This window comes from Nonomuraea sp. KM90, assembly GCF_052246675.1.
Taxonomy (GTDB): Bacteria; Actinomycetota; Actinomycetes; order Streptosporangiales; family Streptosporangiaceae; genus Nonomuraea.
Window position 1 is genome coordinate 1 of record NZ_JBQQCB010000070.1, and the last position, 56487, is coordinate 56487.

Genomic DNA, 56487 nt, shown 5'->3' on the forward strand with positions numbered 1-56487 from the left:
CGGCGCCCAGGTCTCCAAGCAGACCATCTCCACCATCACCGACAAGGTCATGGACGGCATGGCCGAATGGCAGAACCGGCCGCTCGATCGCGTGTACCCAGTCCTGTTCGTGGACGCGATCAACGTCGAAATCAGGGACGGTCACGTCGCCAACCGGCCCATCTACCTGGTCATGGCCGTCACCGTCGAAGGCCACCGCGACATCCTCGGCATCTGGGCCGGCGACGGCGGCGAGGGCGCCAAGCACTGGCTGGCGGTGCTGACCGAGTTGAAGAACCGCGGCGTGGACGATGTTCTCATGCTGGTCTGCGACGGGCTCAAGGGCCTGCCGCAGGCGGTGGAGGCGGTCTGGCCGCGCACCATCGTCCAGACCTGCGTGATCCACCTGCTGCGCAACTCCTTCCGGTACGCCGCCCGCCAGGACTGGGACAAGATCGCACGTGCGCTCAAGCCCGTCTACACCGCCCCGACCGAGGAAGCGGCGCTGGAGCGGTTCTACGAGTTCTCCGAGCTCTGGGGGCGCAAATACCCGGCCGTCGTGCGGCTGTGGGAGACCAGCTGGGCGGAGTTCGTGCCCTTCCTGGCCTTCGACGTCGAGATCCGCCAGGTCATCTGCTCCACCAACGCCATCGAGAGCGTCAACGCCCGCATCCGTAAGGCAGTCCGCGCCCGCGGCCACTTCCCGAACGAGAGCGCGGCCCTGAAGTGTGTATTCATGGCGCTGATGAGCCTGGATCCCACGGGCAAGGGCCGCAAGCGATGGACCATGCGCTGGAAGGCACCCTTGAACGCCTTCCAGATCGCCTTCGAAGGCCGCCTCACCCCTGCCAACCTCTGAACACTTCAACACCCAAGATCAGCCGTTAAGTTGACACTCCCCCAAAGACTGGAGTCAATGGCTTGCCGGCCTCGGATCGCAGTTCGGCGGGAACACGGAATGCGCGATGGAGGCGGTCAACGGCGACTACGCCAACGCACGCCTTGAATGCACGACCAAGAATCCGTCGTGGGTTGACCCTAATAGCGACGCATGCAAGGCAGGTAGCGGTCAGGGCAAAGACTCCTGTGAGTCGCATTACATGGAGAAGTCCGCGCGTGGCGTCTGGTGTACAGCAGGTGCGCTAGGAACCATGGGTCGACTCGGGGGGCCAAAGATCGGCCCGGTGCCGAAGAAGCCACATGACACTGCTGATCACGTACGCACACATGGGACTCCTCCTCCTGGCTACAGGGGCGGAAGGACCTTTGAAAATGATGGGCGAGGGGGCGGCGAGATCCTCCCCAGAACCGACGCAGATGGAAATGCAATCACCTATGAAGAGTGGGATGTCAATCCGTACACCCGAGGAGTAAATAGAGGCGAGGAGCGTCTGGTGACAGGCAGTGACGGAAGCGCCTACTATACTAGCAACCACTATGAAACGTTCACGCGGTTCAGGTAGGCAATCATGAACTTTGAGATTCTGGCCGAACGTCTCTCGCGTCCTGAGCCGCCATGGCTGTACAGGGCGGATGATGCTGTTGAGCCTCAGAGGATACTCGTAAGCGAAGGGGACATGGCGATCTTCTGCCTAGATTCGGCGACGATGACAACTGTCGACGACTTCTTCGAGATCATAGCTAGAGAGCTTTTGTTCCCGGACTACTTCGGCCGCAATTGGCCCGCGTTCGACGAATGTCTGGCTGATATTTACGAGTGGTACCCCATGCAAACCATAGTGCTGGTCTTTGCTGGTTCAGAAGCGCTCCTCTCCCGTGACACGGCCGATCTGCCCACCCTCTTCCGCATCCTTACGAAGGTGAGCCAGGAATTGGCAGACGAGGTAATCGAAGGGCAGCCATGGGATCGGCCATCGGTGGCATTCCACGTAGTGTTCGACCTTGGAATCGAAACCACAGCCGTGGGTAGGAGCCTGCCCCTGCTGCCCATCCCATAGGAGCGGCTGCAGAACCATCATGCCGCGGGTTTCCGCCGTGGGCGGCGGGCGGCCTCGGGGGCGGCAAAGCGGTGCGTCGTCGGCGGTGTGCCACAGGTACTACCGCGACGTTCGCCAGCCCCGCACCTGCCTGCTCCACGCCCAGGCCATCAAGGTGGCCGCCAAGAACGTCGGCCGGCGACCTCAACCTAACGCCGGTCCCTGGCCCGCGCCCATGCCTTCTGATCGAGAGCGCGGCCTGGCGGGTCGCTTCGGCGGCGCGATTATCGCTGGTGTCGGCCTCGACGCACCCAACCAGGAGCGCCAGCCAGCCGGCCAAACTGAGGACGTCGCGGTGCTGGGCGAGGGTGAGCCGGTCGCCTTCTGCCTCGTGTTGCGGATGTAGATCGTGGTGACGTTTCAGCTCGGACTATCTCCTTGCCTCTGTTCGTGCGGTGGTGTTCATCACGCACGACCACAGGTGACGTCGGACCTGTTCCCACAGCGTTGTGAATGGCGGACCGGCCGCTGCCCTCTCACGCTGCTGTGATTAGGTCGTTGAACGCCAGTGCTTGCGGCTGATCGGGCCACCGTGACAGCAGTGTCGTGTTCAACCGTGCCAGTTCCGACCGTACTGACTGGGACCCCACCTCCGTGGCGATCACCAGCGCGTCGCTGGCCGTCTCCGCCGCCGTGTCCGGCGCCCCGGCGGCGGCATGCGCGTGCGCCAGCCGCGCCATGTAGCTGGCCTTGTCCCGGCGCTGGTTCGGCCGCAACCCATCGATGCAGCCCTCCAGCAAATTGACCGCCTCGCCCGGCCGGGCCACATTCCCGGACTGGCCTTCCGTCCGGATGCTTTGGTCGGAAGGCCAGTCCGGGACTCGCGGTCTCCCTTCGGTCTCCCCTCCCTTTCGAGAGGGGTTCGCTTGGGTCGGGCCGCTGAATATCTGCAGGTCAAGCGAGGTGTGACGGTGTGAATAGATGTCACGCGTCATCAAGGCGACATGTTTCATTCCCGCTGCACGTGTCTCGCGTCTGTTCGTTAATGCGCAGGTCAAGCCCTAGGCGGGCGGTGAACATAGGGCTTGACGGCCCTAGTCGATCGCCTTCTCGACCATCCGCCAGCTCACGAACTTGAAGTTCGTGACCTCGCGGTCGCCGTCCCCGGGCGTGTCGGCGCCGTCGTGCACGACCAGCAGTCCCTCCGGGAAGGCGCTGCCGAGCGAGGCGCTGGTGACCATGGCCCCGTCGCTGACCTCGGCGCCGTCCGTGCGGGTGCCGGTGGCCACGCGGAACTGGGCCAGGTGGTCGTTGTCCTCGCGGTCGTAGACGGCGAAGGTGTCGTCGCCCTGGCTGGAGGCCAGCAGGTAGCCTTCCCCGTCGTCCCCGTCCTCGAAGATCGTCAGGCCTTCGGCGTCGGCCGACAGGTGGTCGCCGCCGTAGCCGCGGTCCTGGCCGGGGACGCACTCCTCGGTCTCCGGGTCGTAGGTGTCCTGGCGGCCGTACTCCCTGACCTTGTCCATCAGCACCGGACGGCCGGTCAGGTCCGCGCGCAGGCGCCAGATGCCGACGTCCTCCTGTGCCGCGTACAGCACCCCGTGGGGGCGGTCCACGACCATGCCCTCGATCTGCGCCAGCTCGCCCGGCTCGCCGCACGGGACCCAGGTGGTGCCGTCGGGCAGGGGGAAGGTGGCGGGCAGGTCGAGCGTGCGGACGGAGTGGTAGGTGACCTTGCCGCCGGGGGCGGCGGTGAGCTGGAGGAGGCCGAGCCTGGTCTGGTGGCGGCGGCTGACGACCACGCGGGTGCCGCTGACGGCCAGCCCGTACGCGGTCTCCGCCTCGTCCACCTCCTCCTGGGTGGTGTTGAAGACGAACGGCACGGACGGGTCGGTGATGTCGGTCAGCGGCGGCCGGCCGGCGGCGGCCGCGGCCGGGTCGATGGCGTAGACGCGCAGCTGGTCGCGGCCCCGGTCGGAGGCCACCGCGAGGTCCACCGTGGCGCCGGTGGACAGGCGGAAGCCGTGGACGAGGTCGACGTTGTTGAGCCGTCCCGGCTCGTGGTCGGGACCGGGCGGCGGCTGGGCGGGCAGGTGCTGGAGCTGGGCGCCGGACAGCGCGTACGCGTACAGCCCGCCCTCCTTGGCGGTGGTGATCACGACGCTCCTGCCCGGACGGGTGGGGTGCACCCAGATCGCCGGGTCGTCGCCGTTGGCGAAGCCGCCCGCCTCGTCGTCGTACAGCGACGGCGTCTCGGCGGTCGCGGTGACGGTGGCGACCCCGGAGGCGGCGGCGGGCACGGCGGCGGCGAGCGGAAGGGGGGTGACAAGCAGGAGGATCGTGGATAAGAAGGCACGCACAGGCATCTCCTCATGATCGTTGATCACTCTGAACTACGGGTGAACGTGCCGGGCATAAGTCCGCATGTCTATACAAACAGATGACATTGGGGTAGAACCAGGGCTAGCCCGTTGGTCTTGGAGGTGTCCTATGAGACGAACCCCGATCGTGCTGGCACTGCTGGGTGCGCTGGCCGTCACCGGCTGTTCCTCCTCGGGAGGTCAGACCGCGCAGAGCGCCCCGCCGGCCTCCTCCGCGCCCGCCCCGGCCGGGAGCGGGAGCGGCGGCAAGTTCGCCGTCATCACCCATGGAGCGCCCGGTGACTCCTTCTGGGACGTGGTCAAGAACGGCGCGGAGGCCGCGGGCAAGCAGTACGGCGCGCAGGTCACCTACCAGGGCGACGGCGACCCGGCCAAGCAGTCGCAGCTCATCGACCAGGCCATCTCGGAGAAGGTCGACGGCATCGTGGTCTCCATGGCCAACCCCGACGCGCTGAAGGAGGCCATCGGCAAGGCCGTCGCGGCGAAGATCCCCGTCGTGACGATCAACTCGGGCGCCGACTCCTCCAAGGCGTTCGGCGCGATCACCCACGTCGGCCAGTCCGAGGACGTGGCCGGGCGCGGGGCGGGGGAGCAGCTCAAGGCCGCCGGCGTCACCAAGCTGCTGTGCGTGATCCACGAGGCCGGCAACGTCGGGCTCGACCAGCGCTGCAAGGGCGCCGAGGAGACGCTGGGCGGCACGGTCGAGCGGCTGCAGGTGGACGTGAGCAACCTGGCCGACGTCACCTCCAAGGTCGCCGCCAAGCTCCAGTCCGACCAGCAGGTCAACGGCGTGCTGTCGCTCAACCCGGCCGTCGCGGTCGCCGCCAGGGACGCGATCAAGGACGCGGGGTCGCAGGCGAAGCTGGCCACGTTCGACCTGTCGGCCGACGTGGTGACCGCGATCAAGGACGGCGAGGTCCTGTTCGCCGTGGACCAGCAGCAGTACCTGCAGGGCTACCTGCCGATCACCTTCCTCAACCTGTACAAGGCCAACCTCAACACCGTCGGTGGCGGCCTGCCGGTCAACACCGGGCCCGGGTTCGTCACCAAGGACACCGCCGACCAGGTCGCCAAGCTGGCCGAGGCGGGGACGCGATGACGATTGCGGCGGACGAGCGGGTCGGCCACGTCGGCCTGGCCCGCCGCCTGCTCATCCGACCCGAGCTCGGGGCGGTGGTCGGACTCGTCGTGGTGTTCGTCTTCTTCGCCTCCCAGTCGCCGGTGTTCCGGTCGCCGGCCGGCATCGCCAACTGGCTCGACCCGGCCGCCACGCTCGGCATCATGGCGGTCGCGGTGGCGCTGCTGATGATCGGCGGGGAGTTCGACCTGTCGGCGGGCGTGCTGACCGGCACCAGCGGGCTGATCCTGGTCACGCTGGCCACCCGCTTCGGGTTCAACGTGTGGCTGGCGATGCTCGCCGGGCTGGTGGTCGCGCTGGCCGTCGGGTTCGCCAACGGGATGGTCGTCACCAGGACGCGGCTGCCCAGCTTCATCGTGACGCTGGGCACGTTCCTCATGCTGCAGGGCGTCAACCTCGGGGTGACGAAGGCCCTCACCGGGACCGTGCAGGTCAGCGGGCTGCGCCGGGCCGAGGGGTTCGAGGGCGCGAACGCGATCTTCGCCGGGACGATCGACATCGGCGGCACCTCGTTCCGGGTGGCCATCCTGTGGTGGATCCTGGTGACGGTGGTGGCCACGTGGGTGCTGATGCGTTCCCGGGCCGGCAACTGGATCTTCGCGGTGGGCGGCAACGAGCAGGCCGCCCGGGCGGTGGGCGTGCCCGCCGCCCGTACGAAGATCGCGCTGTTCATGACGACCGCGTTCGCCGCCTGGCTGGTCGGCTCGATCCTGGCGCTGCGCTACACGTCCGTGCAGGCCAACATCGGCATCGGGCAGGAGTTCATCTACATCATCGCCGCCGTGATCGGCGGCTGCCTGCTCACCGGCGGGTACGGCTCCGCCATCGGGGCCGCCATCGGCGCGGTGATCTTCGGCATGGCCGACAAGGGCATCGTCTTCCTGGGCTGGGACGCCGACTGGTTCAAGTTCTTCCTCGGTGCGATGCTGCTGCTGGCGACGCTGGCCAACCGCCTGGTCAGGCGGTACGCGGAGGAGGTGAAGCATTGATCCTGGAGACCAGGGGCATCGGCAAGGCGTTCGGCTCGGTGCTGGCGCTGCGCGACGTGTCGATGGGCGTGGCGGCCGGGCAGGTCATCTGCGTACTCGGCGACAACGGCGCGGGCAAGTCCACGCTCATCAAGATCCTCTCGGGGATCCACCAGCACGACGCGGGCTCGTACCTGGTGGACGGGAAGGAGGTGCGCCTGGCCAGCCCGCGCGACGCGCTCGACCGCGGCATCGCCACCGTCTACCAGGATCTGGCGATGATCCCGCTCATGTCCGTCTGGCGGAACTTCTTCCTCGGCTCCGAGCCCCGCAAGGGCCTGGCGTTCGACGTGGCCAAGGCCCGGCGGGTGGCCCGCGAGGAGCTGCGCGCCATGGGCATCGACATCCGCGACGTCGACCAGCCCGTCGGTACGCTGTCCGGCGGCGAGCGGCAGTCGGTGGCCATCGCCCGGGCCGTCCACTTCGGCGCCCGCGTCCTCATCCTCGACGAGCCCACCTCGGCGCTCGGCGTCAAGCAGGCCGGCGTGGTGCTGCGCTACATCGCCCGCGCCCGCGACCGGGGGCTCGGCGTGGTCTTCATCACCCACAACCCGCACCACGCCTACCCGGTGGGGGACCGGTTCCTGCTGCTCAACCGGGGCACGAGCATGGGCGAATACGCCAAGGCGGACATCACCCCGCAGGAGCTGACCGCCCTCATGGCGGGCGGGGCGGAGCTGGAGGAGCTGGAGCACGAGCTCAAACGGCAGTGAACTTGGCCGACATTTGACCCATCAGGGCGGTCACCCGGACGGAACACCAGGCAGAAACACCTCGGCATGTCGAAACACCGATAAGCGGCCGGGAGACCACCCATGACCACGATGACCAGCAGGAACGTCGTGCTGGAGAAGGCGGCGCAGCAGTTCGCGGCTGCCAACGCCAAGCCTCCCTTCATCTACGAGCTCCCGCCGGAGCAGGGCCGCGAGGTGCTGGAGAAGCTCCAGTCCGACCCGGACGTGCCCAAGCCGGAGATCGACGAGGAGTGGATCCAGGTGCAGGGTGGCCCGACCGGCGTGATCCCGGTGCGGATCGTCAAGCCCAAGGGCGCCACCCGCACGCTGCCGGTGATCTTCTACATCCACGGCGCCGGCTGGGTGTTCGGCTCGGCCCGCACGCACGACCGGCTGGTGCGCGAGCTGGCGGTGCGCTGCGACGCCGCCGTGGTCTTCCCCGAGTACGACCGCGCGCCCGAGGCCAAGTACCCCACCCAGATCGAGCAGAACTACGCCGCCGCCCAGTGGGCGATGCGGCACGGCCCGGAGAAGGGCCTCGACTCGTCCCGGATGGCGGTGGCCGGGGACTCCGTGGGCGGCAACATGGCGATCGTGCTGGCGATGATGGCCAAGGAGCACGGTGACGTGCGGCTGTGCGGCCAGGTGCTGTTCTACCCGGTCACGGACGCGAACTTCGACACCGAGTCGTACAAGCAGTTCGCCACCGGCTACTACCTCAACCGTGACGGCATGAAGTGGTTCTGGGACCAGTACACCACCGACCCCGCCCAGCGGGCCGAGCCGCACGCCTCGCCGCTGCGGGCGCGCGTCGAGGATCTGCGCGGCCTGCCGCCGGCGCTGGTCATGAACGGCGAGGCGGACGTGCTGCGCGACGAGGGCGAGGCGTTCGCCGGGCGGATGCGCGAGGCGGGCTGCGACGTGACGGCGGTGCGGCTGGCCGGGATGGTGCACGACTTCGCCATGGTGGACCTGCTGCGCGACACCAACGCCAACCGGACGGCCATGGAGCTGGCCACGACCAGGCTGCGCCACTGGCTGCATTCGGAATCTACTAAGTAAAGGCGCCCGGCGTGAAACTGTGGCCCGGCAAACCCCCGGGACCGTTATTACCCCGCAGGCCAGATCGCGGACCGCCCGCGAGGGCGGTCCGCCCGGCCGTGCCCGCGACCCGCGGACCGGCGGGCGTGCGGTGTCACCGCGGGCGATCAGGGAGGGCGGTCAGGGCGGGCCGCACAAGGTGAGGGGGCCGGTCAGGGCGGTGCGCACAGGTGAGCCGGCGCGGGGCCGCCGTAGGGTGCGGCCAGATTCCGCCCCCCTCCGAGGAGCTTGCATGACCGCCACCGACTCCCGGACGCTGCCCATCGGCGCGGCGTTCGACCGCATGCCGTTCACCCGACGGCACGTGCTCATCGCGCTCGCCCTGTTCATCGCGTTCGTCATCGAGTCGTGGGAACAGCTCGCCCTGGTCTACGTCTCCGGCGATCTGGGCACGAAGCTCGGGATCGACGAGGCGGGCGTCGGGGTGGTGCTGTCGGCGGTCGCGTTCGGCATGATCCCGGGCGTGCTGGTGTGGGGGCCGGTGGCCGACCGGATCGGGCGCAGGCCGACGGCGTTCTGGTCGTTGCTGGCGTACGGGGTGATCGCGCTGGCCTCGGCGTTCGCCCCGAACATGGAGGTGCTGGTGGCGCTGCGGGTGGCCTCGGGCCTGGCGCTGGCCGGCGTGTACACGATCACGTTCCCCTTGTTCCTGGAGCTGCTGCCGACCCGGCACCGTGGCCGGGCGGCCGTCTACCTGTCGATCGGGTGGCCGATCGGCATGCTGGCCGCGATCGGCGCGTCGGTGTCGCTGGGCGACCTGGGCTGGCACGTGGTGGTGATCGCCAGCGCGGCGGCGGGGCTGTGGGCGTTCGCGATCAGGGCGTGGGTGCCGGAGTCGCCGTACTGGCTGGCCGCGCGCGGCCGGCAGGAGGAGGCGCGGGCGGTGCTGCGCTCGCTGGGCAGCCCGGACGCCGAGGCCACGTTCACGGTGGCGAGCCACCGGGTGGGGCGGCCGCTGGACCTGTTCAGGGGCGGGCTGGCCCGGATCACCGTGGTCATGCTGCTGCTGAACTTCGTCTTCAACTGGGGCTACTGGGGGCTGCAGACGTGGCTGCCCACGCTGCTGCAGGACAGGGGCCTGACGCTGTCGGCGTCGCTGGGCTTCGCCGCGCTGAGCGCGCTGCTGATGATCCCCGGGTACGTGAGCGCCTCGCTGCTGACCGGCCGCTTCGGCCGCCGGAAGGTCTTCCTGGTCTACGTGGTGGCGGCGGTGCTGGGCGGGCTCTGGTTCGCCACCGCCGAGTCCATGGTCGGGCTGTACCTGGGCAATTTCGTCCTGGCGTTCTTCAGCATGGGCGCGTGGGGCGTCTGGAACACCTGGAACGGCGAGTTCTACCCGACGGCCCTGCGCGGCACCGGCTACTCCTGGGCCACGGCGGCGCAGCTGGTGGCCACCACGGTGGCGCCGTCGGCGGTGGGCGCGCTGCTGGCGAACGCGACCGGCTTCACCGCGACCATGCTGATCATCAACGCGTTCATGGTGGCGACGGCGCTGCTGGCCCTGCCGCTGCCGGAGACCGAAGGGCGCGAGCTGGAGTGATCGTCGGGGTCGCGCTCGGTGAGGCCGCGCCGGTGGTGGTGGCGGTCAGGGACGGCGCGGCCACCTGGCCGGTGGCGCGGGCGGTCGCGCGTTCGGCCGAGCGGGCCTGCGTGGCGGTGGACCTGGGCGGCGTGCGTACGGCTCCGGTGGCGGCCGTCCGGGTCGGCGGGCCGTGCCCGGAGGCGCTGCGCCCGGTGGTCGGCTCGGGGGTGGCGACGATCGTGCGGGGCGGCCACAGCGTGACCGGCAGGCCGCTGGCGCCGCTGGACACCGAGGCCGTGCGGCGGTTCGCGGCCACGTGCGGGCTGACGGACTTCGCCGTGACGGCTACGGGCTCGCCGATGCTGACCGACCACGAGCTGGCGGTGGCGGCGATCATCGCGGCGGAGGTGCCGGAGGCGCGGATCACGCTGTCGTACGAGTTCGGGCACCCCGGGCTGCGGGAGCGGGAGGCGGAGGCGATCCGGAACGCGGCGCTCGGACCGGAGGCGGGGCGGATCGCCGACGAGGTGGCCCGGGAGTTGCCCGGGGTGCCGGCGTATTTCGCCAGGTCGGGGAGCGGGCTGGTGGCGGCGCACTACTTCCGGCGCTATCCGCTGGCCTGCGACCTGGGTGCGGCGGCGAGCCTGGCGCGGGGCCGGCCGGTGCTGGGCGAGGAGGTCTCCGACGGGGTGGCGGCGGCGTACGGCGCCTCGCTGGGGCAGCCGGAGGCGCAGGTGGAGCGGATCGTGCAGGCGCGCGGGCGGGCGGAGCTGGACCGGGTGCTCCAGGACGCCAGGGACGAGGCGCTGGCCCGGGTGGTCAGCGCGGGGGCGGCGCCGGGGTCGGCCAGGATCGAGGAGACCACGGTGAACCCGCTGTCGTACCTGCCGGACGGGCTTTACCGGGTGCGCGTGACGGCTGGTGGGCTGCCGTGGGCCGGCTGATCGATCGCGACGGGCTGGGCCGGTTCTCGGTGGGGTCGCGGTTGTTCGCGACCGGGGCGGCGGACTCGTCGTACAACCTGGCGCTCGACTGGGCCCGGTCGGTGGTCGGGCGGGGCGTGGAGCTGGTGGCGGCCGGGGAGCTGGCGCCGGACACGTTGTGTGTGGCGATCAGCCTGGTGGGCTCCACGACGGCGCTGGGGGAGCAGCTCCCGGCCGGGGACGAGCCGGAGCGGGCCGTGCGGGCGCTGGAGCGCAGGCTGGGGGAGCGGGCCGGGGCGGTGGTGGCGCTGAATCTGGCGGCGGAGAACGCGCTGGTGCCGCTGATCGGGGCGGCCGCGCTGGGGGTGCCGCTGGTGGACGGCGACGGTACGGGGCGGGTGTTCCCGCTGGTGGAGCAGACGACGTACGCGCTGGGCGGGATGAGCCCGGTGCCGCTGGCGCTGGCGGGCGGGTCGGGGGAGCTGGTGTTGCTGGAGACGGGGGCCGGCCGGGTGGAGGAGCTGCTGCGTCCCGTGGTGCTGTCGGTGGGGGGATGGGCGGTGGCGGCGTGCTATCCGATGGCGGCGGGCGATCTGGCGCGGGTGCTGGTGCCGGGGACGGTGAGCCTGCTCATGCGGGCGGGGGAGCCGGGGGTGCCGCGGTCGGCGGCGGCGCCGTACGGGGTGCGGACGTTGTGCCGGGGGCGGATCCTGGCTGTGGAGGGGAGCACGGGGCACGGCTCCGACCTGGCGTTGCCGTCGTTGCCGTCGAGCATCGTGCTGCGGGAGTCGGAGGGGTTGCGGCGGCTGGTGCGGCTGGAGGCGCACAACGAGATCGTGCTGGCGCTGGCCGACGGGGCGGTGGTGGCGACGGTGCCGGACCAGATCTGCATGATCTCCACGGCCGACGGGATGGTGGTGGACGTGGACAAGGCGGAGCCTGGCCTGGAGCTGGACATCATGGTGGTGCGGGCGGCGCCGGTGTGGCACACGGACCGGGGGCTGGCTCTGGGCGGGCCGCGCGCGTTCGGGATCCCGCTGTGAGCCGGGGGCCGCGGGTGACTTCGGCGTTGCAGGTGAGCTGGGGGTTGCGATGAACGGTGGGATGCGGTGAACGGTGGGATGCGGTGAACGGTGGGATGCGGGCGCCTGGGTGGGAGGCGCCGGTCACGGTGGCCGAGCTGGTGAACGCGGGGCCGCTGGCCGGGGCGCGCATGTACGGCGCTGGTGAGAACCCCGTGCGGGGCGTGCGGATCGTGGACGAGCTGTCGGTGTTCGGGACGGTCGCGCCGCACACGGCGGTGGTGCTGATCGGGGCGGCGGCCAGCGGCGGCTGGGCGGTGGAGATGGCCATGCGCCGGGCCTGGGAGCAGGCGGCGGCCTGCGTGATCGCGCCGTCGGGCGGGCTGAGCGAGGGCTCGGGGGAGGTGCTGGCGGAGCGGCTCGGCGTGACGCTGATCTTCGTGGACGAGGATCCGCTGATCGTCGCGGTGCGGGTCGCCTCGGCCGCCTCGCGTCCGGACGCGGCCCGTACGCAGCTCGTGGCCCGCTGCGCCACCCGGCTCGCCGAGGCGGGCGCGTCGGCGCGGCGGGTGCTGGGCGTGCTGAACGCGGAGTTGCCGGGCACGTCGGTGGCCTTCCTCGACCGGTACGGCCGCTACCTGGCGGGCCGCCGGGACGCGGCCGGTGACTCGCCCGTGGCGCGGTCGGGGCGGTGGTCGGCCGAGGTGACGGTGCCCGGGCAGGAGGAGGTGGTGCTGGGCACGCTGGTGGCGGGCGGCTCGTCGCGCTCGCCGGGGTGGCCGTCGGTGGTGCGTACGGTGCTGGGGCTGGCGGTGGCGCCGCTCACGGCCTGGGCGGCGCAGGAGCGGCTGCGCGCCGCGGCCGACTTCGCCTTCCAGGCCTCCCTCGCCGAGCGCCTTCTCACCGGATCCGCCACCTCCGCCCTCGGTGCGCCGTCGGGCCCCGGGGTTTCCGGTGAGGCGGTGGCGGGTGAGGACGCGGGGACCGCGGCGATCGCGCTGGGCTGGCCGGTGCGCGGGCCCCTCACCGCCTACCACGTACGCCCGCCGGCGGAGACGGACGACGCCCCGCTGGCGCAGACGCTCATCACCGCCGGCCTCGGCCAGGTCCCGGTGCTGGTCCGGGGCGAGGGGTGGGCGGGCTGGTCGGCGCTGGGGCCCGCCGAGCTGGCCGGACGCGTCCAGCACTGCCTCGGGACGATGCCGTGGCCGTGCGCGGGAGGGGTGGGCGCGCAGGTCGAGGGCCTGGAGCCGGTGGCGGAGTCGTTGCTGGGGGCGCAGGCGGCGGCGTTCGTGGCGGTCGAGGGTACGGTGCTGCGCGCGGACCGGATGGGCCCGGCGGAGCTGCTCGGCGCCCTGCCCACCGGCGTGCTGCGGGCGCCGGCCGCCGTCGTGCTGCGCCCGCTGCTGGGGATCGACAGGGACGGCACGCTGCTGGAGACCCTGGCCGCGGTCCTGGACGAGGGCGGCGCGCTGAAGGCGGCGGAGCGGCTGGGCGTGCACCGCAACACGATCACCACCCGCCTGGACCGCATCAAGGCCGCGGGTTTCGATCTCGACGACGCCGCCACCCGCCTGGCCCTGCAACTCGCCTGTCACGTGATGCTCCGCTGAGCTCCCCATGGCATGCTCGAAGGGCATCCCGGAAGGAGACACCCCTTGCCCGCTCCCGAATCCGAGGGCAGGTTGCTGGCGGTCAGCGACCTGCACATCGCCTACCCCGAGAACAGAGCCATCGTGGAGGACCTGAAACCGGTCACGCCCGGCGACTGGTTGCTGGTGGCCGGGGACGTCGCGGAGCGGCCGGCCGACATCAGGTGGGCGCTGGAGCTGCTGGCGGGCCGTTTCGAGCGGGTCGTGTGGGTGCCGGGCAACCACGAGCTGTGGACCATGCCCGACGAGCCGCCGGACCTGCGGGGGGCCGCCCGCTACGAGCACCTGGTGGGTCTGTGCCGGGATCTGGGCGTCCTCACCCCGGAGGACGACTATCCGCTGTGGGAGGGGCCGGGCGGGCCGGTCCGGATCGTGCCGCTGTTCCTCCTGTACGACTACACGTTCCTGCCCGAGGGCCACCCCACCAAGGACAGCGCGCTGGCCTACGCCCACAGCACCGGCGTGGTCTGCACCGACGAGTACATGCTGCACCCCGACCCCTATCCGAGCCGCGAGGCCTGGTGCCGGGCGCGGGTCGAGCTCACCGAGCGGCGGCTGGCGGAGCTGGACGACGACGTGCCGCTGGTGTTCGTCAACCACTACCCGCTCGTACGCGAGCCGACCGACGTGCTGCGCTACCCCGAGTTCGCCCAGTGGTGCGGCACCACCGCCACCGGGGACTGGCATCGCCGCCACCCCACCGCGGCGATGATCTACGGGCACCTGCACATCCCCCGCGTCACCTGGTACGACGGGGTCCGCTTCGAGGAGGTCTCCCTCGGTTACCCCCGCGAGTGGAAGCGCCGCCCCGGGCCGCGCCGCCTGCTGCGCGACGTCCTGCCCGAGGAGTAAGGGCACCTACCGGTCCCTGCCCGGCAGGCTCATCGGCGCCCGTCCAGGAACGAGGCGAGGGCGTCCAGGGCGGGCCCGGGATCGTTGCGCCCGACCCCGACCCGGAACCGGTCGCCGGGCGTGGCCGTCAGCTCCGAGCGGTAGATGCCGGCCGGCAGCAGCAGCACGCCGGCCGTCTCGACCAGCTCGGTGCAGAAGGACTCCACGCCGTCGCGCCCCAGGTAGCGGGGGAAGGCCACGCAGCCGCCGTCGGGTGCCCGCCACTCGAACAGGTCGCCGTAGCGGGTGAAGAACTCCTCGAACAGCGGCAGGTTCGTGGCGATGATGCCCCGGTTGCGCTCCAGGATCCGGTCCCTGGCCTTGATCGCGATCCGGGCGAGCACCTCGCTGGGCGCGGAGTTGCAGATGGTGGTGTAGTGCTTGGCGCGTTCGAGCCGGGAGCGCAGCTCGCGGTCGCGGCAGGCGATCCACCCGATCCGCAGTCCGGGCAGGCCGAGCGACTTGGAGGTGACGTTCAGCGAGAGCGCGGTGGGTGACAGGTCGGCGGCCTGCGGGAGCGTGCGGGCCGGGTCGAGTTCGAGGCCGCGGTAGACCTCGTCGCTGAACAGGTGGATGCCGCGTTCGTCGCACATCGCGGCCAGGCGGGCGAGGTCGGCGGCGGGGATGAGCGTGCCGGTGGGGTTGTTGGGGAAGTTGACCGACACCACGCGGGTGTTCGGGCGCATGGCCGCGGCGACGGCGTCCAGGTCGAGCGCCCAGTCGCGCTCGGGGTCCAGGGCCACGCCGGTGACCTCGCACAGCGACATGGGCACGGTCTCGGCGGCCTGGTAGTTGGGGGTGAGCACCACGGCGTGGTCGTCCGGGCCGAGCAGCACCTGCATGGCCAGGTAGAGGGCCTCTTCGGCGCCGGCGAAGCAGATCACGTCGTCCGCGCCGACCGTGTCGTACGTGTCGGCGACGGCCTGGCGCAGCTCGAGGGCGCCGTAGGTCTCGGTGTAGCCGAGGGAGAGCGTCTCCCAGGCGTGGACGTCCTCGGGGGCGGCGAGGGAGAGCAGCTCGGCCATGGTCATGGTCTGGGCGTCGGACGCCGTCAGGTGGTGCCGGGCGGTGAACTCCCAGCGGGAGAAGTAGACCTCCAGCCGGAAGTCGGGCAGTCGGCTCATGGGCGGCTCCTTCTGAGTTCGGCGAGCAGCGCGTACAGGGTGGATCGGGAGGTCTTCAGCGCGCCGGCGACGACGGGGACGGCGCGGCGGACGGCGAAGACGCCGGCCTGGTCGAGCTCGGCCAGCACGGCGAGGCGGTCGGCGCGGGTCAGGCGCTCGACCCCCCGCCCGTGCTCGCGGACGTAGGCGCCGACGATCCGGTGGACGCGCTCGGTCCAGTCCTGCTCGAACAGCGCCTCGGGGCGCGGCGCGGTCGGCGCGGCGAACGCGGCCAGCAGCGCCGCCGCCTGCTCCATCGGGGTGCGGTCGAGGTTCACGCAGAGCACGGCCGACGGCTCGCCGCCGTCGTCGCGCAGCACGGCGCTGACCGAGGACAGCCGCCGCCCGTCGGACAGCAGCTTCTCGTACGGGCCGTAGACGTCGTTGCCCGCCGGGTCGAGCCGCTCCAGCTCGCCGAGCAGCGACGGGTCACCGGCGCCGCGCCTGGACATGGGGTTCCACACGGCCAGCACGCGGTCGTTCGCGGCGTCGTGCAGCACCACTTCGGCGTGCGGTGCCAGCAGCGCGGCGATGGCCTCGCACACCGGCGACCACATCCGCACGCGGGGATCTGTCTGCGTCACACGTCGGATGATATGTCCAGGTTGGACATTTTCTCCAGTCGGAGGCGGGTGCGGTTCACAGCGCGAGCTCGACCCCGTAGTTCCGCATCCACTCGTCGAGCTGCAGGAACCGCTCCAGAGCCGCCCGGTTCCCCGGGGCGGGTGGCTGGTCGACGGTCGCGCGGGCCCGGTCCCAGTCGATCAGCCGGGCCGCGGGTGAGTCCTCCCGCTGGAGCAGGACGCGGGCCCGTTCGTGCAGGGCCTGGTCGTAGGAGGGGTCCTGGGTGGTCGGGTACGGGCTCTTGACGCGCTGGAGGATGCCCGCGGGCAGCAGGTCCGACGCGGCCGCGCGGAGCAGGCTCTTCTCCCGGCCGTCGAACGTCTTGAGCGCCCAGGGCACGTTGAAGACGTACTCGACCAGGCGGTGGTCGCAGAACGGCACCCGTACCTCCAGGCCCACGGCCATGCTCATCCGGTCCTTGCGGTCGAGCAGGAGCTGGACGAAGCGGGTCAGGTGCAGGTAGGAGATCTCGCGCATGCGCCGCTCGTGGCCCGTCTCGCCCGGGAGCCGGGGCACCTCGGCGAGGGCCTGGCGGTAGCGCTCCTCGCTGTAGCCCGGCAGGTCCAGCTCGTCCGCCAGGTCGTCCCTGAGCAGCCGCTCCACGCCGGTGTGCGGGGCGGCGCCGGGGATGGCGAGCCACGGGAAGGTGTCGGCCTCGACCGCCTCGCGCTCGTGGAACCACCGGTAGCCGCCGAACACCTCGTCGGCCGACTCTCCCGACAGCGCCACCGTGGAGTGGCCGCGGATGGCCTTGAACAGCAGGTACAGCGAGCTGTCCATGTCGCCGATGCCGGTCGGCAGGTCGCGCGCCCGCAGCACGGCCGAGCGCACGCCGGGGTTCATCAGCTCGGCCGAGTCGAGCACGATGTCGGTGTGGTCGGTACGGGCGTGGGGGACCAGCTCGTGGACGTAGGGGGTGTCGGGCGTCGAGCGGGTGAGGTCGGGCTTGAAGTTCTCGGTGTAGCCGGCGAAGTCGACGGAGAACGAGCGTACGGTGCCCAGGTGCTGCTCGCGCAGGTGCCTGGCGGCCAGGGCGGTGATCGCGCTGGAGTCCAGGCCGCCGGACAGCAGGGCGCACAGGGGCACGTCGCTGATGAGCTGGCGGGCGACGATGTCGTCGAGCAGCGTGCGCACGGTCTTGACGGTCTCGCCGACGTCGTCGGAGTGCTCGTGCGAGTCCAGCTGCCAGTAACGGCGTTTGCGGATCCCGTCGCGGCTGACGGTGACGACCTGGCCGGGGCGCACCTCGTACATGCCGGTGAAGATGGCGTGCTCGGGCGTCTTGATGAACGACATCAGCTCGCGCAGCCCGTCGGCGTCGAGCTCGCGGCGGGCCCGCGGGTTGGCGAGGATGGCCTTCGGCTCTGAGCCGAACAGCACGCCGTGGGGGGTGGGGTAGTAGTACAGGGGTTTGATGCCCATGCGGTCGCGGACGAGGAGCAGCTGCTCGGAGCGGGCGTCCCAGACGGCGAAGGCGTACATGCCGTTGAGGTGCTCGGCCAGGTCCGCGCCCCATTCGAGGTAGGCGCGCAGCACGACCTCGGTGTCGCTGCGGGTGCGGAAGCGGTGGCCGCGGGCGGTGAGTTCCGCGCGCAGCTCGCCGAAGTTGTAGACCTCTCCGCTGTAGGTGAGGACGGCGGGCTCGCGCCCCTCGCCGTCGGCCACCATCGGCTGGCGTCCGCCCTCGAGGTCGATGATGGCGAGCCTGCGGTGCCCGATGGCGGCGTGTTGAGCGGTCCAGAGCCCCTCGTCGTCGGGACCACGGCACGCCATCGTGTCGGTCATGTCCTGCGCGATCTGCCGCTCCTGCCGCAGGTCGTGCTCGAAGTCCACCCATCCGCAGATGCCACACATGTCGGCTCCCAGGTCTGAAGGCCGTATACGTGCCCGCTTTGGGGTAGATCGTGAATAACGTCCGGTTCAACTTGGGGCATGGGATTTTCCTGGTCGGAGCGCCGCGCGCCCGCCGGCGAAGAGCGGGCGGGCGCGCGGGTTCCGGGTGTCAGGCCGTCAGCAGGTGAGGTTGCCGCCGGGGGAGACCCCGAGGATCTGGGTGAAGCGCTGGTAGGCGTTGACCCGGCTCTGCACCTGGGCGGGGTTGCGGCCGCCGCACTCCAGGCTGCCGTTGATGCTGCGGATGGTCTCGCCGAAGCCGCGGCTGTTGACCATCGCGTTGTGGGCCGTCATGGTGCCGGGGCCGTTCTGGGTCATCCAGTACCACAGGGCGGTCTTCCAGGCCACGGCCGCGTCCTGCTGCACCAGCCAGGGGTTCGTCAGGAGGGGCAGGCCGAGCGCGTCGCCGGCGGCCTTGTAGTTGAAGTTCCAGCTCAGCTGGATGGGGCCGCGGCCGTAGTAGGCGGCCTGCCCGGCCGGGCATCCGTACGGCTGGTTCGGGTCGCAGTAGTGGGGATAGTTGGCGGTGTTCTGCTCGACGATGTGGACCAGGCCGCCGGTCTCGTGGTTGACGTTGGCGAGGAAGGCGGCGGCCTCCTGCTTCTTGATCGTGTCACTGCTCGTCCTGGCGAAGGCGGGGTAGGCACTCATGGCCGCGACCAGGCCGCTGTAGGTGTAGAAGGAGTTCCGGCTCGGGAACATCTGGTTGAACTGGGCCTGGGTCACGACGAACCCCGACGGGTCCGGCGGGTCGGTGGGGCCGCCGGAGCAGGTGTGCGGGTCCCAGTACCAGTGGCTGATGACCGGGTCGTACCCGGGGTTCTCGTGTACGGCGATGTAGTGGTTGCCGTCGGTGTAGCGGACGATGCTGCCCACGCCGTACCACTGACCGGCCACCCAGTTCGGGTAGGAGCAGGCCGTTCCCCCGCCGCCGCTGCCGCCGGTGCAGGACCCCTGGTCGGCCCAGACGTCGGCGCTGCCGGGGGCCTCGTTCTGGGTCCACCACCGGGCGGACCAGTTGTGCCCGTTGTGCGACACGACCGCCCCGCCGGTGTAGACGGCGGAGGTGCTCCACGCGGTCGCGCAGGCGGCCGCGTTCGCCGCGGCCGGCAGGAGCACCGCGAGCACCCCCGTGGCCAGTAACAGCGCGACCAGCGGGGCCAGGATTCTTCGCAGCACGTGACCACTCCTCGAGGCTTAATGCTTAAGAAAGTTTCCTAAGGATTAACGGATCGGCTGCCACCGCGCAAGGCCCAAAGTCAGATTCGGGGGGCCGGCCGGGTGCCGGTCCGGCAGTGCGCGCGGTCGGGTCGGGAGAGCACTCCGCTCCGGCTTCGCTGGTGCGGCGCGAGTCTCCGGCGGTCCGGGATGCCGGGCGCGGGGGGCGCCGAGGCGGCCTGGTCAACCCTCCGAGAGCAGCCAGTGAATGCTGGGGCACTCCAGGTCAAAAACACCAGGTCAAAAGGAGAACAACCCGTACTCGTCGGCTTCCGGGCGGGTAGAAGGTAAGTCGCCCTAGGGGGAAGGGATAGCTGGGATGGTTACTGGCTGGGAGATCAAGCATCGGCTGTATCGGGCGATCAACGCTCATGATGTGTCCGCCGTCCTCGACAATTACCTGCCCGAGGCCGTGTTCGTAGCGCCTTCCGGCGTGCTGGAGGGCCATGAGCAGATCGCCTGGTTCTGGGAGCAGCTCTTCAAGGCCTTTCCCGACCTTCAGCAGACGCCCTGGTTGGAGGTCGCCTGTGACGATCCTGCCGTCACCGAGTGGACGCTCACCGGCACGCATCAGGGCCCCTTCCTCCTGCCGAACGGGAGCGAGCTGGAGGCGACCGGCCGCCGCGTTGCCATTCGCGGTTCCTGCATGGCTCACGTGGCCCACGGGAAGATCGCCACGCATCGGGAGTACTTCGACCAACTGGAGCTGTACTGCCAGCTCGGGTGCGGATTGCCCGACGTACCCGATTCGACTCGCTAGCGGCTCGTCTCTGAACGTCGACCCGGCGGATCGATCTCGGAGGGTGAACCCGTCACGCCCGTCGCTGCCGAGCCCGGGGTGGTGGCGGGTGCCTCGGCTGTCGTAGGCGTCGGCGCCCACCTCGTCGAGCACGAGCAGGTGGGAGGCGATAGCACAGCTGTGCGAGTTGTCCGCGAGACCGGGCCGTACGTCAGCCCCGCAGGTCATTTCCGGGTGGCGGTGATCAGGTTACGCGCGCCCTGGCGGAGCAGGTCGGCCGCGACGGATGCTCCCAGAGCGGCCGGGTCGGAGTGCTCCCCCCAGGCGTGGGAACGGACGAAGGCGCTGCCGTCACTGTTGAACACCATCCCGAACAGGCCCATCTGTCCGTCTGGGGTGGTGGAGGCGTGCCCTGCGATGGGGCTGTTGCAGTGGCCGGACAGCATGTGCAGCATGGTGCGCTCGGCCAGGATGTGGCGCGCGGTCAGCGGGTGGTTGAGCTCGTCCAGGAGCCGCATGACCGGGGTGTCGGAGGTGCGGGCCTGTAGGCCGATGACGCCCGCGCCCACGGGCGGCACCATGGAGACGATGCCGTCCTCGGCGCTGTGGAACTCCAGGGGCAGTATCTCGTGGTAGCGGTCGAGCAGGCCGAGGCGGATCAGGCTGGTGCGGGCCAGGATGAGGGCGGCATACTTGCCGTCCTCTTTGTCCAGGTGGTTCAGGCGCGTGTCGACATTGCCCCGGATGCGTTCGGCCCTGAGGTCGGGCCGGTGGATGCTGAGCTGGGCGTGGCGGCGTACGGAGCTGGTGCCGATGAGCGACCCGGGCGGGAGCTCCGCGAAGGGGACATCGCCGCGGGTGACCACGACGTCGTGGACGTCGTCGCGCGGCAGGTAGGCGCCGAACGCGGTTCCTTCCGCGAGGGGGACGTCACCGGGAACGTCTTTCATGCAATGAACGGCGATGTCGATCCGTGCGCTGGTCAAGGCGCGGTCGATTTCCTTGCTGAAGGCGCCCTTGCCGCCGATCTCCGCCAGGTCACCAGGCCACAGGTCGGCGCTGACCTGCGTCGGCACGATCTCGACGGAGATGCCGGGAACGAGCTTTGTGACCAGTTCAGCAACATGGCGGCTCTGAATCATGGCCATGGTGGAGGTACGGGTGCCGATCCGTAGCGGGGCGTCGCCGAATCGGGTGAGGACGACTTCGGTCAGAGGGTTCACGTGGGGTGCGCTTCCTGGTCATGGTTTCAGCCGTGTCGGAGGTGAGCTTAGAAACTACAAGCTGTAGTGCTCGGGGGCGACGACGGGCCGCATCGGGAGAGCATGCCGACCCGAACGCCGGGCCTACATGCAGGTCAGCCGCAGGCTGCCAAGAGCTCCGCGAGGCGCTTGGCCGGGGGTGTCCCAGTCGAGCGTCTTCCGTGGCCTGGCGTTCGATCCAGCGGCGACGGCGTCGAGCTGGTCGCGTTCTGATGCCTGACACCACATGGCCCGCTACGCGGGCGGACCTGGCCCGCCAAGCCCAGGTCGGGGCGCTGCTCGTTCAGTCACGGCTTGTGGCCTGTTTCCTGGACCATGCGGTGGCGTCAGCTCCGTATCGAGCCAGCAGGCGTGCGAACTGGATCCGCTCCTCCGGCGACCAGGCGGCAGTGATCTCTTCGAACGCCTTGCGCTGTTCAGCGGCGAAGCGGTTGCGTTCGGCCTCGCCGTGCTCGGTGAGCTCGAGCACGGTGCGGCGTCCGTCGGACTGGGACGCCGCCCGGCGCAGCAGCCCGTCCTCTATGCAGGCGGCGACGGTCCGGCTGGCCACCGGCTGGGCGACGCCCATCTCGGCAGCGAGGCCACCGACGGTTGTCTCGCCCGGCGCGTCGGCGATCACGTTGAGTACAAGGTTGCGGGAGAGATCCTTGCTCGATGCCGGTGCGCGTCGTCGCAGACGTGACAGCGCCGGGCCGATCTGGTCGAGCGCCAGGTCGTCGGAGGGCTGCTCGGACAAGGACGCGCTGCTCATGTGGCCGATTCTAGGCCGGGTTCGCGCATTTGCATAGCATTAGACAAGTACATAGCATCAGGTATGTAAATTTGAGCGAGCGAGGAAACGAGGCGGACTGCCATGGCGCTCACCGCGATCACCAACGCGCAGATCTTCGACGGAGAGAAGGCGGTCGGCGTGCGGACCGTGGTCATCGACGGCGGGAGGATCGCCCGCATCGGTGGCGACGCCCCTCAAGACAGCGAGATCGTCGACGGCAGCGGCGCCACACTGCTGCCGGGGCTCATCGACGCCCATGTTCACTCCGCCCCGGGTTCTCTGGCGCTCGCCCTGCGGTTCGGGGTGACGACCGAACTGGAGATGCAGGGGATGAACACCCGGGAGAACCGGGGGCTCATCACCGACGACGACACCCTGGCTGACGTGCGCTCTTCCGGCTTTGCCATCACACCGCCCGGTGGTCACCCGAGCGAGCTGATGCCTGAAGGCTTCCGGCCGAAGTGGGATCTCCCCCCGGTGATGCCCCTGATGCCGTTCTCCACCACTCCCGAGGAAGCGGCCGCTTTCGTGCCCCAGCTCCTCGCCCGTGGATCCGACTTCATCAAGTTCATGATCGACGACGGCAGCGTGGAGGGACATCCCGGGCTGCCCTCGCTCGACCAGGCCACCGTGAACGCCGGTGTGGCCGAGGCCAAGAAGTACGGCGCCCTTACCGTGGCCCACGCGCTGACCGTGGAGGCCACCAGGATGGCCGCCGAAGCCGGCGTCGACGGCGTCTCCCACGTGTTCATGGACCAGCCGCACACCGCCGAGATCATCAGCCTCATCAAGGATGCGGGCATGTTCGTCATTCCCTGCATCGCTCTCGATGCCTCGATGATGGGAAACACCGGCAGCGAACTCGCCGACGACCCCCGGGTCGCCGCACGCCTCGACAGCAAGTGGGACCAGACCCTGCGCTCCAGCTACAACCGCTACCCGCAGGGCAAGCTCGATGACGTGTACGACACCGTGCGCGCCCTGGATGCCGCCGGCATCGACGTGCTGGCCGGCACCGACGTCTCCATGCCCGAGACGTTCTTCGGGGGCCTGGCTCACGGAGCGAGCCTGCACCACGAACTGCAATACCTTGTGGCAGCCGGCCTCACGCCCCCACGGGCCCTGCGCGCGGCCACCGCGACCACAGCCCGCCGCTTCCGCCTCAGCGACCGGGGCCGCATCGCCGAGGGACTCCGCGCCGACCTTCTGCTGGTCGACGGCGACCCGGTCAGCAACATCAGCGACACCCTCAACACCCGTGCCGTCTGGCGCCGGGGCACCCGCCTGGCAGCATGACCGCAGCACTTCGCTTGGTCGAGATCGACGTCCGCCAGCTGCGACACACCCACGCCACCGAACCCATCGAGGCCGTGCGCCGCCGCCTGGGCCACGCCTCCACCGAAACCACCCAGCTGTACGCGTTGCTGGACGCAAGGTCGCCGATGCCGAGATCCGCGCCGCCCACCGACACCGCGGCCAAATGACGCGCTGAAAAAAGTCCGCACGGCACGTCAAGATCATTTCGTGTGTTGACAGCCTCATCCCGGTGTCGGCGCGGCCGGGCGGGCTGAGCCGCGGCAACAGCTCCATCTCTGCCGCGGTGCGTGCGCTGGCCCGTGAACTTGATGGCGAGCGACGAGCGCGACGGCAAGAGGCCGCGGAACTCCCGAAATGCCTTGGAGCGGCGCAGGTGAGGACCTCGCACGACGACGACGCCCCGACCGCTACGAGCCAGTATGACCGGAGAGTAACCGTCATCAATGTGGCACTAGGCGGGGGCGCGCGGCGCCTTGCCATCGGTTGAAGTGTCGTCTCCGGCCGCGGAGGCTTCTCCGGTGAAGCGGCGCAACTCCGGGCTGAGCGCGGCTACAGCTGCGGTCAGGCCGAGCAGCCCGCCCAGCACGACGAGCGCCGCCGCGCCGCCCAGTGCCGCGGCCAACGCCCCGCCGAGGACTGGCCCGAGAGGCTTGAGCGCCATCCCGCCCACGCCCAGGACCGCGCCCATCCGGCCGAGCATCGCTTCCGGCACCATTCGTGCGACCACCACGTTCATCACCACGTTCAGCGAGGGCGTCGACAAGGTGATGAACACCAACGGAATCATCGGCCACCACGCCCCCCAGGGCAGAACCGTGGCCGCCAGCGCGGCACCGAAGACCGTCACGACGGCCGGCAGCAGTCTGCCGGGAGGCAGGAGCCTGCTGATGCGGCCCGACAACAGCGCACCGGTCAGTCCGCCGATACCGAGACCGGCCAGAACCGTGCCGGTGACGCGCGCGTCACCGCCGCGTTCGCCGACGAGCACGATCAGCGGGATCAGGAACGCCCCGCCCAGCAGGTTGAGGACCATCACCGCTGCGGAGACCTCCCGCAGGCCAGGCTGGCGCCACAGCCATACGACGGCCTCGGCCGCTTCCCGGCGCATGCTACGCCGGATCGGCCGCCGCTCCTCGCCGTCATCTCGTGCAGAGGCTCGCGGCTCGTCCGCCGGGCGGCGCGGCACCTTCGCACACGCGTAGAAAAGCGTGGCGGCCAGGAAAGTGATGGTGTCGACGACGAAGGGCACTGCCCGCCCCAGGCCGTACAGCAGGCCACCGAGCGGAGGGCCGATCAGCCCGGCCGCGTGGGTACGGGCCTCCTCCTGCGCGTAGGCACTGTGCAGTTGGCCCGAGGGGACGATGCCGCGGATCGCCGTGTCCTGGACGGGACCGATGAACGCGGCGCACAGCCCGTCCAGCACTGCCAGCGTGATGAACTGCCAGACCTGTACATGACCGGTGATGATGAGCGCCGTCAGCAGCGCGGAGACGATTGCCTGGAGGCCCTGAGCCGTGATGATCGTGCGGCGGCGGTCCCACCGGTCCACCCAGACGCCGGCCGGCATCTGGACCGCGAGCAAGGCGACGGTGCGGGCTCCAGCGACGATGCCCGCCAACCCAGGCGAGCCGGTGAGCGCCAGCACCAGCAGAGGCATGGCAAGCCTGGTGAGCTCCGACCCCAACTGGGAGACCGCGCTGCCGACCCACAGCAGTTGAAAACGCACGTTCTTGCGCAGCGGGACGATGTCGGTCACGAAGCGTCTTCCTTGGATGCGGGGCGCGGTCACCTGACCTGAGGCACCACTTCCGGAGGCGAAGGCTGCGCCGGTTCCGGCTTCGGACAGGGCACGGGCGGGACCCGGAGAAGATACCTACCGGAGATGACGCTGTCTACCGAATAGAGCCGGTTAGGGGAGCATGCGCTTTCCAAGTCGGAGGCGGACCCATGAAGACCGGCGACAGGGAATTTCCATCACCTGCACACCTGGGTACTTGCGGGCCGCGTCCGGCCAGCTCGCCCCTCGCCCCGGCCGGGCCGACTCGATGACGTCACATCGGCTCTGTGGAGGTGGTCATGCCGGTCGTCGCCTTCCCCAGCGGCGCGTCCGGTTCGGCCGCGCCCTCCGGCCACCCCACCGGCGTGCAGGTCGTCACCGGCGCCGTCGAGACGGTCCTCGACTCACTCGGCACCGCCACCATCCACGCCGGCGACACCCACACCTTGGCCCGGCTGATCGCGACCGTCGGCCCGCACCACCCCGTTGCCCTCAGAGGGCATTTGATTTGAGTAGATTGCGGCTTATGTTCTCGGCCGCTTGGTCAGCGCGTGGGCGATCTCGTGCCGGTGCCGTCCGGTGACCTTCAACTCTCCAGGGCCTGCTCCGCTCGCGCCGTTCCTGGCCGGGCGCGGGCGGGATCCGGTTCGGACAGATCGGACCTGGACCAGCAACCCCGAGGAGTACATCCGGCATGACAAGCAGTGTTCAGCAGCTGATCGAAACGGCACGTCTCGTACCGCTGGCCGGCCCGTTCGACTGGGAACAGGTCGCGCACCGGCTCGGGGCGCCCGTGCCGCAGGACTACCGCAAGCTTCTCGACGCAGGGGGTGGCGGACTCTGGCTGGGCTACTTGAGGCTCTACGTTCCGGCGCCCGGCCCCGGTCTCAAGCACGTCGATCTCGAGCGGTCGGGGCTGGAGTTCGAGCAGCTCCACGACCTGTTCGAGGACGAGGTCGTGGGACCGCCCGACGATCTCGACCCTGGTTCCAGGCTGCTGCCCTGGGCCTCGACCGGCACGGGGATCACCCTCTATTGGCAGGTCTCACCCGAGGCCGCGGCCGATTCGTACCCGATCCGGGTCTCGGACCGGAACGGCGACGCGTGGGAGAGGTACGACCTGCTCACCACCGACCTTCTCCTGGGAATCATCCAGGGCGAGGTGCGCAGTGAGCTGCTCAACGAGTCGTGGATGGAACGCGACGTGCTCTTCAAGCCCTACGCCGACGAGTAGGGGTGCCGGTAGGAATCGCGTCATGAGCCCCCAACGGCGTTGATCTTGTGGACCCCGCCCGCCGCGCTCCGGCCGCCCGAGCGGATCGCCGGCCCGGCCTGGAGGTCGCGTCCCAGGTCGCCGCCGTGCGGAACGGCTGACCGTACGTGGCTGGGTCAGCGGGTGGCGCTGAGCTGGTCGAGCAGCAGCGTCAGGCGGGCCTCGCGGCCTGAGGCGGGTAGTCGGCCGCCGCGGGACAGGACGATCAGCCCGTGCAGGGCGCTCCAGGCGACCTCCGTCAGGATCGCCGGGTCGCGGTCGCCGGCGAACTGCGCGACCCCGGTCAAAAGCGCCTGGAAGCCGTCCCGGAGCGGCTCGGGGGTGTCGTCCTGGCCGAACGGCAGGTCCACGGCCATCGTGAACATGGCGTCGTACAGCGCGGGGTTCTCCTCGGCGAACGCCATGTAGGCCCTGGCCAACCCCTCCAGCGCGGCCCGCGGCTCGCCCGTCCGGGTCGCGGCGCGCAGGCGTACGGCCAGTTCCGTGAAGCCCTCCAGCGCCACCGCCGCGACGATGGCGTCCTTGCCGGCGAAGTGGCTGTACAGGACCGGCTGGCTGTACTCGATCTCCTCGGCCAGGCGGCGGGTGGTCACGGCGTCCCAGCCCTCGGACTCCGCCAGCCTGCGGGCGGTCTTGACGATCAGGTCGTGGCGCTGGGCGCGTTCGCGTTCTTTGCGCTGCTGTGTGGACACCTCCCAAATCCTAGCACTGCTAGACAGATGAGCGCCGATAGTCTAGCGTCGCTAACACTTCTAGCAACGATCTAAGGGGACGACATGGTCACCATCGCCACCTGGCTCGCCGGACTGATCGCCATCGGGATCATCCTCATCGGCATCCGCTTCCTGCTGCAGCCGGTCGCGTCGGCGGCGGGCTACGGGGTTCCCGTGTCCATGAACGCGTACCTGACTGTCAAGGGCGTACGGGACATCACGGCCGGGCTCGTCGTGCTCCCGGCCCTCGTGACGGGAGACCAGCACATGCTCGGTTGGCTGATTCTCGCCAGCGTGTTCGCCCCGCTGGGCGACATGGTCGTCGTGCTCAGGAACGGGGGTCCGCGGGCGGTGGCGTTCGGCGTTCACGGCCTCACCGCCGCGGCGATGGTGGGGGTCGCGGCCATTCTCATCCTGGTGTGATCGAGGTTTCGGGCGTGATCCTGGTCCGGGCTGGTCAGGGCGCCGTTCTTCCGTAGCGCAGCACGGTATTCCTTCGCATTTTCTGAGAACTCGAAAAGGGAGACGACGATGACGATCAACGATTTGCGCGGTGTCCTCAAAGGGCGCGTGCTATTGGCCGATGACGACGGCTTCGAACAGGCGGCCACCGCGTGGAATCTGACCGTCCGGCAGCCGGTGGCGGCCGTGGCGGAGGCCGCGGATGCCGATGACGTGGCGGCGCTCGTGCGTTACGCGCGGCGGGCGGGTATGACGGTGGCCGCGCAGCCGAGCGGGCATGGCGCCTCGGGTGATGTGGACGGCCTGATCCTGTTGCGTACCGGCCTGCTGAACAAAGTGGAGGTACGCGCGCAGGGGCGCGTGGTCCGGGTGGGCGCGGGTGTGAAGTGGGGGCAGGTGCTGGCGGCGGCCGGTCCGCTGGGTCTGACCGGCTTGTCCGGCAGCGCGCCGGGGGTGAGCGTGACCGGCTACACCCTGGGGGGTGGGGTCGGCTGGTTCAGCCGCAAGTACGGCTTCGCCTCCGACAGCGTGCGGGCAATCGACATCGTGGACGCCGACGGCGAGCCGGGCCGGGTGACCGCCGAGTCCGATCCCGAGCTGTTCTGGGCGCTGCGCGGCGGTGGCGGGGACTTCGCGGTCGTGACGGCCCTCGAACTCGAGCTGTATCCCGCGCCGGTCCTGTACGGCGGGCGCGTGATCTGGCCGGAGCACCGGACGGGGGAGGTGTACGACACGTTCCTGGAGATCACCGCCGAGGCGCCGCGTGAACTGAGTGTCTGGATCAACCGGCTGCAGCCGCCCGGCGCGCCGCCGATGGTGACGCTGGACCTGGCCTACCTGGGGGAGGCGGCTCAGGGGGAGGACCTGCTGGCGCGCATCGACAAGATCGGCGGCGCGATCTCCGACAGCCGCGGCGTCGTCCCGGTTGCCGACCTGGGGAACATCACCGCCGAGCCCACCGATCCGGCCCCGTCCATCGCTCGTGCGGAGCTGCTCACCGGCCTGGACGCGGACGCGGTGGAACTTCTGCTGGCAAAGCCGGTCGAACCGCTCATCAACGTGCAGATCAGGCACCTGGGCGGGGCGCTCGCCGAGCCGGGCGGCGGGGCCGGTGCGAGCGGCGCGGTGGCCGAGCCGTACCTGCTCGGCCTGCTGGGTCTCGGCCTGCCGCACACGGCCGATGCGACCCGCGCCAAGCAGGCCGAGATCGTGGCCGACCTGGAGGCCTACATCAGCGGCCGCAAGCCGTACACCCTGCTGTCCCCCGGTGACACGGCGGCGAAGGCCTTCTCCGGCAGCGCGCTCGCGCGGCTGCGGGAGATCAAGCAGGCCCGTGACCCGCACAACGTGTTCCGCGCGAACTACCCGGTGCTCGGATAGATCGGTTCCCAGCAGGTCACGGCCCCTCCGCCCACCGGTGCGGCGGGGCCGCACCGAACCCGCGTGACAGATGTCGCCACAGCACTGTGAAGGGCACACCCTGTCCGGAGACATCACCTGGCCGGAGGAAACCGGACCGGGTGATCGAAGCCCGCGATCGGTGGTGAACCTGGTCTGCTACGTCGGGACGCCGTCCCGCGCCGATGGCGCTGACCTGATGGCCCGACCTGCTCAGCGACGAACTCGAACACCCGCCACCGGAATGGGCCGGCCCAGAACCGTGATCCGGCGTCGATCGCGCCGCACTCTCGTCGATCCACGCATGGGGTGACCTCAGCGATCGCAAAAAGGCCGGGAGAGTTCGAGATCGGCGTCCACCCGGCGCAACCCGTCGAAACCCCAGGTGTTGACGCCCTCCAGGTCCACCTCGTTGGAGATGCGCACCGCAAGGTCGCGCAGCGAGCGGGCGAGCCGGGCGTACTCGAGATGGGTGGGGTCGAGTCCCTGCGCGCCGTAGGCGCGCAGGAAGCGCACCGGGTCGGGCCCGCACAGGGCGGCGAACACATCGTGCTCGCGCGGCGCCAGCATCGTATGACCCCAGTCGAGCAGGGTTGCGATGCGGCCGTCGCGGTCGACCAGGACGTTGTGCGGGAACAGGTCGTGGTGGCACACGACGTGGGGCACGTCGATCGCGCGTGCCCGTTCGATCACCGCTTCGAGCCGGTCGACGTTGGCCAGGACCTCGTCGCGGCGGTCTCCGATCCACGGGTGGTCGTGCCGGTCGCGCAGCACCTCGATGCACCACTCGTCCATATCGGTGCGGGGCAGGGCGAGGCCGGTCACCTCGTGCACGGCGCGCATCGCCCGCGCGATCGCCTCGGCGTCGTTCCACGTTCCCTGGCGGCCGTCGACGAACGGGAACAGCGCGTAGCGCCGGCCATGGTGCTCGGCGGTGTACGAGCCGTCACGTGCTCGCGCCGCCGCCGGAACGGGGATGCCCCGAGCTGCCAACTCAGCGGTCAGCGCAAGAGCGGCATCACTGTCGGGCTGCTGACGCCACAGTTTCAGCAACCAGCGCCCGTCGGTGAACACATCCGCTTCGAACCCGCCCGGATGCGGCCGCCATTCGCCCACCTCGACACCGAAGGCGTCGCGGACCTGAGTCGTCGTCGGCGGTCGTATTTCGCTCCACATCAACCCCGGACGCTACCGCTGCCGAGGGCAGCCGGTCGACATCTTTTCCAGCACCAGCTCGACGCGGCCGACCTGCCGGTGTCGAACGCCCGGCCCGCCACGCGCAACCCCGGTCAGATACGCGCACGCCTCGACAGGCAACCCCAAGTCCTCATCGACCACCACCCACGACACCGACTCATCGGCGGCCACCGCCACCCTCGTCACCGGCCCCGGCGGCGTGCGCGTGCTCGACCTCGTGCAGGATTCGGCCTGCATCAGACGGCAACGATGACAGACACGCCTTCATCGCCGAGATCAAGCCCATCATGCGCCGGATCCGGGACCAGCTCCCCGCGGTGCGGCGTGAGGAGTTCAGGCGTTTCGCGGAGGAACACGTCAAGACCATCGCCGCCGATCTCGACGACTTCGACTTCTACACCGGCCTTTCGCTCGACGGGGCGCTCATCTACCTGCGCTGGCCCGCCGAGGAATCGGCTGCGGTGCCGTGCTGGGAGCACGCCCTGACCGCCACCGGACCACCACTTGGCCTCCAGCGCCCCGCATCGGGTACGGCGGGGGTTCAACCGCTCGCCTGCAGCGGTCCCGCTCCGGATCGGCCGTCCCCCGGACCGTAGCGGATCTCGTGCAGCGCCTCGACGACCGCGCCACCCAGCAGTACACGGTCCTGCCGCAGAGGGTAGTGCAACGGAACGGAATCCGGCGTTTGCCACCGCCGAGCAGGACGACCGAATCAGCTACATGACCAGCGGAAATCACGTTGACGCCGGGTTCCGTTCCAAACTCTCTGCGCCCCTACTCGTCGTAGTGATGTCCATGAGAGGGCGGACATACCCCGGACATACCGCAATCTGCGACATTGGTTCCGCAAGATCATCCACGGAAGGGAATGACATGCGGAAACTCTCGGCCGTCGCTGCGGTATTTTCGGGCGTGCTGGCCCTGGGCGTGAACGCCATGCCCGCTCAGGCCGTGCCAAGCAACTGCTCCCATGGGGTTAGGAACGGTGCCATCGACGTAGCGTGGTCACTGTGCACATCAGGAACGGGCACCCACCGGGTGGTAGTCGATTGCAGAACGAACCCCGACGATCCCTCAACCGAATTCCGCTACTACGGCCAGTTCGTAGACGTGGACAAGGTGTCCACGAGGCCGTGCCCCGATCACAGACCGTTCGCTGCCTGGACCACCGTCTGGCCAAGGAATTGACGCATAGCTGCCTACACCGTCAAGAGCGGCAGATCTACCGCCTACGCGGCTCGAGGTGCCAGAGGGGAGCGCCACCCGCCCCGCGCCGGGCCGACCGTGCCGAGCAGGTCTCCGGCGACGACCACGAGGTACCGGCCGTCCTCCAGCCCGGTCGGCACCACCTGGACGGCAGCCGGCTCAGCGGCGGTGTACCAGGAGCGGCGGCGCAGCGGGGCGTCACTCGCGTGATCTTCGGTCATCGGCCGGGAGACACGTCCGAGTCGGGTTGCTGTTGACGCGCCTGTCACCAGCCGCCATTTCATGTCGGATAACGGTACGAGTGTTCGCCTCGGCAAGCGTCGCAGGGCGAGGTGGAACGGGTTATGGGTCTTCTCCCGCGCTCCCGAAGCTGTCAGCCCGCCCGACCTGCGGACGCCGCGCTCGACGTGGTGGTGGGTGATCCCGACCGCGCCGTTAACGGGTGCGCGGCCTCAGCGGACTCCGGGTGGCCGACGCCTCGGTGATCCCCGCCATCCCCTCGGCCAACACCATCGCGACCGTCTACGCCATCGCCGAACGCGCGGCCGAACTCCTCGCCGGCCCGACTCCCGGCGCCCGGAACCTACCTGGCCCGGCGCTCGGGTAGAAGCCACCAGCCGCAAAGTAGCGCTGGATGATCGGGAGCTCCCGACGGCTTGACCTGACATCGGCCGGAAGATCCGCAACCACGTCCGGCAACTCGAAGCTCTCGGCTTTACCGCCACCCTCGCCACCGCCTGACCCAGGCTGCACACGCAGATCCCAGCCGACGATCACCGGCCGAGGTTCGCTGCCGGGTGATCTGCCGAGGTGGCTGTCTTCCGGTCAGTGGGCGGGCAGGCGGTGCAGCACCTCGGCGACCTCTTCGCGGATCTGCGGCGTCACCTTGCCGCCTTCCTGGTTGAACGGGATCCGCAGCACGAGGTTGCCTCCCGTAGTGGGCGAAGATCTCCTCGGCCACGGTGACCCCGCTCTTACCCCCGCCACGCTCGCGCATGCCGTACCTTGAGCCCGCCGCACTGGGTCGCGACGTGTCGGAGGTGGCCGGCCCTTGTCGAGGTCGGCGGCATCGAGCCAGGCGAGGAAGGCGCGGATTCGGGAGGCGTAAGTGCGGCGGGTGTCGGCGTCCAGCGGCGCGCGTTCGAGGGCCGCGGTTTAGTCGTCATGCACCGCGGTGAACGCGGCGGGTACCTCCAGGCGTCGCCCCACCCGCTGTTGTCAGAAGTTCCGACTGTCGAAACTTCTGACAACAAGTAATAGCAGTCTTGCATACCTCGCGATCAAGGCTGTTGATCGGAGAGCGCAGGTCGTCTCTTTCGCTGGGGGAACCACCATGCGGCGGGGCCGAGCAGGCTCATCAGGGCAGGTACGAGCATCATCCGAATGATCGTGGCGTCCACGATCACCGCGGCTGCCAGACCGATGCCCACCATCTGCACCAACGGGTTGTCGATCCCGGCGAAGCTCAGGAAGACCACGGCCATGATCGCTGCGGCTGAGGTGATCACCCGGCCGGTCGCCGCCAATCCGGTGACCATGCTGTGGTAGGGCTCGCCGGAGGACAGATAGTCCTCTTTGACCTTGGACATCAAGAACACCTCGTAGTCCATGGACAGGCCGAACAACACCGCGAACAGGAACATCGGCACCACGGACATGATCGGGACCGGCTGGTCCACGCCCAGCAGGCTGAGTCCCCAACCCCATTGGAAGACCGCGACGATCACCCCGTACGCGGCGCCGATGGACAGTAGCGTGAGCAGCGCCGCCTTGATTGGAACCAGTACCGACCTGAACATGGCGATCAGCAGGAAGAAGGAGAGCGTCACCACTCCGCCGATCACCCATGGCATCCGGTCTGTGACTCGGTCCGCCATGTCGATCATGAGTGCGGTCAGCCCGCCTACGTACGCCCGCGCGCCGGTGCCGGCCAGGCTTGAGGGAAGGACGTCGTGCCGGAGGCGATGCACGAGGTCGGTGGTTGCCTCGTCCTGTGGCGCGGTCTTGGGGATGATCGTGACGATGCCTGCTCGCTGGTCGTCGCTGACCTGGGGTGGGGCGAGCACGGCGACGCCCGGGTCGTTCTTGACGATCGATGCGATGCGGTCGAGCGCGGTGCGGCCGGTCGGGGGCAGTTCGACGGCGACCAGGAGTGGCCCGTTGTAGCCGGGCCCGAAGGCGCGGGCGATGAGGTCGTAGGCCTGCCGCTGTGTGGTGGAGACGGGCTGGACCCGATCGTCGGGCATGCCCAGCCGCAACGACGCCAGGGGCGCGGCCAGCAGCAGGAGCAGCAGGGTGGTGCCGATCGCATACAACCACCGCCTCCTGCGTACGTGCTCACTCCACCGCATCCACCCACCCCCGGCCGCTCGCGCGGATGGCCGGGTACGGCTGAGCCTGGGCAGGGCAAGCGCGTTGACCCGCCTGCCCAGCGCCGCGAGCAGGGCGGGCACCAAGGTGAGCGCGGCGGCCGCCATCACCAAGACGATCAAGGCCGAGGCCAGCCCCATCGACCCGACGAACGGGATACCGGCCGCATACAGGCCGAGGATGGCCACGACAACCGTCCCGCCGGCGAACAGCACGGCCCGTCCCGCCGTCGCGTTCGCCTTGATGACCGCCGCGCGCACGTCCTTGCCGGCGGCCAGGTGCTGGCGGAACCGGGTGACGAGGAACAGCGCATAGTCGATGCCGGCGCCCAGCCCCAGCATGACCGCGACGATCGGTGCCGAGCTGGGGATGTCGACCACTGAGGCGACCAGGAGCACCAGGACCGAGCCCGTCCCCAGCCCGATCAGCGCGGTCACGATCGGCAGGCCCGCCGCGACCAGTGATCCGAAGGCGAGTAACAGCACGATGGCGGCGGCGAGGAGTCCGACGAGTTCGGCGATCCCGGTCTCGGGCCTGCTGGCCGCGTCGACGACCCAGCCGCGGAACTCGACCTGCACCCCGGCCGTCCTGACCGGTGCGGCGGCCTGCTCGAGACGGTTCAGCGCGGTGGCGCCGAGTTCGCCGGTCGGGCCCGTGTACTGGACGGTGGTCAGCGCGGTCGCGCCGTCCGCGCTGACCATCCCGGTGGCGACCGGGTCCGCGGCCGCTGTGACATACGGCTGGCGGGCCACTTCGGCGATCATGGCCGCGACGGCCTTCGCCGGCGCGGGGTCCCGCAGCTGTCCGCCAGGGATGTGAAACACCACGTCGGCGCTGGCCTCGCCCGCTGCGGGGAAATGCCCGCGCATCACGTCCAGCGCTCGCTCGGAGCCGGAGCCCGGCACGCGGAAGTCGTCGACGAAGGCCCCACCAGCGAGCCTGCCGAGTCCCAACAGCGCAGCGAACAGGACCAGCCATCCCACCATGACGAGGTATCGGCGGCGCACTGCGAACGAGCCGATTCCTTCCAGCATCTTCACCATGACGCCACATCAAACTGCACTGAGGGTAAATTTGCAACAGTGCATATACACACTGGTGCAGATATCGCTGTACGCTCTTCCCGTGGAAGTGGAAGACGGGCTACGCCAGCGCAAGAAACTCCGCACCCGGCGCCTGCTGGTCGACCAAGCGCTGCGGCTGTTCATCGAACGCGGATACGACCAGACCACGATCGCCGACATCGCCGCCGCCGCCGACGTGTCCAGACGGACCTTCTTCAGCTACTTCAACAGCAAGGACGACCTGCTGTTTGCCGACGCCGACGACCACCTGGAGCGGCTGCACACCGCCTTCGCCGCCCGCCCCGACGGCGAACGGGCGCTCGACGCGCTACGCAGAGTTGCCCTGGAGGTGCTGCCTCGCACGGCCGACGAACTCATGGGCCGGCATCGCCACGTCCGGCTCCAAGCGCTCCTGGTCAGGCCCGACCTGCAGGCCCGCTGCATGCTACGGATCAGCACCGCCGAACGCGAAATGGCCACGGCACTGCACGCCGCATTCCCCGACGAACTGAGCGAATACCAGGCGACCGCTGTCACCGGCGCGCTCGTCGCGGTGGCCGTACGCACCATGGCGGCCGGCGAGCCGCCAGACATCCTCCGCGCCCACCTGCTGTGGACACTGGACCTGCTCAAAGACGCGATGCAGGAACACCGGCGACCCCCCGACCACCCCCAGGAATGAAACCCCGCCCATGTCCACCATGTCCGCGATACTCAAGACCCTCAGCGTCGACAAGCTGGATGGTGACCTGGGTGCTGAACAGCGCACCGGTAACCGGTGAAATGCTCGAAATCGGGGCGGGAAACTTCGACGGCCGGGCGAGCGCCAGTCAGGCCGACGCCACCGCGCTGCCGTTCGAGGGCCAGCGCTTCGACCTGGTCCTGTCCTTCGCATGCCGCACCACGTCGGCGACTGGCGCACAGCCGTCGCTGAGGCCGCCCGCGTGCTGTGCCGCGACGTTCACCCCCCGTCACCCGTCTGCGCACTTCCCGCAGCCTGGGCGGACTGCTCATGCGTTTCACCGCCACCGAAGACGGTCGCGTCCGAGCCCGTCACTTGAGCTGGAGCGGAGCCTGCGGGATGCCATCAGGGCGGGCCGGTTGCGCCCCGGCGTCCGGCTGCCGTTGTCCCGGGCACTCGCCGCGGACCTCCGGATCACCCGCGGTGTCGTCATCGCCGCCTATCACCAGTTCACCGCCGAGGGAGGAAAACGAGTGGCCTCTGGCTGCTCATCGGCGCTTCACTGTGAGCTGTCTTTGGAGGGAGTCCCATGATCGTTATCTCGGCCGCGTCGGGTGCACTCGGCCGCCTCGTCGTTGACCAGCTGCGAACCCGGGCAGAGGTGGTGGCCGCGGTACGTGACCCCGGACGGGCCCCTGAAGGTGTCGCGGTCAGGCGGGGCGACTACGACGACCCGGCGAGTCTGCTTGAAGCCTTCGACGGTGCCACCCGCCTGCTCCTGATCTCCTCTCCAGAACTCGACCCCGCCCGCCGGATCGGCCACCACCTGGCCGCGGTCGCCGCCGCCGCGAAGGCGGGCGTCGGCGCGATCGTCTACACCAGCTTTCTGGGGGCCGACACTGTCGCCACCGGGATGACGGAGGCCCACCACGCCACAGAGCAGGCCATACTCCGCAGCGGACTGCCGTACACGATCCTGCGTCACCCCTTCTACGGCGAAGCTTTCGTCCCGCGGATCTCCGGCGGAGAGCTGACCGGTAGCACCGGGGGCCGAGGACTGAACACCGCCTTTCGGTCCGATCTGGCCGAGGCGGCGGCCAACGTGCTGACCGGCGAGGAACATCTAGGCCAGGCCTACGATTTCACCGGCCCGCTGTGGAGTCACCCGGAGGTGGCCGAGGCGCTCGGCGTGACCTACCGCGAAGTGCCGGACATCACCCCTGGACCCATGAGCCGGCTCAATGCGCAGGTGAGAGCCGGCGCCATGGAGAAGCAGACTCCCGACTTGGAACAGGTGCTCGGCAGGCCCGCCGAGACGATGGTCTCCCGCGTGCTGGCGCAGCATCCACTTGGTACAAGCCGGGCCTGAGCGAGATCCGTGTGAGGGGCTTTCGCAGGTAACCAACGTGCCTGACGACCCTGGATGACTTGTCAGGCAGCGCCGGCGGCACCTGGAGCGCGCGCACATCCTGGCCAGCCCTGTCCTGGCCGCCGTACCGCAGGCCGGCCTGGAGCCGCGCGATGGCTCGGCTGATCGAGGGCCGGGCGGCGCGGAGCTCTCCGGCTGCCCGTGCTGATGTGCTCATGGCGCGCCACGGCCGGGAAGTGGCTCAGCGACAGCGGATCCCTTGGCGGTGCCGGGACCGGCGGGGTCCAGGAAGCGGGCGCCTGGTCCGGGCGCGCGGTAGACGCCTTGCGAAGGCAGTCGGGTGTGCCCCGCAGCGCATTCGAGAACGACCCGCACCGGCTCCTCGCACGCGGTGCCATCGTCGGCGAGCTTGTGCCGGACGATGACCGACGGCCCCTGTGGGTCCGCGAGGTACCTGTCACCCCATTCCAGCAAGGCAACCAGCGTGGGCCGCAGGGCATGGCCCTGCTCAGTGAGGTGGTATTCGAAGCGCTGCCGGTCGCCGGGGTCCTGGTAGGGGACGCGTCGCATCACTCCGGCGGTCACGAGGGTGTCGAGCCTGGCGGCCAGAAGGTTGCTTGCTATGCCGAGGCGGGCCCGGAACTCCCCGAACCGGCGTGCGCCGTCCAGTGCCTCGCGCACGATCAGCAGCGACCAGCGTTCGCCCACCACCGCGAGGGCGCGGGCCACCGAACAGTTCACCGGGTCGATCCGCCGTATCTCCACGGGCCGATCGTATCCACCTGGGTTGACAATCTCCATCCAGCGTTCGTAGGCTCCCCGGCGCTGAGTTGAGAAATGGATTCAGGAGGCGGGCCATGCCCATGCTCGACGTGTACATCCCCGACGGCGCGCTCCAGCCTGACGCTGAGGCAGCGCTGCTGAACCGGATCACCGAGATCCTGATCCGCTACGAGGGATTCGACCCCGCCGACCCGGTGACCCGCGGCGTCTCCTGGCTTTTCCTGCACCGGCCTGCCGCCGTCTACGTCGGTGGATCGCCCGCGGACGCACCGCGCTACAAGGTCGTCCCTTCTGTCCCCGAGGGGCAGCTCGACGAGAAGGCGCGGGCGGGCGTCATCGCCGACGTCACCGAGGCCATCCTGGACGCCGAGAACGGCGCCTGGCCGCGCGATGCCGGCCGGATCTGGGTGTTCCCCACCGAGATCCCCGAGGGCCACTGGGGAGGGCACGGCCAGGCCAGGCCGCTCGCGTCGATCCTCGCCCGGCTCACCGGCCACGACACTGAGCAGGCCCGCGCGCTCGCCGTCCGGCGCATCTCCGCCAGCCGCGCCGAGCACGCCCGCCTGCCGTAGCCGGTGCTCTCCTGGGCACGCGGAGCGCAACAACCAGCTGTGGCGGGTCGTCGACGACCTCTCCGTCCAGTTGCCCTGGGCGACGCGGTCCCCAGACGAGCTGCTGCGCAATGAGCACACCTGGCTGCCCGTCCTCGCCCCGCGGCTGCCGCCGCCGGCTCCCGTCCCGCAGCGCCTCGGTGAGCCCTCCGCGCTGTTCCCGCGCCCCTGGATCGTGACCAAGGGATGGACTCCCGTCCGCGACAGCGCTCGGCGAGGGCATCGATGTGTTCTGGAGCGCCGGGTGATCCGCGTGCAGCCGAGGTAGCCGGCCAGGATGGACAGCAGGGTGGTTCCGCCGGGAGGTCGTCGTCCCGGTGACGGGCACTCCCACGAGGCCAGGGCGGTGGCGGAGGAGCAGCTCGCCGCGCTCGGGACGGACCTGGCGGCCCGCCCGCCTGGACCTGTAGCCGGCCGGCCGTCCATCATGCCCGGTCATGCCCGGTCATGCCCGGTCATTGTCGGGCAGCCGCTGGTGGCCGGGGTTGGGCTCGGGTGCGGTGACGGCGGAAGCGGGCAGGTGGGCGGACAGGCGCAGCATGCCCACGCCGGCCAGGCCCAGCAGGGCGGCCAGCGCTACCCACAACAGGGCCGGGGAGACGGCGATCAGACCGGCGAAGCCGGCCGGGGCGATGACCTGGCCCACCGACCAGGTCATCTGGTGGACGGCCAGGTAGCGCCCGCGCAGCGCGGCGGGAGCGGTGCCGGCGGCCAGGGAGGCGCTCGGGGTCGCGTGGAGCAACTCGGCGAGGGTGAAGACGAGGGTGGCGGTCACCAGGGCGGCGATCATGGGGATGCCGGCGGGGAGGAACGCGGCGGCGGCGTACAGGGCGCAGGCGAGGACGAACACGCCGCCGGCCAGTGCCATCGCGTGGGTCCGGCGGGCGTGCCGCTGCAGGCGGCGCACCGGGAGTTGCCCGGCCGCCACGAGCAGCGTGTTGATCGTGTAGAGGATGCCCAGCAGGGCAGGCGGGGCGCCGAGCGCCGATACGGCGTACAGCGGGAGCCCCACCGAGAGGATCAGGCGGGTCAGGGTGAACGCCTGCTCGACCGCCACCAGGCCCATGAACGGCCGGTCGGTCAGGACCTGCCGGTAACCGCCCGGCCTGTCCCCCTTGCGGCGCGCGCCCACGACCCGGCCGCCGGGCAGGAGCAAGCAGGCGGCGGACACGACGAAGCTGGCCGCGTTGAGCACGGCGATCAGCGTGAACCCGATCCCGCCCGCCAGTGACAGGGCCGAGGCCGACAGCAGGCCGCCCAGGCCGAAGGCGACGTTGCGGGCCGTGGCCTGCATCGCGTACAGCCGGTCCCGGCCGCCGCCCTCGGTGAGCGCCGCCACGTAGCTGCCCGAGGCGGGGTAGAAGGCACGGTCCCCGGCCGAGATGACGGCGGCGATCGCGACGAGCGGGCCGAAGGCGTCCACCAGGGGGTAGAGGGCGAAGCCGAGCGCGCGGATCACATACGTGCCGACCAGCACGGTACGCGCGTCGAACCGGTCGATGAGCACCCCGGCCAGCGGGTTCGCCGCCAGGCCGAGCGTGGCCGCCAGGGTCACCCCGAGTCCGACCGTGGTGGCGGGCAGTCCGGTCACCTGCTGGATGAACAGCAGGGTCAGCGGGACGTACAGGCCGTTGCCGAGGGCGTCGACGAACATGCCGACGAGGAAGGGCCGCACGGCCGGGTTGCGGGGTGGAGAGGGGGAACGCACGCCGAGCAGTGTGCCTGACCGGCGGGTACGCGCGGATCGGCCGTTGGTCCTACGACCCATGGTCTCGCGTGGTCACCTGGAGCGCGTCCTGCCTTCGCTACTCGGGGCCGGCGGCCACACGCGCACCATGACCACGGTCTCCGGGGCAGAAGCGCGGTGAACTCCTCCAGCGCCACGCGTTCCTGGACCGGGTACGCGCCAGCCCCTCCCCGAAGGCCACCGGCGGGAGGGCGATCTCATGCAGGAGAACACTGCAGGGCCGACGGCGCCCGGCGCGGGCCGGGCGCCGGGCCGCCTATTCGTCCTCGGCGAACACCACCTCACGGCGCCGGCGGATCGTCGGCAGGACGGCGACGACGAGCGCCGCCACGGCCAGGGCCAGGAGCGCCGCGGAGATCGGCCGGGTCAGGAAGACCGACGGGTCGCCGCGGGAGATGATGAGCGCCCGCCGCAGGTTCTCCTCCAGCAGGGGCCCGAGGACGAAGCCGAGCAGCAGCGGCGCCGGCTCGCAGCCGCACTTGATCAGGATGTAGCCCAGGACCCCGAAGAAGACGATCGCGTAGACGTCGTACGCGTTGAACCCCAGCGAGTACGTCCCGATCGACGCGAACAGGATGATCATCGGGAACAGCACCTGGTACGGGATCCGCAGCATGCGCACCCAGACCCCGATCAGCGGCAGGTTCAGCAGCACCAGCAGCACGTTCCCGATCCACATCGACGCGATCAGGCCCCAGAACAGCTCCGGCTCGTCGGTGAGGACGTTCGGGCCGGGGGTGATGCCGTGGACGATGAACGCGCCGACCATCAGCGCCATGACCGGGTGGGCGGGCAGGCCCAGGGTGAGCAGCGGGATGAACGACGTCTGCGCGGCGGCGTTGTTCGCCGACTCGGGGCCGGCGACGCCCTCGATCGCGCCGTGCCCGAACTCCTGCCGCCGCTTCGAGATCCGCTTCTCCACGGCGTAGGAGGTGAACGAGGCCAGCACGTGGCCGCCGCCGGGCAGCACGCCGAGCGCGGCGCCCAGACCGGTGCCCCGCAGGATCGGGCCGACCATCCGGCGCCGGTCCTCGCGGGTCGGCCAGAGGTTCGTCACCCTGCCGACGATCGCCGTGCGGGTGTGCTCGTTCTCCAGGTTGCGCAGGATCTCGGCCACCCCGAACATGCCCACGGCGACCGAGACGAAGTCGATGCCGCCGTACAGCTCGCGCTGGTCGAACACGAACCGGGGAGTGCCGGTGTAGAGGTCCTGGCCGACCGTGCCGAGCAGCACGCCGAGGGCGATCATCGCCAGGGCCTTGAGCGCCGTGCCACGGGCCAGCGCGATCGACACGATGAGGCCGAACAGCACCAGCGCGAAGTACTCGGCCGGGCCGAACCGCAACGCGATGCGGGCCAGCGGCGGGGCCGCGACGGCCAGCGCGACGGTGGCCACCGTGCCGGCGATGAAGGACCCGATCGCGGCGGCGGCCAGCGCCGCGCCGGCCCGGCCCTGCCGGGCCATCTCGTGCCCGTCCAGCGCGGTGACCGCCGCCGACGACTCACCGGGCAGGTTGATCAGGATGGCGGTCGTCGAGCCGCCGTACTGCGCGCCGTAGTAGATGCCGGCCAGCATGATCAGTGCCGTCACCGGCTCGAAGCTGAACGTGATCGGCAGCAGCATCGCCACCGTCGCCGTCGGCCCGATGCCGGGCAGCACGCCGACCATCGTGCCGAGCAGCACGCCCACGAAGCAGTAGAGGACGTTCTGGACCAGGAGGGCGGTGGAGAAGCCCAGGGCGAGGTTGTCGAGAAGTTCCATGCCTCATTCCGGATGCCGCGTCAGAACCCCAGCCACGGGCCCCATAGCGGGATCCGCAGCTGAAGTCCGACGACGAAGATGAGCGTGGCGGCCACGGTCAGCCCGGCCGCCACGGACACGGCCGCCAGCGGCCGGACGCGCGTGCTGGCCAGCGTGGTGAGCAGGGCGGTCACGGCCGACGCCGGTACGAACCCGAGGCCCCGTACGGTGAATCCGAAGAACAGGACGGCGAGCACGATGACGGCGACCGCGCGCCAGGGGATCGGCCCGAACGCGATCACCTCGCCCGCGATGAGCCCCTTGACCACGATCGCCAGGCCCAGGGCGGCCACGATCGCGCCGACCAGCAGCGGGAAGGCGCCGGGGCCCATCCGCAGCGGGGTGCCCAGCTCGTAGCCGAGCGACCCCGCCACGAACGCGCCACCGATCAGGATGAAGATCGCCCCGGCGAGGACGTCCGGGAACGACCGGCGGCGCTCCACCTCAGGAGGCCTTGACGCCGGCGTCGGCGATGACCTTCGCCCAGGTGCCGAGCTGCTCCTCGAGCTTGGCCCGGTGCGCCTGCGGGGTCGCGCTCTCGGCCGGGACCGGCGCGGTGCCGAGCTTGGCCATCTGGTCGATCACCTTCTGGTCGGCCAGCGCCGTCTTCAGCGCCTCGGTCAGCTTCTGGACGACGTCCGGCGGCGTGCCCTTCGGGACGTAGAGACCGTGCCACACGCTGACCTGGAGCTTGGGCAGCCCGGCCTCGGTCGTGGTGGGCAGGTCGGGCAGGCTCTTCACCCGCTCCGGCGTGGTGACCGCGTACGCCTTCACCTCGCCCGCGGCGATCTGGCCGCTGGTGTTGGTGGTCTGGTCGCACATGAAGTCGACCTGGCCGCCGACGAGGTCGGTGAGCGCGGGGCCGGTGCCTTCGTAGGGGACCTCCTGGAGCTTGACGCCGGCGGCGGTCTGGAACAGCAGGCCGCACAGGTGGGAGGCGGCGCCGATGCCGGCGTTGGCCAGCGTGACCTTGCCGGCGTTCGCCTTCACGTAGGTGACGAGGTCCTGGAGCGTCTTGGGCTCGAAGTCCTTGCGGGCGACGATCGTCATCGGCACCTCGGTGACGAGCCCGACCATGTCGAAGCTCTCGAGCGGCTTGTAGCCCAGGTTCTGGTAGAGGGCGGGCGCCGTGGACATGCCGATGTGGTGCATGAGCACGGTGTAGCCGTTGGGCTCGGCCCGCGCGACCTCGCCGGCGCCGACGGTGCCGCCCGCGCCCTCGACGTTCTGGACGACGATCTTGCCGCCGAGCTTGGCGGCCATCGGTTCGGCGATCATGCGGGTGACGGTGTCCGTCGGGCCGCCCGCGCTGAACGGCACGACGAACGTGATGTTCTGCTCCGGATAGCCGCCGCCGGCCGGGGTGCCGCCACCTGCGGGGGCGCCGCCACCGTTGCCGGCACAGGCGGCGGCGAGCGAAACAACGCCGATCGCGGTGATCATCCGCGCAGCGGCCCGGTACCTGCTGGTCGTGGTCATGTCGCGGCCTCCTCGTCATCACATTCGCATTCGTCGGTGAGTGCGCGGCCTCAGTCTGGGCTGACAGGGACGCGGATGGTGTCAGAGGAATCCCAAGGAATGCGCCGGATGTCAGAGAAATCCCAAGAAGTGAAGGGCTAACACGAGGATCGGTCCGGGCCGTACAATCCGGTATGCGGATCACCATCATCGAGGATGACGACCGCGTGGCGCGGGGTCTGGTGACCGTCCTGGCACAGGCGGGTTTCGAGGTCCACCGCCTCGCCACCGCCGCGGAGGCCGTGCGGGCCGCGCCCTCCGACGTGGTCCTCGTCGACCTGGGGCTGCCCGACGGCGACGGGCTCGACGTGATCCGCAGGCTGCGCGACCGCCCGGAGACCGCCGTCATCGCCGTGACGGCCCGCTCGGAGGAGCACGAGCGCGTACGCGGCCTACGCGCCGGCGCCGACGACTACATCGTCAAGCCGTTCGGCATCCCGGAGCTGCTGGCCCGGATCGACGCCGTCCTGCGGCGCACCCGCGTGGCCCGCGCCCTGAGCCACCCCGACGAGCCCCTCGTCCTCGGCCCGATGCGGATCGGCGTCGGCACCCGCGAGGTCACCGTCGACGGCACCCCCGTGACGCTCACCCGCAAGGAGTTCGAGCTGCTCCTGCTGCTGGCCCGACGAGCGCCGAACGTCGTCAGCCGCGACGTCATCCTCGACCAGATCTGGGGCGCGACCTGGGAGTCCTCCAGCCGCACCCTGGACACCCACATCGCGGCGTTACGGAACAAGATCGGACCGGCCGTGCTCATCCGCACGATCCACGGGGTCGGCTATCGGCTCCTGGCCGACCGGCCGGAGCTGATCGGCTGACCCGCCGTGCACCGCCGCCTGCTCGTCGTCCTGGTGCCCCTCGCGGTGCTGCTCGTCGCGGCGCTCGGGGTGCCGCTCAGCGTCACCGTGGCCGAGCGGGAGATGCAGGAGACGTACGTCGACCGGCTCAACGACGTGGGCCGGTTCGCGTCGCTGGCCGAGACCGCGCTGACGACCGGGCGGACCGAGGCGCTGCAGCAGGAGCTGGCGCGCTACCACGACCTGTACGGCATCCCGGTCGCGGTGATCGACACCTCCGGCGCGGTGCTGCTCGGGCCGACGCGCGCCTACCAGGAGGCGGCGCGCGGCGAGCCGGCGCTGCCCCGGATCGTGACGGCGGCGCTGGCCGGGGCGCGCCCCGAACCGTCCGGGGAATGGGCGCCGTGGGACGGCTCCGCGCTCGTGGTCGCCGAGCCGGTGGGCCGTGACAGCGAGGTCATCGGCGCCGTCGTGACGATCTCCGACCTGTCGAAGACGCGCCACCGCATCCTCCTGCGGTGGGCCCAGCTCGCCGGACTGGGGCTGCTGCCGCTGGTCGCGCTGGTGGCCGTCGCCTGGCCGGTGTCGGCGTGGGTGCTGCGACCGGTGCGGGAGCTGGACGCGGCGAGCTCGCGGATCTCCCAGGGCGACCTCACCATCCGGGCGGACGCCGAGGCCGGCCCGGTCGAGCTGCGGCGGCTGGCGGAGTCGTTCAACACCATGATGGACGCGGTCGAGAACGCCGTGCAGCGGCAGCGGGCCTTCGTGTCCGACGCCTCGCACCAGTTGCGCAACCCGCTGACCAGCCTCCGGCTCGCGGTGGAGAGCCTGGAACCGCATCTGCGCGCGGCGGGGAACGGGCGGCAGGTGTTCGACGTGGCGGTGGACGAGCTGAAGGCGATGCAGCGGTTGCTGAACTCGCTGCAGGCCAGCGCGCGGATGGAGAGCATCCGCACGGCGTCGCCGGTGGACCTCGACGCGGTGCTGGCGACGCGGGTGGACCGGTGGCGGGCGTTGACGGCGACGGCGGGGCAGACGCTGACGGTCGACGTGCCGCCGGGGTTGCGGCTGCTGGAGCCGACGGGCGGGCTGGGCAGCATCCTGGACGAGCTGATCAGCAACGCGTTACGGCTGTCGGACGCGCAGGTGGTGGAGGTGACCGCCCGCGTCCTCACCCATGGCGCGGAGGCCGAGCCCGCTCCCGGGGGCGTGGTCACGATCGCGGTCCGTGACGACGGCCAGGGGATCGACGCGTCCGAGCGGGCCCAGGCGCTGGGCCGGTTCTGGCGCTCGCCGCGGCACCAGAACGTGTCCGGGACCGGCCTGGGCCTGGCGATCTGCGCCGACCTGGTCGGGGCCGCCGGCGGCGAGCTGCGGCTGGAGGAGGGCCTGCCGCGTCCGGACGGGTCCGGGCACGGATTCGCCGCGGTCGTCGCCCTGCCGGTCGTGCCCCACGTGACGTCGTCGCCCGGCACGCCGGCTCCGACGCCGTCCTGACTTCCGGCGCCCGGGTCAGCGCTTGCGGTCACGGAACCACGCGGCCGCGCCCGGGTCAGCGCTTGCGGTCGCGGAACCAGGCGGCCGCGCCCGGGTGGAGCGGGATCGACGCGGTGGCGATCCCGGTGCGCACGTTGATCTGCCACGCTTCGGGAACGGCCTCGGGACCGGCCTCGGCCTCGTCACGGCCGCCGGAGGTGATCGTGCCGGCGTGCGTGAAGATCGTGTCAGTGATGGCGTGGACCAGGTCGTCGGGCAGGTCGTTGCGCGCGAGCAGCACGTTCGGCACGGCGATGGTGCGGGTGGCCGGGGCGCCGGCGTAGGCGGTCGCGGGGATCATGGCCGGGGTGTAGGGGCCCGGGAACGCGGCGAAGAGCGCGTCCGCCTGCGCCTCCAGCGGGATCAGCCGGATCGGGTGCCGCTGCGCCAGCTCCGTGATGGCGGGCGTCGGAACGCCGGTCAGGGAGAACATCGCGTCGATCTCGCCGTCGCGCAGCGCCGCCGCCGACGCGGCCTGGCTGAGGTATCGTCCGTCGGCGTCCACGACGCCGAGCTGAAGAACCCGCATCGAGGTGAACTCGGTGCCGGAGTCGCGGGCGCCCAGGGAGATGCGCTTGCCCTCCAGGTCCCGTAACTCGTCGATCGCCGAACCGGCCATGACCACGAGGTGCAGGTGGCTGTCGTACAGCCGGCAGATCGCCGAGAGGCCCTCGGGCGCGCTGCCGTCGGTGGTGATCAGCGCGTCCAGGCTCGTCAGCCCGAGATGCACCTCACCGGCCCGCAACATCCGGATGTTGTCGGTGGACGCCCCGCTCGGCACGGTGCTCACCGTGGCGCCCGGCACCTGCCCGGAGATGTGCTCGGCCAGCGAACCGCCGATGCGCCGGTACACCGCCCCGGCCGGCCCGGTGGCCAGCCGCAGCCGCACCTGGTCGACCTCGGGCCGCCGGGAGCAACCCGCGAGCAGCCCGCCCGCGGCCAGCAGCACCGCCCGCCGGCTGAGCCGCGGCTCCACGCCCATCATGACCGTTCGAGCTCGTGCCGGTACGCGTCCAGGACGAGGCCGTGGAAATGATGGACCGCGTGCTCCGACAACCCGGACCCCTCGGGGTCATAGACGATCTTTCCCTGGGTGAACGCCGGGGTGCGCATCCCGCGCTGCACGCTCTCCACCAGGGCGATGTCCTCCACCTGGAGCACCTCGTCGATGTAGCGGATGCTGTCGAGCTCGGCCGCGTCGGGCTCCGCGGTCTCCAGGTAGAAGTCCCAGGTCTCGCGCGTCCGCTCCGGACCGTCGGGGATGATCTGCAGCACCATGAAGTTCCCGCGGCCGGGATAGCGCAGCAGGCAGGTGTTGGGCCACAGCCACCACACCGCGTGCTCGGTGACCGTCGCGCCCGACACGTCGTAGGCGGAGTTCTCCGCCCGGCCCGCCTGGGCCATGTGGCTGGAGTAGATCCCGTACGTGGTGACCCGATAGGTGCTCATGTCGACCAGCGACACGAAGTCCTTGTGGGCCACGTGGCAGTGGTAGCACTCCAGGAAGTTGTCGACGACGTTCTTCCAGTTGGCGGCGATGTCGTAGGTGAGCCGGCGGGCCAGGGTCAGCTTGGCCACGTCCGGCGCCCGCGCCCCGATCTCCGCCTCCAGGCCCCCGGCCTGCGCGGACAGCGGAGCCGCCGCGGGGTCGAGGTTGACGTAGACCATGCCGCCGAACTCGGTGACCTGGATCCGGTCCAGGCACACCGCGGAGGCGTCGAAGCCGGGCATGCCGCCGGTGTTGCGCGCCCGCCGCAACCGGCCGGTCAGGTCGAAGCTCCAGGCGTGGTACGGGCACACGATGCTGCGCCGGACACCGGAGCCGGACAGCAGCTCATGCGCCCGGTGCTTGCACACGTTGTAGAACGCCCGCAGCGTCCCGGCCTCGTCCCGGACGGCGACGATCGGCATGCCGGCCACCGTGCCGGTCACGTAGCCTCCCGGCTCGCGCAGCTTCTCCACGTGGCACAGCCACTGCCACGTGCGCGCGAAGATCGCCCGTTGGTCGACGCCGAACCACGCCGGATCCGTGTAGGCATCGGCGTGCAGGGACATCGACAGCGCGGGATCCGGGTGGTATCCGGCTGAGATGTGATCGATGGCGGGGGTCGAATCCGGTGTCACCGTACCTCCGAGCGAGACGGCACCGAGGTCCTGCGAACGAGACTAGTGATCGGTGCGGTGCCGGCTCAAGCCCGGCCGGCGCGCGGGACATGCGGTCAACGCGGGCGCAGGAGGTCGTCGGCGGCCCCGGTCAGCATCGTCGGCTCCAGCCGCGCGAGCACGCCCAGGGACGTGGTCCACGCCTCGGTGCCGAGTATCTCGGCGGCCAGGCGGCGGGCGCCGGCCGGCTCCGCGCGCGTGGCGATGCCGGCCAACGCCCGCGCCCGGGTGGGCACATCGGGGATCGTCCGGGCGGCCGCCTCGGCCCCGTCGCGGTCGCCGGCCGCGGCCAGCGCCTGCGCGTACATCGTGAGCAGCTCGGCCCGGTGGTCGGGGTCGGCGAGGTCGAGGATGGCGGCCATGGCCCGGCCCGAGAGGCGGCCGGCTCGGGCAGGGTCGTCCCGCATGAGGTCGAGCAGCAGCGCGGCGCGGCTCTCGGCGCTGATGTGGCGGGTGAAGGCGGCGGCCCGTTCGAGGTCCCCGCCGGCCGCGGCGGCCCTGGCGGCGCCGGTCAGCGCCCGGTCCCGCTCGTACGGGTCGGTGACGGCGCCGGCGATCCGCACGGCGGCGTCGGTGTGTCCCCGTGCGGCGGCGGCCCGCGCCAGCGCCGTCAGCGCCCGCGCCCGCTGATCGGGGTGGACGATCCGCCACGGCGACACCACCGCCGAACCGGCACCGGGCCCGGCCGCGCCCTCCGGGTCGAGGCCGATCCGCGCCAGGAGCGTCGCCTGACAGGTGGTGGTGGCGAGGGCCTCCATCAGGTCGACTTGCAGGCAGGCCCGCTGGTAGGCGTCGGCGACGGAGCCGAGGGCCGACTCGGCCCTCGCCGCGAGGCGGTTCGCCTCCTGCGGGCTCCCGCAGGCGGCGAGCGCCGCCGTCAGCTCGATCAGGGCGCGGGCCATGCGGGGCGGGCCTTCGACGAGCTCTATGGCCGCTTCCACCCGCGCCGTCAACCGGCCGGTCAGCGTGTGTTCCCCGCTGGTGGCGACCACCCGGACGAGCGCCGTCAGCGACCTGGCCCGCTGGTCGGGCTCGATGATCCAGCGCGTCATTTGCTCGGCTTGCCAGGCGAGTTCGCCCGTCCAGTAGGCGTCCCCGGCGCGGACCGCCGCGCGTACGATCTCGATCAGCGCGTCGACCCGCTGCTCCGTCGAGGAGATGGAGCGGGTGGCGGCCACGCCGTGCGACACCACGGCGCGGACGATCTGCTGGTCGCCGCGGGCGAGCACCAGGTTCAGCAACGCCGTGAGCGCCTGTGCCTGCGCCTGCGGATCGGCGAACCAGCGCGTGACCGCGAGGGCCCGCTCGGTCGCCCCCTTCTCCGCCAGCGCCTGCATGAGCGCGCTCAGCATCTCGGCCTGCTGCTGGGGGTCGACCAGGGAACGGGCCAGCTTCTCGGCCTCCTCGGCCAGCCGCTCCGGCGCGCCACCGGCCCCGGCACCGTCGGCGGTGCGGTCGCCGGTGTCCGCCCTGAGCAGCTCGATGAGGGCGCGCCCGCGGCTCCGCGCGGTCGCGATGCGCAGAGCGATCTCTTCGGCCAGGGCGAGATCTCCGCCGCGAGCCGCGGCAGCCGCCACTTCGGCGAGCAGCGCGTCCCTGGGCCGGACGGACGACGCGGACCCGGCGAGCGCGGCCGCACGGCGGAAGTCCCTCGTCGCCAGCGCGGCCCGGACAAGGGCTCGTTCGACGCGTTCCTTGGCGTGCCAGTCGGTCACCGCGATGGAACGCGCGACGGACTCGGCCCGCTCGGCCAGCCGCCGCGCGTGATCCCGCCGCCCGCCCAGGATCGCAGCGCCGGCGAGCTCGACCAGCAGCCGCGCCTGCCGGGCCCCGTCGGGGACGCCGGCGATCAGCTCCTCCGCCCGCTCCACTGTGCGCGGGTCCACCTGCCCCCCGGCGATGAGCTGCCGCATCAGGACGCCGGCCCGCGTGCCGGGATCGTGGACGGAGCCCAGCAGCGCTGCCGCGCGATCGTGGTCTCCGATGCGGGCCAGCGCGACCGCCAGGTCGGCCCGTTCCTCCTCCTGCAGCGGGGTGCCGGTGACGGCGGTGACGGCCTCGGCGCTGCCGGCGATCTTCCGTACCAGGTCGGCGGAGCACCGTCCGGCCGCCGCGACGGCCAGATCGGCCAGCTCCCGGGCTCGCCACTCCGCGCTGTTCGCGTTCACGGCCGGCGCCGTCGCGTAGCGATCCATGCTGGAGATGGTCACGGGCAGCTGCGTCCACTGCGCGCCGGGATCGACCTCGGCCAGGCGCATGGCCCGGTCCGCCAGCCCGTCCAGCCGGTCCCGGTCGTCGCCGGGTGCGGCGTGGAGCACCGCGACGAGGCTCGCCACGTGCAGGTGGAGAGAGGTGGCGCGCCGCGCGAACGCCTCGGCCGCCTCGATGTCACCGGTGGCGGACAGCGCCGCCGTGAGCCGTACCCACTCCTCGAACCGCCGGCCGTCGCCGAGGGCGGCCACGGCCGCCTCCGACTCCTCGACGATCAGTGGCAGTCGGCTCCGGCCGGCGCTCGCCACCAGGTCGACCAGGGCACGCGTCCGCCAGACCGGATCGGAGAGGGAACGGGCCAGCTTCTCCGCCCGGCCGAGGTCCCCGCTGGTGGCGACGGCCCGTACGAGCGCCAGCAGGGCCTGGGGCCGCCGGCTGGAGTCGTCGATGGCATGGACGAGCCGCTCCGCCCGGTCGAAGTCGCCGCTCGCGGCCACCGCCCCCACCAGCCGCACCATCGCCTGTGCCTGCCGGTAGGGGTCGGTCACCAGGTGGGCCGCGGCCTCGCCCTGCTGGGCCAGCCGGGCGGTGTCCTGCCCGCCCGCGGCGGCCCGCAGCAGCAGGCTGAACGCCTCCGCCTGCCGCCCCGGCTCGACGATGGAGCGGGCCAGCGCCTCGGCGCGCCTGAGGTCGCCGAGCCGTGCCCACAAGGCGGGCAGCCCGACCGGGAGATGGGCGTTGCGGGAGGTCAGCCGCTCGCGTGCCACGGCCAGCCGGAGCAGCGCGGCCAGGTCGGGCTCGGCGTCGCGCATGAGGTGCTGGACGGTGACGATCTCGGCCAGCGCCGCGGCGTCCCCGCCGGTGACGTCCAGCATGCGGTCGTGGCGTACCTGGTCCAAGGCGCAGGCGAGCATCAGGTCGTGGGCACCGATGGCCTGCAGGAGCAGGAAGTAGCCACGGAGCAGGTACTCGGGGGTGTCGGCGGGCCAGGCGTGCGTTCGGTAGCCATCGGCCCACTTGTGCAGGCGCTCCCGGTAGTCCGTCAGCCGGGCCGGGCCGAGGCACTCCACGGCCTTGCTCTGCAGCTCCTCGTGCGCCAGGACGTACACGTCCGGGCCGGTCCCCGGCTGCCAGCGGTTGGCGCGGCGCGCGAAGGTGCGGCCGGACACCGCCCGCATGTGCTGCTCGACCTCCCATTTGCCCCAGCCGGTGAGCTGGGCCAGGTCCTCGGCGCTGAGGCCGCCGCCGGCCGCTGCGACGAGGCCGAGCAGGTCCTGCTCCGCGGGCCGGCCGTGCAGGAGGCGCTTCAGCTCGCGTTCGGCGTCCGTCATGATCACCTGGGCGTGCGGGGAGATCTCCAGCCGGCGGACGATGGCGGCCTCCCGCAGCGGGTGGTTGTCCGGTACGTCCGATGGAACAGGTGGATGAGGACGCCCGGTGACCACGATCCGGACGTTCGCCGGAGGCTGGACGGGCAGGAGCGCGGCGACGCTGTACGCGTCGGGGCCGACGGTCACCCCCAGATCCTCGTCCAGGCCGTCCACGACGAGCACCAGCCGCCGGCCTTGCCGCGCGCAGGCCGCGGCCGCGGCGTCCAGCATGTCCAGCAGGTGCGCCTCCTTCGTGGCCTCGGTCAGGAAGCCGGGCAGGGGCTCGCCCGCGACCGCGCTGAGCTGTTCGAGCACCACGTCCACGAACGCCATGCGATCGTTGTGGCCGGCGAACCGCGCGGTGATGAAGAAGGAGACGACGGTGACGGTGTCCGGGGAGTTGAGCGCGAACCAGGACATCAACGCTGACTTGCCGGCCCACGCCGGAGCCTGCCACCACAGGTAGGGCAACCCTCCGCCGGAGTGGCAGAACTCCGCGAGCTCGGCGAGCTCCGCGTCGCGGTCCAGGAGCCGCTCGGGAGCGATGCGCCGGACCTGCTGCCGGTAGGCGGACCGTGCCACCAGCGGGGCGCCCATGCTGATCCCGCCGTGCACCGATCCGGTGACGGCTACGCCGCCGGGGCCCGCCGTGGCCGCGCCGGTACGTTTCGTCGTGCTGTTGAGGCGGTCCATGTTGTCACCACGCGCGCCGTTGTCAGCGGCCGGCCGGTCAGCTCAAGCTGACCCCGCTGGTCGCCTTCCCGCCGGACGCCTCGGCGTCTCCGGTCCGGTTCACCTCCAGAACCCCGCCGGAGGCGGTGAGGGGACCGGTAAGTCCGGAAACGGCGACGCCGCCCGCGCGTGCCGTCGCCTTTCCGGTGCCAGAAACGCGCACTCTCTTGGCGCTACTCGGCAATGCCGCCCAAACGGCCACACCGACCGCTGCGAGTCCCGCCGTAGCGGACACCGCCGTCGCGATTTTGTTGGCGTCTTCCCAGGTGAGAAGCACAAGCAAGATCGCAAATCCGGCCACGATCAGACATGTCACCAATAAGACCATACGTCGCAGTACCACCTCCCCATCCTCGCGTAGCAGACGGGAAAGAGCCTCGCGTTTCGCGAAATATGGCCTTCGCTCTGCTGATATTCGTCCCGCCCTCATCATGCGAAAGGGAGAGCGCCGAGGGTGCCGATCATGGCGCCGACGTCGATGATCCGGCCGGTGTGGCTGCTCGCTCCCGCAGCGCGGGCTTCTGAGGCGGACGGCTGATTGCAAACAGTTCTTCGCGAAGAAGTCTTTGCGAAGAACTGTTTGCGGTCTAGGATTCGAGGCATGACCGACCCCGACAAGAACGTCGTCGTCCTCGATGCCAAGGGGCTGCGGGCGCTGGCCCACCCCATCCGGGTGCAGCTCGTGGACCTGCTGCGCAAGCACGGCCCGTCCACCGCCACCCGCCTGGCCGAGCGCCTCGGCGTGAACTCCGGCACCGCCAGCTACCACCTGCGCAGGCTCGGCGCGGCCGGGTTCGTGGAGGAGGACGCCGAGCGGGGCAACGCGCGCGAACGCTGGTGGCGCTCGGTGCACCTGTCCACCCGGCTCAACGACGCGGAGCTGGCCGACCGGGAGCCCGAGGCGGTGCTGGCGTACATGCAGTCCATCGCCGCCCTGTACAACCTGCGCACCCAGCGGGCGGTGAACGAGATGCAGACCATGCCGGGGGAGTGGGGACGGGTGCTGGACCTCAGCTCGTTCGCGTTGCGCCTGACCCCGGAGGAGACGTGGCGGTTGCGTGAGGAGCTGGGCGAGGTGATCGCGCGCTACCGCCAGGACGTGCCCGGCGAGGCGGCGCCCGACGGCGCGGCGCGGGTCTCGCTCATCACGCAGGTCCTGCCGGAGCCGCAGGAGGAGCCGTGACCGGGCTCTCCTTACGGCCGATGGCCGGGGTGCTGGCGGCCATGGCGGTGGCGCTGACCGGGACCCGGGTTTCGGCCATCGCGCTGCCCTGGTTCGTGCTGGGCAGCACGGACAGCGCGATGTGGACGGGGGTGGTGGCGTTCGCCGAGATGGTCCCGTACGTGGTGGTCAGGGCCCTGACCGGGCCGCTGGTCGACCGGGCGGGGCCACGCCGGATCTCGTGGGCCGCCGACGTGCTGAGCGCCTCGGCCGCCGGTGCCGTCGTCCTGCTGCACGCGCTGGGCGCGCTGCCGATGGGCGCGCTGATCGCCCTGGTCGTGGTGATCGGCGCCGCTCGCGGGCCGGGCGACCTGGCCAAGGAGACCATGGTTCCCGAGGCGGCGGGGCACGCCGGCCTGCCGCTGGAGCGGGCCACCGGCCTGATGGGCGTCACGGAGCGGCTGGCGCAGATGGTGGGGCCGGCCGTCGGCGGCGCGCTGGTCGCGGTCATCGGGCCGCTGCCCAGCCTGGTTCTCAGCGCCGGCTGCTTCGCGCTCGGCTCCCTGGCGGTGGCGTGGGCGCTGCCGCGCGGCATGGGGCACCGCGCGGCGGCGTCCGAGGGGGAGGAGGAGGGCTACTGGCGGCGGCTGGGGCAGGGGCTGGCGTTCCTGCGCGGGCAGTCGCTGCTGCTCGCGCTGATGGCCGTGGTCGCCGTCACGAACCTGCTCGACACCGCCTTCAACCAGGTGCTCGCGCCGGTGTGGGCCAAGGAGTCCGGCCACGGGACCGTCCTGCTCGGGCTGAACAGCAGCGTGATGGGGCTGACGGCGGTCGGCGGCGGGCTGGTCGCGGCGGCGGTGGGGCATCGGATGCCGCGCCGGGTGGTGTTCTTCGCGGCGTTCCTGGTCGCCGGGCCGCCGAGGTTCCTGATCCTGGCCGGCGACCTGCCGGTGTGGGCGATCGTGGCGGTGTTCGCGGTGAGCGGGTTCGGCGGTGGGTTCCTGAACCCGATCCTGGGGGCGATCTCGTACGAGCGGGTGCCGCGCCACCTGCTGGGCCGGGTGGGCGGGCTGCAGACCTCGCTGTCCTGGGCAGGGGTCCCGCTGGGCGGGCTGCTGGCCGGGCTGGCGGTGACGGCGGCCGGGCTGGCGCCGGTGCTGCTGGCCTGCGGCGCCGCCTACGCCCTCACCACCGGCCTGGCCGCCGTGCGCCCCGAGTGGCGCGAGATGGACCGCCCGCGCCACCGCGCCGCCGCCCCGCCGCCAGGGGAAAGCGCCGGGACGGCGGGAGACTCCAGGACTGCGAGGACTCCCGGGACCGCGGTAGCCCCCGGGATGGGGAAGCCCCCGGGACCGCGGTAGCCCCCGGGGCAGCGGGTGGCTCTCGCGTGGCGGGCGCCCCCGACAGGGCGGTCGCCCCCCACAGGGCGGGCGACTCTCATATGGCGGGCGGCCTCCACGGGACGGGCGGCTCTCACGGGGTGGGCGGTCCCCATGCGAAGGCGGGGCCGGGGGCGGCCGGTGGCGGGGGCGGGGTCAGCGGGTGATCATGCCCTGGGCCAGGTCGGCGGCCGTGGCCCGGGGCTCGCGGAGCTCGGGCGGGCCGTAGCCGCCACCCCCGCCCGACTCGCACCGCAGCACGTCCCCGGCCTTGACCGGCAGCGCGTTGACCTTGAGCATCTCCCGCTCCCCGGCAGTCCCGGGGTTGAGCGTGACGCGCGGGGGAGCGCCGGCCGCGCCGCCCGCCAGCCCCCACGCCGGGGTGACCGAGCGCTCGAACCACAGCGACAGCGAGGTGTCGCCGCAGAACTCGTACTCGCGCACCACCCCGTTCCCGCCCCGCCACCGCCCGGCCCCCCCGGTGTCCGGCCGCACCTCGTAGCGGGTGACACGGACCGGGAAGAGCGTCTCCAGCACCTCGATCGGCATGTCCCGCAGCGACCCGTTGACGTTGTTGATCAGGCAGGTCTCGCCGTCGCCGCCCTCCCACGCGCCCCAGCCGCCGACGGTGGCCTCCTGGGAGACGTACAGCTTGCCGGTCCGCGGGTCCGTGCCGGTGAACTGCACGATCATCGAGTCCCCGTACGACGCCGCGGCCGCCTTGTCCGGCAGCACCGGCGCCAGGGCCCTGACCACCAGGTCGATGAGCAGCCCCAGGTGCGAGTAGTAGTACTGGCAGGCGGCCGGCGACTCGGCGGCCAGCATCGACCCGGGCCGCGTCTCCACCGACAGCGGCCGGAACGAGCCCCCGTTCAGCGGCACGTCACCGGAGACCAGCAGCTTGTACCCGACCCGCACCGCCGCCACCGCCTGCGCCGCCCCGCAGTTGACCGGCCCGAGCGCCTGGTCGGCGCAGTCGGTCAGGTCCACGTGCATCGACTCGCCCGAGACCGAGACCGTCACGTTCACCGGCAGCGGGGTGTCCAGGTCGATGCCGTCGTTGTCGAGGAACCCGGACGCCTCGTAGACCCCGTCGGGGATTTCCGCGATGGCCGCCCGCTCCATCCGCTCGGTCTGGGCGAAGATCTGGTCGCGGGCCGCCATCACGGTCTCCAGGCCCCACCGGTCGACGATCTCCTTCAGCCGCCGCTGCCCGGTCATGGCGCAGCTCACCTGGGCCCGCATGTCGCCGAGCGTGGCGTGCGGGAAACGTACGTTGCGGGCGATCAACTCGTGCAGGTCGCGGCAGGGCGCGCCGTCCGCGTACACCTTCACCGGGCCCATCCGCAGGCCCTCCTGGAAGATCGACGTGGAGTCCATCGAGCCGCCGGGGTCCTTGGAGCCGACGTCCAGCCAGTGCGCCCGCGAGGCCGCGAACCCGGCCAGCTCCCCGCCGGCGAAGATCGGCCCGTAGACGGTGACGTCGTTGAGGTGCGTGCCGCCTATGTAGGAGTCGTTGAGCACCCACACGTCGCCCTCCCGCCACACCTCCCGCCCGTACAGGCGCTCGGTCTCGCGGGTGCACACCTCCAGGTTGCCCAGGAAGATCGGCAGGCCGGACGACTGGCCCAGCACGTTGTGGTCGCGGTCGAGCAGCGCGACCGCGCAGTCCTTGGCCTCGTAGATGACGGGGGTGTAGGAGCTGCGGATGAGGGTGGTGTTCATGTCCTCCGCCGCCTGCAGCAGCGCGCAGCGGATGATCTCGGTGGTGACGGGGTCGATCACTTGTCCACCTTCACGATGAGGAAGCCGTTGTCGTCCACGGTGGCCAGGCAGCCGGGCGGGACGACCGTGGTCGCGGTCTCCTCCACCA

Annotated in this window: 53 protein-coding genes and 1 pseudogene (1 of these 54 only partly in view); 29 read left to right on the top strand and 25 right to left on the bottom strand. The window is 71.0% G+C overall.

The window, feature by feature from the left end; translation table 11 throughout:
• The 3 genes from ACTWPW_RS41715 to ACTWPW_RS41725 form a co-directional block, all read left to right on the top strand.
• On the top strand, window positions 1-838 hold an 838-nt coding region (locus ACTWPW_RS41715; RefSeq protein ID WP_443171924.1), incomplete at its 5' end, for an IS256 family transposase.
• 292 nt (window positions 839-1130) lie between these two features.
• The gene (locus ACTWPW_RS41720) at window positions 1131-1442 is read left to right on the top strand and encodes a ribonuclease domain-containing protein (RefSeq protein ID WP_443171957.1); all 312 of its coding nucleotides are present in this window, start codon (window positions 1131-1133) and stop codon (window positions 1440-1442) included.
• A 6-nt stretch (window positions 1443-1448) separates the two neighbouring features.
• Window positions 1449-1937: a barstar family protein gene (locus ACTWPW_RS41725; protein WP_443171925.1), complete on the top strand. Its 489-nt coding sequence runs from the start codon at window positions 1449-1451 to the stop codon at window positions 1935-1937.
• Between the two features lie 515 nt (window positions 1938-2452).
• On the opposite strand, the gene ACTWPW_RS41730 is transcribed toward ACTWPW_RS41725, so the two are convergent.
• Together ACTWPW_RS41730 and ACTWPW_RS41735 are read right to left on the bottom strand one after the other, a co-directional pair.
• Complete coding sequence (locus tag ACTWPW_RS41730) at window positions 2453-2911, bottom strand: hypothetical protein (protein ID WP_443171926.1); 459 nt, start codon at window positions 2909-2911, stop codon at window positions 2453-2455.
• Window positions 2912-3010: 99 nt separating this feature from the next.
• Window positions 3011-4279 carry a phytase gene (locus ACTWPW_RS41735; protein WP_443171927.1) on the bottom strand — a complete coding sequence of 423 codons (1269 nt, stop codon included), beginning with the start codon at window positions 4277-4279 and terminating at the stop codon, window positions 3011-3013.
• Window positions 4280-4403: 124 nt separating this feature from the next.
• Here ACTWPW_RS41735 and ACTWPW_RS41740 point away from each other — a divergent pair, with 124 nt between their 5' ends.
• From ACTWPW_RS41740 to ACTWPW_RS41780, 9 genes are all read left to right on the top strand, one after another.
• Window positions 4404-5393 carry a sugar ABC transporter substrate-binding protein gene (locus tag ACTWPW_RS41740; protein WP_364132109.1) on the top strand — a complete coding sequence of 330 codons (990 nt, stop codon included), beginning with the start codon at window positions 4404-4406 and terminating at the stop codon, window positions 5391-5393.
• On the top strand, window positions 5390-6421 hold the full coding sequence (locus ACTWPW_RS41745; RefSeq protein ID WP_375117103.1) for an ABC transporter permease: 1032 nt from the start codon (window positions 5390-5392) through the stop codon (window positions 6419-6421). The genes ACTWPW_RS41740 and ACTWPW_RS41745 overlap by 4 nt, the downstream gene beginning before the upstream one ends.
• Window positions 6418-7173 (top strand): ATP-binding cassette domain-containing protein, encoded by a 756-nt coding sequence (locus tag ACTWPW_RS41750; RefSeq protein WP_375117104.1) that lies wholly within the window; start codon window positions 6418-6420, stop codon window positions 7171-7173. The genes ACTWPW_RS41745 and ACTWPW_RS41750 overlap by 4 nt, the downstream gene beginning before the upstream one ends.
• Before the next feature lie 111 nt (window positions 7174-7284).
• Window positions 7285-8256 (top strand): alpha/beta hydrolase, encoded by a 972-nt coding sequence (locus ACTWPW_RS41755; RefSeq protein ID WP_443171958.1) that lies wholly within the window; start codon window positions 7285-7287, stop codon window positions 8254-8256.
• Between the two features lie 271 nt (window positions 8257-8527).
• Window positions 8528-9835: an MFS transporter gene (locus tag ACTWPW_RS41760; RefSeq protein ID WP_375117105.1), complete on the top strand. Its 1308-nt coding sequence runs from the start codon at window positions 8528-8530 to the stop codon at window positions 9833-9835.
• Window positions 9832-10761: a hypothetical protein gene (locus tag ACTWPW_RS41765; protein WP_443171928.1), complete on the top strand. Its 930-nt coding sequence runs from the start codon at window positions 9832-9834 to the stop codon at window positions 10759-10761. The genes ACTWPW_RS41760 and ACTWPW_RS41765 overlap by 4 nt, the downstream gene beginning before the upstream one ends.
• Entirely contained in the window at window positions 10749-11783 is a 1035-nt protein-coding gene (locus ACTWPW_RS41770) for a DUF917 domain-containing protein (RefSeq protein ID WP_443171929.1), read from the top strand. Before ACTWPW_RS41765 ends, ACTWPW_RS41770 begins: the two co-directional genes overlap by 13 nt.
• Window positions 11784-11866: 83 nt before the next feature.
• Window positions 11867-13375: a PucR family transcriptional regulator gene (locus ACTWPW_RS41775; RefSeq protein WP_443171930.1), complete on the top strand. Its 1509-nt coding sequence runs from the start codon at window positions 11867-11869 to the stop codon at window positions 13373-13375.
• A 45-nt stretch (window positions 13376-13420) separates the two neighbouring features.
• Complete coding sequence (locus ACTWPW_RS41780) at window positions 13421-14266, top strand: metallophosphoesterase family protein (RefSeq protein ID WP_443171931.1); 846 nt, start codon at window positions 13421-13423, stop codon at window positions 14264-14266.
• A gap of 29 nt (window positions 14267-14295) precedes the next feature.
• Here the strand turns inward: ACTWPW_RS41780 and ACTWPW_RS41785 are convergent, their stop codons facing one another.
• The 4 genes from ACTWPW_RS41785 to ACTWPW_RS41800 all read right to left on the bottom strand — a co-directional run bounded on the left by ACTWPW_RS41785 (window position 14296) and on the right by ACTWPW_RS41800 (window position 19164).
• On the bottom strand, window positions 14296-15429 hold the full coding sequence (locus tag ACTWPW_RS41785) for an aminotransferase class I/II-fold pyridoxal phosphate-dependent enzyme (protein ID WP_443171932.1): 1134 nt from the start codon (window positions 15427-15429) through the stop codon (window positions 14296-14298).
• Window positions 15426-16052, bottom strand: coding sequence for a helix-turn-helix transcriptional regulator (locus ACTWPW_RS41790; protein WP_375117111.1), 627 nt, complete (start codon window positions 16050-16052; stop codon window positions 15426-15428). The genes ACTWPW_RS41785 and ACTWPW_RS41790 overlap by 4 nt, the downstream gene beginning before the upstream one ends.
• A gap of 55 nt (window positions 16053-16107) precedes the next feature.
• Window positions 16108-17946 carry an asparagine synthase (glutamine-hydrolyzing) gene (asnB, locus tag ACTWPW_RS41795; protein ID WP_443171933.1) on the bottom strand — a complete coding sequence of 613 codons (1839 nt, stop codon included), beginning with the start codon at window positions 17944-17946 and terminating at the stop codon, window positions 16108-16110.
• A gap of 156 nt (window positions 17947-18102) precedes the next feature.
• Window positions 18103-19164 (bottom strand): glycoside hydrolase family 19 protein, encoded by a 1062-nt coding sequence (locus ACTWPW_RS41800; protein ID WP_443171934.1) that lies wholly within the window; start codon window positions 19162-19164, stop codon window positions 18103-18105.
• Between the two features lie 358 nt (window positions 19165-19522).
• On the opposite strand from ACTWPW_RS41800, the gene ACTWPW_RS41805 reads away from it, so the two are divergent.
• Window positions 19523-19963 (top strand): ester cyclase, encoded by a 441-nt coding sequence (locus ACTWPW_RS41805; RefSeq protein WP_375117114.1) that lies wholly within the window; start codon window positions 19523-19525, stop codon window positions 19961-19963.
• Between the two features lie 203 nt (window positions 19964-20166).
• Here ACTWPW_RS41805 and hemC read toward each other — a convergent pair whose 3' ends face one another.
• Entirely contained in the window at window positions 20167-21165 is a 999-nt protein-coding gene (gene hemC, locus ACTWPW_RS41810) for a hydroxymethylbilane synthase (RefSeq protein ID WP_443171935.1), read from the bottom strand.
• A gap of 322 nt (window positions 21166-21487) precedes the next feature.
• Window positions 21488-21955: a MarR family winged helix-turn-helix transcriptional regulator gene (locus ACTWPW_RS41815; RefSeq protein ID WP_375117116.1), complete on the bottom strand. Its 468-nt coding sequence runs from the start codon at window positions 21953-21955 to the stop codon at window positions 21488-21490.
• Between the two features lie 102 nt (window positions 21956-22057).
• Here ACTWPW_RS41815 and ACTWPW_RS41820 point away from each other — a divergent pair, with 102 nt between their 5' ends.
• Window positions 22058-23272: an amidohydrolase family protein gene (locus ACTWPW_RS41820; RefSeq protein WP_443171936.1), complete on the top strand. Its 1215-nt coding sequence runs from the start codon at window positions 22058-22060 to the stop codon at window positions 23270-23272.
• Window positions 23269-23460, top strand: a complete 192-nt coding sequence (locus ACTWPW_RS41825) for a hypothetical protein (RefSeq protein WP_443171937.1) — start codon at window positions 23269-23271, stop codon at window positions 23458-23460. The genes ACTWPW_RS41820 and ACTWPW_RS41825 overlap by 4 nt, the downstream gene beginning before the upstream one ends.
• Before the next feature lie 284 nt (window positions 23461-23744).
• On the opposite strand, the gene ACTWPW_RS41830 is transcribed toward ACTWPW_RS41825, so the two are convergent.
• The gene (locus ACTWPW_RS41830; RefSeq protein ID WP_443171938.1) at window positions 23745-25049 is read right to left on the bottom strand and encodes an MFS transporter; all 1305 of its coding nucleotides are present in this window, start codon (window positions 25047-25049) and stop codon (window positions 23745-23747) included.
• Between the two features lie 320 nt (window positions 25050-25369).
• Here ACTWPW_RS41830 and ACTWPW_RS41835 point away from each other — a divergent pair, with 320 nt between their 5' ends.
• Both ACTWPW_RS41835 and ACTWPW_RS41840 read left to right on the top strand, forming a co-directional pair.
• A complete protein-coding gene (locus tag ACTWPW_RS41835; RefSeq protein ID WP_443171939.1) occupies window positions 25370-25582 on the top strand; it encodes a hypothetical protein in 213 nt (70 codons plus the stop codon).
• 182 nt (window positions 25583-25764) lie between these two features.
• The gene (locus tag ACTWPW_RS41840; RefSeq protein WP_443171940.1) at window positions 25765-26304 is read left to right on the top strand and encodes a hypothetical protein; all 540 of its coding nucleotides are present in this window, start codon (window positions 25765-25767) and stop codon (window positions 26302-26304) included.
• A gap of 155 nt (window positions 26305-26459) precedes the next feature.
• Here the strand turns inward: ACTWPW_RS41840 and ACTWPW_RS41845 are convergent, their stop codons facing one another.
• A complete protein-coding gene (locus tag ACTWPW_RS41845; protein ID WP_375117122.1) occupies window positions 26460-27035 on the bottom strand; it encodes a TetR/AcrR family transcriptional regulator in 576 nt (191 codons plus the stop codon).
• An 84-nt stretch (window positions 27036-27119) separates the two neighbouring features.
• Here ACTWPW_RS41845 and ACTWPW_RS41850 point away from each other — a divergent pair, with 84 nt between their 5' ends.
• Together ACTWPW_RS41850 and ACTWPW_RS41855 are read left to right on the top strand one after the other, a co-directional pair.
• Window positions 27120-27479 carry a DUF4267 domain-containing protein gene (locus tag ACTWPW_RS41850; protein WP_443171941.1) on the top strand — a complete coding sequence of 120 codons (360 nt, stop codon included), beginning with the start codon at window positions 27120-27122 and terminating at the stop codon, window positions 27477-27479.
• A 108-nt stretch (window positions 27480-27587) separates the two neighbouring features.
• On the top strand, window positions 27588-28898 hold the full coding sequence (locus ACTWPW_RS41855; protein WP_443171942.1) for an FAD-binding protein: 1311 nt from the start codon (window positions 27588-27590) through the stop codon (window positions 28896-28898).
• 333 nt (window positions 28899-29231) lie between these two features.
• On the opposite strand, the gene ACTWPW_RS41860 is transcribed toward ACTWPW_RS41855, so the two are convergent.
• Window positions 29232-30092, bottom strand: a complete 861-nt coding sequence (locus tag ACTWPW_RS41860; protein WP_375117224.1) for a phosphotransferase enzyme family protein — start codon at window positions 30090-30092, stop codon at window positions 29232-29234.
• Window positions 30093-30104: 12 nt separating this feature from the next.
• Window positions 30105-30350, bottom strand: a complete 246-nt coding sequence (locus ACTWPW_RS41865; protein WP_443171943.1) for a hypothetical protein — start codon at window positions 30348-30350, stop codon at window positions 30105-30107.
• Here ACTWPW_RS41865 and ACTWPW_RS41870 point away from each other — a divergent pair.
• On the top strand, window positions 30338-30709 hold the full coding sequence (locus tag ACTWPW_RS41870; protein WP_443171959.1) for a hypothetical protein: 372 nt from the start codon (window positions 30338-30340) through the stop codon (window positions 30707-30709). The genes ACTWPW_RS41865 and ACTWPW_RS41870 overlap by 13 nt on opposite strands.
• 633 nt (window positions 30710-31342) lie before the next feature.
• Here the strand turns inward: ACTWPW_RS41870 and ACTWPW_RS41875 are convergent.
• Entirely contained in the window at window positions 31343-31540 is a 198-nt protein-coding gene (locus ACTWPW_RS41875) for a hypothetical protein (protein WP_443171944.1), read from the bottom strand.
• Window positions 31541-31758: 218 nt separating this feature from the next.
• Between ACTWPW_RS41875 and ACTWPW_RS41880 the strand changes: the two are divergent.
• A pseudogene (locus tag ACTWPW_RS41880) lies at window positions 31759-31926 on the top strand (GMC oxidoreductase); the annotation flags it as partial.
• Between the two features lie 673 nt (window positions 31927-32599).
• On the opposite strand, the gene ACTWPW_RS41885 reads toward ACTWPW_RS41880, so the two are convergent.
• Window positions 32600-34723, bottom strand: a complete 2124-nt coding sequence (locus ACTWPW_RS41885; protein WP_443171945.1) for an MMPL family transporter — start codon at window positions 34721-34723, stop codon at window positions 32600-32602.
• Between the two features lie 64 nt (window positions 34724-34787).
• Here ACTWPW_RS41885 and ACTWPW_RS41890 point away from each other — a divergent pair, with 64 nt between their 5' ends.
• The 3 genes from ACTWPW_RS41890 to ACTWPW_RS41900 all read left to right on the top strand — a co-directional run bounded on the left by ACTWPW_RS41890 (window position 34788) and on the right by ACTWPW_RS41900 (window position 36804).
• Window positions 34788-35435 (top strand): TetR/AcrR family transcriptional regulator, encoded by a 648-nt coding sequence (locus tag ACTWPW_RS41890; RefSeq protein WP_443171946.1) that lies wholly within the window; start codon window positions 34788-34790, stop codon window positions 35433-35435.
• A gap of 71 nt (window positions 35436-35506) precedes the next feature.
• Complete coding sequence (locus ACTWPW_RS41895) at window positions 35507-36028, top strand: GntR family transcriptional regulator (RefSeq protein ID WP_443171947.1); 522 nt, start codon at window positions 35507-35509, stop codon at window positions 36026-36028.
• Window positions 36025-36804: an NAD(P)H-binding protein gene (locus ACTWPW_RS41900; protein ID WP_443171948.1), complete on the top strand. Its 780-nt coding sequence runs from the start codon at window positions 36025-36027 to the stop codon at window positions 36802-36804. Before ACTWPW_RS41895 ends, ACTWPW_RS41900 begins: the two co-directional genes overlap by 4 nt.
• A 213-nt stretch (window positions 36805-37017) precedes the next feature.
• On the opposite strand, the gene ACTWPW_RS41905 is transcribed toward ACTWPW_RS41900, so the two are convergent.
• A complete protein-coding gene (locus tag ACTWPW_RS41905; RefSeq protein WP_375117133.1) occupies window positions 37018-37569 on the bottom strand; it encodes a winged helix-turn-helix transcriptional regulator in 552 nt (183 codons plus the stop codon).
• A 92-nt stretch (window positions 37570-37661) separates the two neighbouring features.
• Here ACTWPW_RS41905 and ACTWPW_RS41910 point away from each other — a divergent pair, with 92 nt between their 5' ends.
• Window positions 37662-38159 (top strand): hypothetical protein, encoded by a 498-nt coding sequence (locus ACTWPW_RS41910; RefSeq protein ID WP_443171949.1) that lies wholly within the window; start codon window positions 37662-37664, stop codon window positions 38157-38159.
• Between the two features lie 484 nt (window positions 38160-38643).
• Here ACTWPW_RS41910 and ACTWPW_RS41915 read toward each other — a convergent pair whose 3' ends face one another.
• The 4 genes from ACTWPW_RS41915 to ACTWPW_RS41930 all read right to left on the bottom strand — a co-directional run bounded on the left by ACTWPW_RS41915 (window position 38644) and on the right by ACTWPW_RS41930 (window position 43225).
• Complete coding sequence (locus tag ACTWPW_RS41915) at window positions 38644-39906, bottom strand: MFS transporter (RefSeq protein WP_443171950.1); 1263 nt, start codon at window positions 39904-39906, stop codon at window positions 38644-38646.
• 295 nt (window positions 39907-40201) lie between these two features.
• On the bottom strand, window positions 40202-41707 hold the full coding sequence (locus tag ACTWPW_RS41920; protein WP_375117136.1) for a tripartite tricarboxylate transporter permease: 1506 nt from the start codon (window positions 41705-41707) through the stop codon (window positions 40202-40204).
• Window positions 41708-41727: 20 nt separating this feature from the next.
• Complete coding sequence (locus tag ACTWPW_RS41925; RefSeq protein ID WP_375117137.1) at window positions 41728-42189, bottom strand: tripartite tricarboxylate transporter TctB family protein; 462 nt, start codon at window positions 42187-42189, stop codon at window positions 41728-41730.
• Between the two features lies 1 nt (window position 42190).
• Entirely contained in the window at window positions 42191-43225 is a 1035-nt protein-coding gene (locus tag ACTWPW_RS41930; protein ID WP_375117138.1) for a tripartite tricarboxylate transporter substrate-binding protein, read from the bottom strand.
• Window positions 43226-43398: 173 nt separating this feature from the next.
• Here ACTWPW_RS41930 and ACTWPW_RS41935 point away from each other — a divergent pair, with 173 nt between their 5' ends.
• Both ACTWPW_RS41935 and ACTWPW_RS41940 read left to right on the top strand, forming a co-directional pair.
• Window positions 43399-44082: a response regulator transcription factor gene (locus ACTWPW_RS41935; protein ID WP_375117139.1), complete on the top strand. Its 684-nt coding sequence runs from the start codon at window positions 43399-43401 to the stop codon at window positions 44080-44082.
• A 6-nt stretch (window positions 44083-44088) separates the two neighbouring features.
• Window positions 44089-45558 carry an ATP-binding protein gene (locus ACTWPW_RS41940; protein ID WP_443171951.1) on the top strand — a complete coding sequence of 490 codons (1470 nt, stop codon included), beginning with the start codon at window positions 44089-44091 and terminating at the stop codon, window positions 45556-45558.
• A gap of 55 nt (window positions 45559-45613) precedes the next feature.
• Here ACTWPW_RS41940 and ACTWPW_RS41945 read toward each other — a convergent pair whose 3' ends face one another.
• The 4 genes from ACTWPW_RS41945 to ACTWPW_RS41960 all read right to left on the bottom strand — a co-directional run bounded on the left by ACTWPW_RS41945 (window position 45614) and on the right by ACTWPW_RS41960 (window position 52389).
• Window positions 45614-46579, bottom strand: coding sequence for a TAXI family TRAP transporter solute-binding subunit (locus tag ACTWPW_RS41945; RefSeq protein WP_443171960.1), 966 nt, complete (start codon window positions 46577-46579; stop codon window positions 45614-45616).
• Window positions 46579-47721, bottom strand: a complete 1143-nt coding sequence (locus ACTWPW_RS41950; RefSeq protein ID WP_443171952.1) for an aromatic ring-hydroxylating oxygenase subunit alpha — start codon at window positions 47719-47721, stop codon at window positions 46579-46581. Before ACTWPW_RS41950 ends, ACTWPW_RS41945 begins: the two co-directional genes overlap by 1 nt.
• Before the next feature lie 95 nt (window positions 47722-47816).
• Window positions 47817-52034, bottom strand: a complete 4218-nt coding sequence (locus tag ACTWPW_RS41955; RefSeq protein ID WP_443171953.1) for a hypothetical protein — start codon at window positions 52032-52034, stop codon at window positions 47817-47819.
• A 37-nt stretch (window positions 52035-52071) separates the two neighbouring features.
• Window positions 52072-52389, bottom strand: coding sequence for a hypothetical protein (locus ACTWPW_RS41960; RefSeq protein ID WP_443171954.1), 318 nt, complete (start codon window positions 52387-52389; stop codon window positions 52072-52074).
• 285 nt (window positions 52390-52674) lie between these two features.
• On the opposite strand from ACTWPW_RS41960, the gene ACTWPW_RS41965 reads away from it, so the two are divergent.
• Window positions 52675-53256, top strand: coding sequence for an ArsR/SmtB family transcription factor (locus ACTWPW_RS41965; RefSeq protein WP_375117145.1), 582 nt, complete (start codon window positions 52675-52677; stop codon window positions 53254-53256).
• Window positions 53253-54596 carry an MFS transporter gene (locus ACTWPW_RS41970; RefSeq protein WP_375117146.1) on the top strand — a complete coding sequence of 448 codons (1344 nt, stop codon included), beginning with the start codon at window positions 53253-53255 and terminating at the stop codon, window positions 54594-54596. Before ACTWPW_RS41965 ends, ACTWPW_RS41970 begins: the two co-directional genes overlap by 4 nt.
• A 174-nt stretch (window positions 54597-54770) precedes the next feature.
• Here ACTWPW_RS41970 and ACTWPW_RS41975 read toward each other — a convergent pair whose 3' ends face one another.
• Together ACTWPW_RS41975 and ACTWPW_RS41980 are read right to left on the bottom strand one after the other, a co-directional pair.
• Window positions 54771-56399 (bottom strand): hydantoinase B/oxoprolinase family protein, encoded by a 1629-nt coding sequence (locus tag ACTWPW_RS41975; protein WP_443171955.1) that lies wholly within the window; start codon window positions 56397-56399, stop codon window positions 54771-54773.
• Window positions 56396-56487 carry part of the coding region annotated (locus ACTWPW_RS41980) for a hydantoinase/oxoprolinase family protein (protein WP_443171956.1) on the bottom strand (this coding region is incomplete at its 5' end). Its footprint extends 820 nt past the window's final position, so 92 of the 912 annotated nt are shown. The genes ACTWPW_RS41980 and ACTWPW_RS41975, both read right to left, overlap by 4 nt.

Bases quoted from the DNA above. Each gene is read 5' to 3' on its own strand.
- ACTWPW_RS41720 (WP_443171957.1), top strand. From the start codon at position 1,131: ATGGGTCGACTCGGGGGGCCAAAGATCGGCCCGGTGCCGAAGAAGCCA.
- ACTWPW_RS41725 (WP_443171925.1), top strand. From the start codon at position 1,449: ATGAACTTTGAGATTCTGGCCGAACGTCTCTCGCGTCCTGAGCCGCCA.
- ACTWPW_RS41730 (WP_443171926.1), bottom strand. From the start codon at position 2,911: ATGACGCGTGACATCTATTCACACCGTCACACCTCGCTTGACCTGCAG.
- ACTWPW_RS41735 (WP_443171927.1), bottom strand. From the start codon at position 4,279: ATGCCTGTGCGTGCCTTCTTATCCACGATCCTCCTGCTTGTCACCCCC.
- ACTWPW_RS41740 (WP_364132109.1), top strand. From the start codon at position 4,404: ATGAGACGAACCCCGATCGTGCTGGCACTGCTGGGTGCGCTGGCCGTC.
- ACTWPW_RS41745 (WP_375117103.1), top strand. From the start codon at position 5,390: ATGACGATTGCGGCGGACGAGCGGGTCGGCCACGTCGGCCTGGCCCGC.
- ACTWPW_RS41755 (WP_443171958.1), top strand. From the start codon at position 7,285: ATGACCAGCAGGAACGTCGTGCTGGAGAAGGCGGCGCAGCAGTTCGCG.
- ACTWPW_RS41760 (WP_375117105.1), top strand. From the start codon at position 8,528: ATGACCGCCACCGACTCCCGGACGCTGCCCATCGGCGCGGCGTTCGAC.
- ACTWPW_RS41785 (WP_443171932.1), bottom strand. From the start codon at position 15,429: ATGAGCCGACTGCCCGACTTCCGGCTGGAGGTCTACTTCTCCCGCTGG.
- asnB (WP_443171933.1), bottom strand. From the start codon at position 17,946: ATGTGTGGCATCTGCGGATGGGTGGACTTCGAGCACGACCTGCGGCAG.
- ACTWPW_RS41805 (WP_375117114.1), top strand. From the start codon at position 19,523: ATGGTTACTGGCTGGGAGATCAAGCATCGGCTGTATCGGGCGATCAAC.
- ACTWPW_RS41815 (WP_375117116.1), bottom strand. From the start codon at position 21,955: ATGAGCAGCGCGTCCTTGTCCGAGCAGCCCTCCGACGACCTGGCGCTC.
- ACTWPW_RS41820 (WP_443171936.1), top strand. From the start codon at position 22,058: ATGGCGCTCACCGCGATCACCAACGCGCAGATCTTCGACGGAGAGAAG.
- ACTWPW_RS41825 (WP_443171937.1), top strand. From the start codon at position 23,269: ATGACCGCAGCACTTCGCTTGGTCGAGATCGACGTCCGCCAGCTGCGA.
- ACTWPW_RS41835 (WP_443171939.1), top strand. From the start codon at position 25,370: ATGCCGGTCGTCGCCTTCCCCAGCGGCGCGTCCGGTTCGGCCGCGCCC.
- ACTWPW_RS41840 (WP_443171940.1), top strand. From the start codon at position 25,765: ATGACAAGCAGTGTTCAGCAGCTGATCGAAACGGCACGTCTCGTACCG.
- ACTWPW_RS41850 (WP_443171941.1), top strand. From the start codon at position 27,120: ATGGTCACCATCGCCACCTGGCTCGCCGGACTGATCGCCATCGGGATC.
- ACTWPW_RS41855 (WP_443171942.1), top strand. From the start codon at position 27,588: ATGACGATCAACGATTTGCGCGGTGTCCTCAAAGGGCGCGTGCTATTG.
- ACTWPW_RS41860 (WP_375117224.1), bottom strand. From the start codon at position 30,092: ATGTGGAGCGAAATACGACCGCCGACGACGACTCAGGTCCGCGACGCC.
- ACTWPW_RS41865 (WP_443171943.1), bottom strand. From the start codon at position 30,350: ATGCAGGCCGAATCCTGCACGAGGTCGAGCACGCGCACGCCGCCGGGG.
- ACTWPW_RS41875 (WP_443171944.1), bottom strand. From the start codon at position 31,540: ATGACCGAAGATCACGCGAGTGACGCCCCGCTGCGCCGCCGCTCCTGG.
- ACTWPW_RS41885 (WP_443171945.1), bottom strand. From the start codon at position 34,723: ATGCTGGAAGGAATCGGCTCGTTCGCAGTGCGCCGCCGATACCTCGTC.
- ACTWPW_RS41900 (WP_443171948.1), top strand. From the start codon at position 36,025: ATGATCGTTATCTCGGCCGCGTCGGGTGCACTCGGCCGCCTCGTCGTT.
- ACTWPW_RS41910 (WP_443171949.1), top strand. From the start codon at position 37,662: ATGCCCATGCTCGACGTGTACATCCCCGACGGCGCGCTCCAGCCTGAC.
- ACTWPW_RS41920 (WP_375117136.1), bottom strand. From the start codon at position 41,707: ATGGAACTTCTCGACAACCTCGCCCTGGGCTTCTCCACCGCCCTCCTG.
- ACTWPW_RS41930 (WP_375117138.1), bottom strand. From the start codon at position 43,225: ATGACCACGACCAGCAGGTACCGGGCCGCTGCGCGGATGATCACCGCG.
- ACTWPW_RS41935 (WP_375117139.1), top strand. From the start codon at position 43,399: ATGCGGATCACCATCATCGAGGATGACGACCGCGTGGCGCGGGGTCTG.
- ACTWPW_RS41945 (WP_443171960.1), bottom strand. From the start codon at position 46,579: ATGGGCGTGGAGCCGCGGCTCAGCCGGCGGGCGGTGCTGCTGGCCGCG.
- ACTWPW_RS41955 (WP_443171953.1), bottom strand. From the start codon at position 52,034: ATGGACCGCCTCAACAGCACGACGAAACGTACCGGCGCGGCCACGGCG.
- ACTWPW_RS41965 (WP_375117145.1), top strand. From the start codon at position 52,675: ATGACCGACCCCGACAAGAACGTCGTCGTCCTCGATGCCAAGGGGCTG.